At 67.8% G+C, this 53,409-nt stretch carries 61 protein-coding genes and 1 pseudogene; 29 read left to right on the top strand and 33 right to left on the bottom strand.

From position 1 onward, the window contains the following. Positions 1-14: 14 nt before the first annotated feature. Positions 15-1,019, top strand: coding sequence for a hypothetical protein (locus ASC81_RS23555; protein ID WP_056272948.1), 1,005 nt, complete (start codon positions 15-17; stop codon positions 1,017-1,019). Positions 1,020-1,049: 30 nt separating this feature from the next. On the opposite strand, the gene ASC81_RS23550 is transcribed toward ASC81_RS23555, so the two are convergent. After that, positions 1,050-1,844: a class III extradiol ring-cleavage dioxygenase gene (locus ASC81_RS23550; RefSeq protein WP_056272945.1), complete on the bottom strand. Its 795-nt coding sequence runs from the start codon at positions 1,842-1,844 to the stop codon at positions 1,050-1,052. 91 nt (positions 1,845-1,935) lie between these two features. On the opposite strand from ASC81_RS23550, the gene ASC81_RS23545 reads away from it, so the two are divergent. From ASC81_RS23545 to map, 6 genes are read left to right on the top strand one after another with little or no spacing between them, the layout of a single operon-like run. Continuing rightward, positions 1,936-3,246: a hypothetical protein gene (locus tag ASC81_RS23545; RefSeq protein WP_056272942.1), complete on the top strand. Its 1,311-nt coding sequence runs from the start codon at positions 1,936-1,938 to the stop codon at positions 3,244-3,246. After that, positions 3,243-3,923 (top strand): hypothetical protein, encoded by a 681-nt coding sequence (locus tag ASC81_RS23540; RefSeq protein ID WP_056272938.1) that lies wholly within the window; start codon positions 3,243-3,245, stop codon positions 3,921-3,923. The genes ASC81_RS23545 and ASC81_RS23540 overlap by 4 nt, the downstream gene beginning before the upstream one ends. A gap of 2 nt (positions 3,924-3,925) precedes the next feature. After that, on the top strand, positions 3,926-6,742 hold the full coding sequence (locus ASC81_RS23535) for an ATP-binding protein (RefSeq protein ID WP_056272935.1): 2,817 nt from the start codon (positions 3,926-3,928) through the stop codon (positions 6,740-6,742). Beyond that, entirely contained in the window at positions 6,735-7,175 is a 441-nt protein-coding gene (locus ASC81_RS23530) for a thioesterase family protein (RefSeq protein ID WP_056272932.1), read from the top strand. Before ASC81_RS23535 ends, ASC81_RS23530 begins: the two co-directional genes overlap by 8 nt. Positions 7,176-7,212: 37 nt before the next feature. Beyond that, complete coding sequence (locus tag ASC81_RS23525) at positions 7,213-7,464, top strand: ParD-like family protein (protein WP_056272929.1); 252 nt, start codon at positions 7,213-7,215, stop codon at positions 7,462-7,464. Beyond that, complete coding sequence (gene map / locus ASC81_RS23520; protein ID WP_056272927.1) at positions 7,461-8,252, top strand: type I methionyl aminopeptidase; 792 nt, start codon at positions 7,461-7,463, stop codon at positions 8,250-8,252. Before ASC81_RS23525 ends, map begins: the two co-directional genes overlap by 4 nt. A gap of 104 nt (positions 8,253-8,356) precedes the next feature. On the opposite strand, the gene ASC81_RS23515 is transcribed toward map, so the two are convergent. From ASC81_RS23515 to ASC81_RS28000, 3 genes and pseudogenes are all read right to left on the bottom strand, one after another. Next, a complete protein-coding gene (locus ASC81_RS23515) occupies positions 8,357-8,773 on the bottom strand; it encodes a PilZ domain-containing protein (protein WP_056272924.1) in 417 nt (138 codons plus the stop codon). Positions 8,774-8,873: 100 nt separating this feature from the next. Continuing rightward, the gene (locus ASC81_RS28005; RefSeq protein ID WP_369820873.1) at positions 8,874-9,221 is read right to left on the bottom strand and encodes an FKBP-type peptidyl-prolyl cis-trans isomerase; all 348 of its coding nucleotides are present in this window, start codon (positions 9,219-9,221) and stop codon (positions 8,874-8,876) included. Positions 9,222-9,251: 30 nt separating this feature from the next. Next, a pseudogene (locus tag ASC81_RS28000) lies at positions 9,252-9,596 on the bottom strand (FKBP-type peptidyl-prolyl cis-trans isomerase); the annotation flags it as partial. 115 nt (positions 9,597-9,711) lie between these two features. On the opposite strand from ASC81_RS28000, the gene ASC81_RS23505 reads away from it, so the two are divergent. After that, a complete protein-coding gene (locus tag ASC81_RS23505; protein WP_056272919.1) occupies positions 9,712-10,077 on the top strand; it encodes an ankyrin repeat domain-containing protein in 366 nt (121 codons plus the stop codon). A 9-nt stretch (positions 10,078-10,086) separates the two neighbouring features. On the opposite strand, the gene gluQRS is transcribed toward ASC81_RS23505, so the two are convergent. Together gluQRS and ASC81_RS23495 are read right to left on the bottom strand one after the other, a co-directional pair. Further along, positions 10,087-10,947 carry a tRNA glutamyl-Q(34) synthetase GluQRS gene (gene gluQRS, locus ASC81_RS23500; RefSeq protein ID WP_056272916.1) on the bottom strand — a complete coding sequence of 287 codons (861 nt, stop codon included), beginning with the start codon at positions 10,945-10,947 and terminating at the stop codon, positions 10,087-10,089. Between the two features lie 8 nt (positions 10,948-10,955). After that, positions 10,956-11,924 (bottom strand): LysR family transcriptional regulator, encoded by a 969-nt coding sequence (locus tag ASC81_RS23495; protein WP_056272915.1) that lies wholly within the window; start codon positions 11,922-11,924, stop codon positions 10,956-10,958. Positions 11,925-12,023: 99 nt separating this feature from the next. Between ASC81_RS23495 and ASC81_RS23490 the strand changes: the two genes are divergently transcribed. Continuing rightward, a complete protein-coding gene (locus ASC81_RS23490; protein ID WP_056272912.1) occupies positions 12,024-12,755 on the top strand; it encodes a pirin family protein in 732 nt (243 codons plus the stop codon). A gap of 29 nt (positions 12,756-12,784) precedes the next feature. Beyond that, entirely contained in the window at positions 12,785-13,339 is a 555-nt protein-coding gene (locus ASC81_RS23485) for a flavodoxin family protein (RefSeq protein ID WP_056272909.1), read from the top strand. On the opposite strand, the gene ASC81_RS23480 is transcribed toward ASC81_RS23485, so the two are convergent. The 4 genes from ASC81_RS23480 to ASC81_RS23465 form a co-directional block, all read right to left on the bottom strand. After that, the gene (locus ASC81_RS23480; protein WP_056272907.1) at positions 13,332-14,513 is read right to left on the bottom strand and encodes a DUF1501 domain-containing protein; all 1,182 of its coding nucleotides are present in this window, start codon (positions 14,511-14,513) and stop codon (positions 13,332-13,334) included. The genes ASC81_RS23485 and ASC81_RS23480 overlap by 8 nt on opposite strands. Positions 14,514-14,518: 5 nt before the next feature. Next, positions 14,519-16,039, bottom strand: a complete 1,521-nt coding sequence (locus tag ASC81_RS23475) for a DUF1800 domain-containing protein (RefSeq protein WP_056272905.1) — start codon at positions 16,037-16,039, stop codon at positions 14,519-14,521. Between the two features lie 107 nt (positions 16,040-16,146). Next, positions 16,147-17,145, bottom strand: coding sequence for a sulfate ABC transporter substrate-binding protein (locus ASC81_RS23470; protein ID WP_056272903.1), 999 nt, complete (start codon positions 17,143-17,145; stop codon positions 16,147-16,149). Positions 17,146-17,221: 76 nt separating this feature from the next. Next, positions 17,222-18,196 (bottom strand): CysB family HTH-type transcriptional regulator, encoded by a 975-nt coding sequence (locus ASC81_RS23465; RefSeq protein ID WP_056273396.1) that lies wholly within the window; start codon positions 18,194-18,196, stop codon positions 17,222-17,224. Positions 18,197-18,325: 129 nt separating this feature from the next. On the opposite strand from ASC81_RS23465, the gene ASC81_RS23460 reads away from it, so the two are divergent. Then, positions 18,326-19,201 carry a dienelactone hydrolase family protein gene (locus ASC81_RS23460; protein WP_235533753.1) on the top strand — a complete coding sequence of 292 codons (876 nt, stop codon included), beginning with the start codon at positions 18,326-18,328 and terminating at the stop codon, positions 19,199-19,201. On the opposite strand, the gene ASC81_RS23455 is transcribed toward ASC81_RS23460, so the two are convergent. From ASC81_RS23455 to ASC81_RS23430, 6 genes are all read right to left on the bottom strand, one after another. After that, positions 19,202-19,801: an alpha/beta hydrolase gene (locus ASC81_RS23455; RefSeq protein WP_056272897.1), complete on the bottom strand. Its 600-nt coding sequence runs from the start codon at positions 19,799-19,801 to the stop codon at positions 19,202-19,204. A gap of 4 nt (positions 19,802-19,805) precedes the next feature. Then, a complete protein-coding gene (locus ASC81_RS23450) occupies positions 19,806-20,024 on the bottom strand; it encodes a molybdopterin-binding protein (protein ID WP_056272894.1) in 219 nt (72 codons plus the stop codon). Between the two features lie 754 nt (positions 20,025-20,778). After that, positions 20,779-21,840 (bottom strand): sulfate/molybdate ABC transporter ATP-binding protein, encoded by a 1,062-nt coding sequence (locus ASC81_RS23445; protein ID WP_056273394.1) that lies wholly within the window; start codon positions 21,838-21,840, stop codon positions 20,779-20,781. Beyond that, positions 21,840-22,721, bottom strand: a complete 882-nt coding sequence (cysW, locus tag ASC81_RS23440) for a sulfate ABC transporter permease subunit CysW (RefSeq protein ID WP_056272891.1) — start codon at positions 22,719-22,721, stop codon at positions 21,840-21,842. The genes ASC81_RS23445 and cysW overlap by 1 nt, the downstream gene beginning before the upstream one ends. Then, positions 22,718-23,587: a sulfate ABC transporter permease subunit CysT gene (gene cysT / locus ASC81_RS23435; RefSeq protein ID WP_156392394.1), complete on the bottom strand. Its 870-nt coding sequence runs from the start codon at positions 23,585-23,587 to the stop codon at positions 22,718-22,720. Before cysT ends, cysW begins: the two co-directional genes overlap by 4 nt. Positions 23,588-23,717: 130 nt before the next feature. Further along, entirely contained in the window at positions 23,718-24,728 is a 1,011-nt protein-coding gene (locus ASC81_RS23430; protein WP_056272888.1) for a sulfate ABC transporter substrate-binding protein, read from the bottom strand. Positions 24,729-24,850: 122 nt separating this feature from the next. Here ASC81_RS23430 and ASC81_RS23425 point away from each other — a divergent pair, with 122 nt between their 5' ends. The 3 genes from ASC81_RS23425 (at position 24,851) to ASC81_RS23415 (ending at position 27,565) form a co-directional block, all read left to right on the top strand. Then, positions 24,851-26,011, top strand: coding sequence for a PAS domain S-box protein (locus ASC81_RS23425; protein ID WP_235533752.1), 1,161 nt, complete (start codon positions 24,851-24,853; stop codon positions 26,009-26,011). Next, positions 26,008-26,673, top strand: coding sequence for a response regulator transcription factor (locus tag ASC81_RS23420; RefSeq protein ID WP_056272886.1), 666 nt, complete (start codon positions 26,008-26,010; stop codon positions 26,671-26,673). Before ASC81_RS23425 ends, ASC81_RS23420 begins: the two co-directional genes overlap by 4 nt. A gap of 97 nt (positions 26,674-26,770) precedes the next feature. Continuing rightward, positions 26,771-27,565, top strand: coding sequence for a 2-keto-4-pentenoate hydratase (locus ASC81_RS23415; protein ID WP_056272883.1), 795 nt, complete (start codon positions 26,771-26,773; stop codon positions 27,563-27,565). A gap of 9 nt (positions 27,566-27,574) precedes the next feature. On the opposite strand, the gene ASC81_RS23410 is transcribed toward ASC81_RS23415, so the two are convergent. From ASC81_RS23410 to ASC81_RS27240, 3 genes are all read right to left on the bottom strand, one after another. Continuing rightward, a complete protein-coding gene (locus ASC81_RS23410) occupies positions 27,575-28,780 on the bottom strand; it encodes a vanadium-dependent haloperoxidase (protein WP_056272880.1) in 1,206 nt (401 codons plus the stop codon). Between the two features lie 115 nt (positions 28,781-28,895). Next, the gene (locus ASC81_RS23405) at positions 28,896-30,179 is read right to left on the bottom strand and encodes an MFS transporter (protein ID WP_255354458.1); all 1,284 of its coding nucleotides are present in this window, start codon (positions 30,177-30,179) and stop codon (positions 28,896-28,898) included. A gap of 192 nt (positions 30,180-30,371) precedes the next feature. Next, positions 30,372-31,154, bottom strand: coding sequence for a hypothetical protein (locus tag ASC81_RS27240; protein ID WP_156392392.1), 783 nt, complete (start codon positions 31,152-31,154; stop codon positions 30,372-30,374). Positions 31,155-31,316: 162 nt separating this feature from the next. Between ASC81_RS27240 and ASC81_RS23395 the strand changes: the two genes are divergently transcribed. The 5 genes from ASC81_RS23395 to ASC81_RS23375 all read left to right on the top strand — a co-directional run bounded on the left by ASC81_RS23395 (position 31,317) and on the right by ASC81_RS23375 (position 35,458). Next, entirely contained in the window at positions 31,317-32,699 is a 1,383-nt protein-coding gene (locus tag ASC81_RS23395) for a CmpA/NrtA family ABC transporter substrate-binding protein (RefSeq protein WP_056272872.1), read from the top strand. 112 nt (positions 32,700-32,811) lie between these two features. Beyond that, positions 32,812-33,681 carry a nitrate ABC transporter permease gene (gene ntrB, locus ASC81_RS23390; protein WP_082536768.1) on the top strand — a complete coding sequence of 290 codons (870 nt, stop codon included), beginning with the start codon at positions 32,812-32,814 and terminating at the stop codon, positions 33,679-33,681. Next, on the top strand, positions 33,671-34,552 hold the full coding sequence (locus tag ASC81_RS23385; protein WP_056272870.1) for an ABC transporter ATP-binding protein: 882 nt from the start codon (positions 33,671-33,673) through the stop codon (positions 34,550-34,552). Before ntrB ends, ASC81_RS23385 begins: the two co-directional genes overlap by 11 nt. After that, positions 34,549-34,992, top strand: coding sequence for a cyanase (gene cynS / locus ASC81_RS23380; RefSeq protein WP_056272866.1), 444 nt, complete (start codon positions 34,549-34,551; stop codon positions 34,990-34,992). Before ASC81_RS23385 ends, cynS begins: the two co-directional genes overlap by 4 nt. Positions 34,993-34,996: 4 nt before the next feature. Next, the gene (locus ASC81_RS23375) at positions 34,997-35,458 is read left to right on the top strand and encodes a nuclear transport factor 2 family protein (protein ID WP_056272863.1); all 462 of its coding nucleotides are present in this window, start codon (positions 34,997-34,999) and stop codon (positions 35,456-35,458) included. A gap of 14 nt (positions 35,459-35,472) precedes the next feature. On the opposite strand, the gene ASC81_RS23370 is transcribed toward ASC81_RS23375, so the two are convergent. From ASC81_RS23370 to modB, 5 genes are all read right to left on the bottom strand, one after another. Then, a complete protein-coding gene (locus tag ASC81_RS23370; protein ID WP_056272860.1) occupies positions 35,473-37,044 on the bottom strand; it encodes a hypothetical protein in 1,572 nt (523 codons plus the stop codon). Positions 37,045-37,152: 108 nt separating this feature from the next. Further along, positions 37,153-37,950 (bottom strand): TOBE domain-containing protein, encoded by a 798-nt coding sequence (locus ASC81_RS23365; RefSeq protein WP_056272857.1) that lies wholly within the window; start codon positions 37,948-37,950, stop codon positions 37,153-37,155. Then, the gene (locus ASC81_RS23360; RefSeq protein ID WP_056272855.1) at positions 37,947-38,648 is read right to left on the bottom strand and encodes an ATP-binding cassette domain-containing protein; all 702 of its coding nucleotides are present in this window, start codon (positions 38,646-38,648) and stop codon (positions 37,947-37,949) included. The genes ASC81_RS23365 and ASC81_RS23360 overlap by 4 nt, the downstream gene beginning before the upstream one ends. Then, positions 38,645-39,376, bottom strand: coding sequence for a molybdate ABC transporter substrate-binding protein (gene modA, locus ASC81_RS23355; protein ID WP_056272851.1), 732 nt, complete (start codon positions 39,374-39,376; stop codon positions 38,645-38,647). Before modA ends, ASC81_RS23360 begins: the two co-directional genes overlap by 4 nt. Continuing rightward, on the bottom strand, positions 39,373-40,056 hold the full coding sequence (gene modB, locus ASC81_RS23350; RefSeq protein ID WP_156392391.1) for a molybdate ABC transporter permease subunit: 684 nt from the start codon (positions 40,054-40,056) through the stop codon (positions 39,373-39,375). Before modB ends, modA begins: the two co-directional genes overlap by 4 nt. A gap of 84 nt (positions 40,057-40,140) precedes the next feature. On the opposite strand from modB, the gene ASC81_RS23345 reads away from it, so the two are divergent. Both ASC81_RS23345 and ASC81_RS27235 read left to right on the top strand, forming a co-directional pair. Next, positions 40,141-41,064: a VTT domain-containing protein gene (locus ASC81_RS23345; RefSeq protein WP_056272846.1), complete on the top strand. Its 924-nt coding sequence runs from the start codon at positions 40,141-40,143 to the stop codon at positions 41,062-41,064. A 95-nt stretch (positions 41,065-41,159) separates the two neighbouring features. Further along, a complete protein-coding gene (locus ASC81_RS27235) occupies positions 41,160-41,336 on the top strand; it encodes a DUF3563 family protein (protein WP_156392390.1) in 177 nt (58 codons plus the stop codon). A gap of 65 nt (positions 41,337-41,401) precedes the next feature. Here the strand turns inward: ASC81_RS27235 and ASC81_RS23340 are convergent, their stop codons facing one another. After that, positions 41,402-42,037 (bottom strand): response regulator transcription factor, encoded by a 636-nt coding sequence (locus ASC81_RS23340; RefSeq protein ID WP_056272844.1) that lies wholly within the window; start codon positions 42,035-42,037, stop codon positions 41,402-41,404. A gap of 194 nt (positions 42,038-42,231) precedes the next feature. Between ASC81_RS23340 and ASC81_RS23335 the strand changes: the two genes are divergently transcribed. From ASC81_RS23335 to ASC81_RS23325, 3 genes are all read left to right on the top strand, one after another. Continuing rightward, positions 42,232-42,489: a hypothetical protein gene (locus ASC81_RS23335; RefSeq protein WP_056272843.1), complete on the top strand. Its 258-nt coding sequence runs from the start codon at positions 42,232-42,234 to the stop codon at positions 42,487-42,489. Between the two features lie 16 nt (positions 42,490-42,505). Continuing rightward, positions 42,506-42,952 (top strand): BON domain-containing protein, encoded by a 447-nt coding sequence (locus ASC81_RS23330; protein WP_162245954.1) that lies wholly within the window; start codon positions 42,506-42,508, stop codon positions 42,950-42,952. Positions 42,953-43,031: 79 nt separating this feature from the next. Then, positions 43,032-43,418 (top strand): response regulator transcription factor, encoded by a 387-nt coding sequence (locus tag ASC81_RS23325; protein WP_056272838.1) that lies wholly within the window; start codon positions 43,032-43,034, stop codon positions 43,416-43,418. A 68-nt stretch (positions 43,419-43,486) separates the two neighbouring features. On the opposite strand, the gene ASC81_RS23320 is transcribed toward ASC81_RS23325, so the two are convergent. Further along, positions 43,487-43,972 carry a hypothetical protein gene (locus ASC81_RS23320; RefSeq protein ID WP_056272836.1) on the bottom strand — a complete coding sequence of 162 codons (486 nt, stop codon included), beginning with the start codon at positions 43,970-43,972 and terminating at the stop codon, positions 43,487-43,489. Between the two features lie 229 nt (positions 43,973-44,201). Here ASC81_RS23320 and ASC81_RS23315 point away from each other — a divergent pair, with 229 nt between their 5' ends. Beyond that, positions 44,202-44,831 (top strand): BON domain-containing protein, encoded by a 630-nt coding sequence (locus tag ASC81_RS23315; protein ID WP_156392389.1) that lies wholly within the window; start codon positions 44,202-44,204, stop codon positions 44,829-44,831. Between the two features lie 72 nt (positions 44,832-44,903). On the opposite strand, the gene ASC81_RS23310 is transcribed toward ASC81_RS23315, so the two are convergent. After that, the gene (locus ASC81_RS23310) at positions 44,904-45,449 is read right to left on the bottom strand and encodes a hypothetical protein (RefSeq protein WP_056272831.1); all 546 of its coding nucleotides are present in this window, start codon (positions 45,447-45,449) and stop codon (positions 44,904-44,906) included. 153 nt (positions 45,450-45,602) lie between these two features. Continuing rightward, positions 45,603-46,859, bottom strand: a complete 1,257-nt coding sequence (locus ASC81_RS23305; protein ID WP_056273385.1) for a putative Na+/H+ antiporter — start codon at positions 46,857-46,859, stop codon at positions 45,603-45,605. A gap of 229 nt (positions 46,860-47,088) precedes the next feature. Between ASC81_RS23305 and ASC81_RS23300 the strand changes: the two genes are divergently transcribed. From ASC81_RS23300 to ASC81_RS23290, 3 genes are all read left to right on the top strand, one after another. Continuing rightward, complete coding sequence (locus tag ASC81_RS23300) at positions 47,089-47,421, top strand: hypothetical protein (RefSeq protein ID WP_156392388.1); 333 nt, start codon at positions 47,089-47,091, stop codon at positions 47,419-47,421. A gap of 123 nt (positions 47,422-47,544) precedes the next feature. Beyond that, positions 47,545-48,237 (top strand): Bax inhibitor-1/YccA family protein, encoded by a 693-nt coding sequence (locus ASC81_RS23295; protein ID WP_056272826.1) that lies wholly within the window; start codon positions 47,545-47,547, stop codon positions 48,235-48,237. Between the two features lie 47 nt (positions 48,238-48,284). Continuing rightward, positions 48,285-48,875 (top strand): exopolysaccharide biosynthesis protein, encoded by a 591-nt coding sequence (locus tag ASC81_RS23290; protein WP_235533751.1) that lies wholly within the window; start codon positions 48,285-48,287, stop codon positions 48,873-48,875. Between the two features lie 18 nt (positions 48,876-48,893). Here ASC81_RS23290 and ASC81_RS23285 read toward each other — a convergent pair whose 3' ends face one another. Beyond that, complete coding sequence (locus ASC81_RS23285; RefSeq protein WP_056272821.1) at positions 48,894-49,787, bottom strand: ion transporter; 894 nt, start codon at positions 49,785-49,787, stop codon at positions 48,894-48,896. A 181-nt stretch (positions 49,788-49,968) separates the two neighbouring features. Here ASC81_RS23285 and ASC81_RS23280 point away from each other — a divergent pair, with 181 nt between their 5' ends. Next, positions 49,969-50,193, top strand: a complete 225-nt coding sequence (locus tag ASC81_RS23280) for a hypothetical protein (RefSeq protein WP_156392387.1) — start codon at positions 49,969-49,971, stop codon at positions 50,191-50,193. 13 nt (positions 50,194-50,206) lie between these two features. Here ASC81_RS23280 and ASC81_RS23275 read toward each other — a convergent pair whose 3' ends face one another. The 4 genes from ASC81_RS23275 to ASC81_RS23260 all read right to left on the bottom strand — a co-directional run bounded on the left by ASC81_RS23275 (position 50,207) and on the right by ASC81_RS23260 (position 53,391). After that, positions 50,207-51,952 (bottom strand): diguanylate cyclase, encoded by a 1,746-nt coding sequence (locus tag ASC81_RS23275; protein ID WP_056272816.1) that lies wholly within the window; start codon positions 51,950-51,952, stop codon positions 50,207-50,209. A 145-nt stretch (positions 51,953-52,097) separates the two neighbouring features. Next, positions 52,098-52,505, bottom strand: a complete 408-nt coding sequence (locus ASC81_RS23270) for a hypothetical protein (protein ID WP_056272813.1) — start codon at positions 52,503-52,505, stop codon at positions 52,098-52,100. Further along, the gene (locus tag ASC81_RS23265) at positions 52,505-52,855 is read right to left on the bottom strand and encodes a copper-binding protein (RefSeq protein ID WP_056272810.1); all 351 of its coding nucleotides are present in this window, start codon (positions 52,853-52,855) and stop codon (positions 52,505-52,507) included. The genes ASC81_RS23270 and ASC81_RS23265 overlap by 1 nt, the downstream gene beginning before the upstream one ends. Positions 52,856-52,899: 44 nt before the next feature. After that, positions 52,900-53,391 carry a plastocyanin/azurin family copper-binding protein gene (locus ASC81_RS23260; RefSeq protein WP_056273381.1) on the bottom strand — a complete coding sequence of 164 codons (492 nt, stop codon included), beginning with the start codon at positions 53,389-53,391 and terminating at the stop codon, positions 52,900-52,902. Positions 53,392-53,409: the final 18 nt, after the last annotated feature.

Here is a 53,409-nt window from a genome sequence, read left to right as displayed (position 1 = left end):
CTGGGGAGAAAGCCATGGATCTCGGTACCGTCGTCGCCGCCGCCAGCTCGTCGCTGGGCCTGTCGCTCGCGGGGGCCTACTGGCTCTCGCGCACGCTGGTGCAGCACCGCCTGACCGAAGCGCTGGAGCAGCGCAAGTCCGAGCTGTCGCGCCAGCTGGAAACCCACAAGCTCGGCCTCAGCCAGGACCTGGAGCGCACCAAGGGCCAGATCCAGCTGGAGCTGGGCCACGACAAGGCCTTGTTCGAAGCGGCGATCAAGCGCGAGGTCGATACCCAGCTGGGCCAGATGGCCGCGCAGCGCCAGTACGAGTACGAGGCCAGGCGCCGGCTCTACACGGCCATCGGGCCGTTGCGCTTTCAGTTGCTGCTGGCCTGCCGCGATCTGGCCGGGCGCATCGAGTCCTTTCACGCTCGCGAGCACTACCGCATCGACATCGCCAACTACTACGGCCGCAGCACGCTCTATCGCCTGCTGCGGCCGCTGTCCATTGCGGAACTGGTCGAACGGCAGGTCGGCGTGGCCGATTTCGCGGTGGACCCTTCAGCGGTCGTGTGCCTGCGCTTTCGGCGCACCATCACCCGCATCCTCAGTGGCGACGACCTGGTCCAAGGACTGCCTGGCGTCGATTGGAGCGGTCAGCACCAACATGTGTTCGCGGATTCGCTGTCGGCCTGCGCGCAGGCCCTCATCCAGCGCGAACTCAGCGGCGTCGAGCGCGTGCTGCGCTTCGATGAATTCACCGCCCGGCTCGACAAGGAGGGCTTTGGCTTCGTGTCCCCCTTCGACCACCTGCTGCACCAGCTGGAGGTCAGGTCCAAGCCCATCCTCTGGCTGCGCCTGGTCGCCTACGGTCATGCCTGCAACGCGTTGATCGACAGGCTGGGCCCTGGCCTGGACTTTGAGTCCAGGCCCTTTCCGACCACGGCCTTGCTGGCTGTGGTGGGAGACGCTTTCACGCCCGAGCAGTTGGCGGACCTATCCCGGCGCGCGCGCGACATCGAGCTTGTCGCGCTGTGAGGTGCGGCCGCGCCCTCGCAGGCGCTCAGCTCACCGGCCGAACCGGAAGCTCGATGCCGTCACGCCGCCCATGAAGTCGGTCTCGTGATAGTTGCAGCTTGCCGCCTCGCCTTCGGCCGCGCCAGCGGCCACCATCAGCGGCAATAGATGCTCCTCGCGCGGGTGGGCCAGGCGTGCCGCCGGAGCCCGGGCCCAGGCTTGCAGACGCTCGCCACGGCCGTCGGCCAGCGGCAGGGCCGCCTGCAGCCAGGCATCAAACGCTGCCGACGGCTCGCGGCCCGCCGCGCCGTAAAGGCGCAGGTTGTGGAAGCTGAAGCCGCTGCCGAGGATGAGCACGCCCTCGTCACGCAAGGGGGCGAGGGCGCGCCCCAGCGCCAGATGCTCGGCGGGATCGAGGCCGCGCTTCAGCGACAGCTGCACGACCGGCACGTCGGCGTCCGGATACATCGGCACCAGCGTGCAGAAGGCGCCGTGGTCGAAGCCGCGCTGCGCGTCGCGAGCAGCGGGCAGGCCGGCGGCCTCGATCAGCGCGGCGACGCGTTCGGCAAGCACCGGGTCGCTCGGCGCGGGGTAGACCACTTCATAGGTGTGGGCCGGAAAGCCGCCGTAGTCATAGAGCATGCCCGGCGCGGGCGAGGTCATCACCGTGAAGGCGTCCTCCTCCCAGTGCGCCGAGATCATCAGGATGGCCCTGGGCTTCTCAGGCAGCGTGGCCGGGAGCGCCTGCAGCGAGGCTTCCAGCTGGGCGTGCGCGCGGCGGTAGTCGCCGTCCATGAACGGCCAGGGGCCGCCGCCGTGGGAGAGGAAGAAGGTGGGCTGTTTCATGATGGCTTCAGCTTAGGCCGGCGCCGCCGTACCGAGGTTCAAGCGGGCTGCCGGCAGCGCTCAAAGCGGCTGAACTGATAATCCGCGCCCCATGTCCCAACCGACTCTGCCGCCCACCTCCCTGCCCGAGAGCGACGACGCCCTGCGCGTGGAGGACTACTTTCGCGACGGCAGCGCGCCGGCCGAGGCGCTGCTGTGGTGGCAGCTGGAGCACCAGGACGCGCTGCAGGCCGCCTTGCGCGCGCTGTTCCAGGGCTCGGCGGCGCTGACGCGGTTGCGGCTGTGGGTGTTCTTCGAGCTGATGGCGCTGCGCGAATCGCGCCTGACGCGCGAGGCGCTGAACCAGGCCTTCCATGTGCTGCGTGACGAGGCGCTGGACGGTGTACTGAAACGCTTCCGCGAGGCCGACCTGCTGGCCTGGGACGCCACCGCGCAGACCTATGCCGTCACGCCACTGGCCCAGCAGGTCGTCGGCCTGCTGCAGCCGCTGACGCAGGAGCAGTCGCCCGACGGTGACCTGGCCTCGCTGCTGGCCGGTGTGGCCGGCGCCCATCAGCTGGGCACCTTGCAGCCGGCGCAGCTGCAGCACTTGCTGGCCCAGCTGTCACGGCTCTACGACGAGTTCGCCGACGCCATCGCCAGTGGCAGCGAGTTCGCGCTGCGCCGCGCGCGCACCCGGTTCGAGAAGGCGCTGACGCTGGTGGACCGTGCCGGCGAGGCGTTGGGCGCCATCATTGCCCAAGCCGAAGCGGCCGGCGACGCGCGGCTGGAGCGTCTGGCGCGCGAGCTGGGCCTGGCGCAGGCGCGGCTGCTGGCGATGGCCAGCCAGTTCAACCGCGCGTTGCAGCAGGCCGACCGCCAGCGCGTGACGCTGGGCTCCACCGGCATCACGACGACGGACGTGCGCCGCTGGCTGCAGAGCCAGGGCGACCTGGCAGCGCTCATCAACGGCGCCTGGGAGCGGCCGGTGCATCCGGTGCTGGTGGCGCAGCGCGACCTCGTCGACACGGCCGAGGCCGAGTTCGAGCGCGACCGCCCCAAGCCGGCCGAGGCTGCCGCATTGCCGCAAGGCCAGGCCGCACCGACCGGCGAGCTGGCCGTCATGCAGCTGCCGCCGGACATGGATCAGATGCAAACCCTCTTGAGCGCCTGGGCGGCCGAGCCGGTCGAGCGCGACCTGGCGCCCGCCATCCTCGGCGACAGCTACGCCCGCTCCGCCTACCGCGCCCAGCTGCTGCCGCTGTTGGGCGACGCGCAGGCGCGTCACCTGAAGGGCGCCACCGGCGACATGGCCCGCCAGCCTTGGTCGGTCCGCTGGTCCGCCGACCAAGGCCCCGTGGACGACGAGTTCGTCAAATGGATGAGCCGCGGCGTCCTCACTCCTGAATCTCCTGCCACATGAGCCCACTCGACGACGCCCAGCAACTCGCCGCGCAACTGCTGGCCCGCCGCTGGCTGCCGCGCAGCCATCCCCTCGTGAAGCGCGCGCTGATCGACACCGAGCTGTGGAACCAGCTCGGCGCCCGCCTGGCCGGTGTGGGCCTGCAGCTGGTGGACAACGTGCATGCCGACCACATCTCGGTCGCGCTGCTGCGCCCGGCCGAGAGCGCCGTGTTCGGCGAAGCAGGCCTGGCCGCCAACAACAACCTCGACCTGCCGCGCGACGGCGTGGCGTTGCTGGTGGTGCTGTGGAGCCTGATCGTGCTGCCCAAGCGGCAACGGCAGGTCGCGCGCAGCGACGCCATCCATGCCGGCCAGGGCGAGTTCTTCGCCACCGACAAGCCCATGCCGCAGGCCGCCAGCGTCGCGCCGCTGATCAGCTACCGCAGCCTGCTGGCCGACTTCGGCGACCAGCTCGGCAAGAAGCTGCGGCTGGACACCAACCTGAAGCTGCTGGAGCGCCACGGCTTCGTCACGCGCCGCGGCGAGGACATTGCCGAGGGGCCGCTCTTGGACCTGCTGATCGACTACGACCTGCTGGCGCCGCGCATCCTCGACGGCGCTTTGGGCGACGTGTTGGCCCGCGCCGGCCACCCGCTGCCGCGCCCGCAAGAAGAACAACAAGATATCGACGACTGACCATGTTCCACCTGCAATCGCTCGAACTGCTGCACTGGGACTACTGCCAGCGCGTCACGCTGCCGCTGGACGGCGCCATCATCACCATCGCCGGCCCCAATGGCTCGGGCAAAACCACGCTGCTGGACGCGATGCGCACGCTGCTGGGCCTGGAGTGCTCGGGCGGCCGCACGTACAAGACCTACGCCCGTCACGCCAACGCCGAGACGGCCTGGCTGCGCGCACTGGTGGACAACCGCCCGCGCTCGCGCCAGAACAGCAGCCGGCCGTTCGCGTCGTCGCTGCTGTATGCCGACCAGGTAACGCTGGCCTGCCGCATCGAGCGCCATGGCGGCGACTGGGCGCGCCGCTACGTCATCCTCGACGGCGTGCACGAGATCGAGCAGCTGGCGGAGAAGGGCGACCGCGACTGGCTGGGCATCGAGGCGTGGAAGAAGCGGCTCGAAGCCGCTGGGCTGACGCGTGCCATCGGCCGCGTGCTGGCACTGGAGCAGGGGCAGACCGACCGGCTCTGCGAGCTGTCGCCCAAGGAGCTGCTGCGCCTCGTCTTCGAGGTGTTCGGCGACCAGGAGGTGCTGGACCGCTACGAGCAGGCGCGCAGCCACCAGCAGCACCTGGGCAAGGAGGTGGAGCAGGCCAGCGCCGAACTGGCTCACACGCAGGCCCAGCTCAGCGACCTGGCCAATCGCGTCAACAGCCACCGCCAGTACCAGCTCAAGGTGCAGGAGCGCGAGCGCCTGGCCACCGAGGTGCTGCCCGTGCTGCGCTGGAGCGAGGCGCGCGAGCGCATCGCCCGCGACGCGCGCGAGCTGCACCGCCAGCGGCTGTTCGCGTCGGGTGACGTGAAGGCGCTGAGCGACAAGCGCGCGGCGCTGCACAGCCTGTTCACGGCGCAGGAAGCGGCGAAGGAGCGGCTGAAGGCGCTGGACGGCGAGCGTCGTGAGGCGCGTGCTGCGTTCGACGCGGCGCGCGAGGCCGAACGGCCTGCCGAGGCGCTGGTCAAGCGCGAGGACGAGCTGAAGGCGCTGGCCGATGTGGAGGCCGATGCCGCCGCGCTGACGGCCAAGATGCAGGGGCTGGCCAGCGAGCGCGAGCGCCTGCGCGCCGACTACACACGCGCCAGCGACAAAGCCGCGCGTGCGCAGACCGCGCTCGGCGAGCTGAGCGGCAGGCGCCTGCCCCCGCCGCCGCCCGAAGTCACGCCGATGAAGCGCGCGCTGGACGACGCCGGCATCGCCCACTATCTGGTCGCCGACAGCATCGACATCGCCGACGAGACCTGGCGCGCTGCCGCCGAAGGTTTATTGCGCCCGTCGCGCTGGGTGGTCGTGCTGAAGCACCGCAGCGACGAGGGCCGCGCTTTCGACATCGCGGCGAAGCAACGCTATCGCCACTACGTCGTGGCGGACACCTCGCCCGTCACGCAGGCGCCGGCTGGCACGCTGCTGGCCGCGCTGAATGTCAGCGCGCCGCTGCCATCCTGGCTGGCGCGCCAGTTGAGCGGCATCCGCTGCGTCACGTCGACGGAAGAGGGCGCCCAGGTCGGCGGTGAATGGATCACGACCGACGCCTACTACCGCGATGGCCGCGGCGGCCGCAGCGTGTTCGTCGAGCCGCGCGACCACCAGTTCGGCGCTTCGGCGATCGATTCACGTCGCGGCGCGTTGGAAGCTGAGCTGGCCCGCTGGGACGGTGAGCTGAGCCGCATCGCCAAGGCGCAGGCGGAAGTCGAACGCCAGTTCAAGGATGTGCAGCGCGCGGCCGTGGGCCACAAGGCGGCACAGGAATTGAGTGAGCGCTCGGACGAGTTCGCCGAAGCCCGCGCGCGCCTGCCCGTGCTGCGCCAGGCGCGCGCCGAAGCCGCCTCGCGCATGAGCGCGCTGGACAGCGAGCACGACCGTGTGGTGCGCGAGTCCACGCGCAGCGAGCAGGCCTACGAAGGTGCGCAGATCGCGCTGAAGGACGGCGAGGGTTCCGCGGCCGGCCGCCTGCGCGAGCACGAGGCCAGGCGCGACGCGCTGCGCAAGGCGTCGCAGGAATCGCGCAAGCAGAAAGCCCAGTTCCCCAAGTCCTGGGTCACTTCGATCGCGCTGGCCGCGCTGCGCGACGAATTCGAGAATGCCCGCCAGGCCGAGATCCGCGCCCACCATGTGGACCAGGAACTGCAAGGGGGCCACTGGGAAGTCGATGCCAGCGTGGTGGACCGCCATGCCCGCATGGCCGCCCAGGTGCACGAGCAGGACACCCAGCTCAGCGACCGCCGTGCCAGCAACGAGTTGGCCCGCATCGCCGCCTTCAACGCCCGCGAGCGCTACATCGACGTGATGCGCGCCACCGTGCGCCGCTACAAGAAGAATGTCGCCGAGCTGGGCGAGCTGGCCGGCACGACGGCCGAGGCCGTGCTGCCGCACCTGGACAACGACGACACCGTGCTCGCGCAGGCGGGCCTGCACGTGAAGTTCAACTTCGACGGCAAGGGCGAGGTGGGCTTGAACGACGGCGAGGCCTCGGGCGGCCAGCAGGTGCTGAAGAGCCTGATCCTGCTCGTCGGCCTGATGAAGGATGACGAGACGCCGGGCGGCTTCGTCTTCATCGACGAGCCCTTCGCCCACCTGGATGTGCGCAACATCCAGCTCGTCGGCCACTTCCTGCGCAGCACCCGCGCGCAGTACCTGCTGACGACGCCGATCACGCACAACGTCGAAGTCTTCGAGCCCAGCGAGATCACACTGGTCACCAGCAAGAAGCCGCGCGGCGAACGCTGGGCGCCGCCCATCGCCGTGCTGGCACGGCGGCCCGAAGTCTCCGTGTATGACTGACTGGGACCACCCGTCGCCGTTCACGCTGGCGCTGACACCGGCGGCCGAGCACATCGACGGGCTGGCCCACACCAACAACGCCGTCTACGTGCAGTGGTGCGAACAAGCCGGCTGGGCGCACTCCGAGGCCCTGGGTTTGTCGCTCGACGACTACCGTCGCCTGGACCGCGCCATGGCCATCCGCGAGGGGCACTACGACTACCTGCTGCCGTCCTTCGAGGGCGAGGCGCTGGTGCTCGGCACTTGGCTGACGGCCAGCGATGGCAAGCTGACGATGGAGCGGCGCTTCCAGCTGCGCCGTGCGGGCGATGGCGTGACGCTGATGCGCGGGCGCTGGGCGCTGATCTGCATCGAAATCAGCAGCGGCAAGCCGAAGCGCATGCCGGCGGAGTTCCTGACCGTCTACGAAGGTGCACTGGTTGCCAAGATCTGAATATACGTTTCGTATACGAATCGTATATAGTCACGGCATGGGAATCGTCAAAATCTCCGATCCGATGCATGAGAGCCTTCGCGTTGCGAGCCAGGCCTTGTCGCGCTCCATCAACGCCCAGGCCGAGCATTGGATGCGCATCGGCATGCTGGCCGAACTGCACCCGCAGCTGAGCCACAGCGAGATCTGCCAGTTGCTGATCCGCGCCGAGCAGGAGGGCGGGCTGGACCTGGCGCGCCTGGCGGGCTGGGCGCAGCAGCCTGCGAAGGCCAAGGCGGTGCGGGCATGAAGAGCCTCAAGCTGCGCAGCCCCGAGGAGGTCGCCAAGGCCCGCGAGGCCGGGCACCTGATCGCCGAGGTGCTGGCCATGCTCAAGCCGCACGTCGTACCCGGCGTGACGACCGAGGAGCTGGACGACATCTGCCGCGAGTACATCGTCAACACGCTGAAGTGCATCCCGTCCAACGTCGGCTATCACGGCTACCCGAAAACGGCCTGCATCTCGCCCAACCACGTCGTCTGCCACGGCATCCCATCAAAGGACAAACGGCTGAAGAAGGGCGACATCGTCAATGTCGATGTGACGTTGACCAAGGACGGCTGGTTCGGCGACAGCAGCCGCATGTTCATCGTCGGAGAGACCAACGTGCTGGCACGCCGGCTCGTCAACACGACCTACGAGGCACTGCGCGCCGGCATCCGCCAGGTGCGTCCGGGTGCGACGTTAGGGGATGTGGGCTTTGCCATCCAGCAGGTCGCGCACGCGGCCGGCTTCAGCGTCGTGCGGGAGTACGGCGGCCACGGGATCGGCGACGTCTATCACGACGAGCCGCATGTCAACCATTTCGGCCGCCCGGGCGAGGGACTGAAGTTGCAGGAGGGCATGATCTTCACGATCGAGCCGATGATCAACGCCGGCAAGCCTGGCATCCGCGAGCTGAACGACGGCTGGACGGTGGTGACCCGCGACAAATCGCTGTCGGCCCAGTGGGAGCACATGGTGACCGTGACCGCCGACGGTTTCGAGATCCTGACGCCGTGGCCGGATGGGCTCGGCGACTATCCGGCGATCGACTGAAATCCCCGGCTTGGCATTTGGGGTCGAGCGCCGCCGTCCCAAGCCGGCCCCGATGGCGATGTGCTTGCCGGTCAACCCGGCAAGCATCGCGAGGCGCCAACAGCTCAGGCCAGCGCCGTCATCCGCTCCACCAGCACGCAACGGACCCACTTGCGCGCGGTGATCTGCGCCGTCTGTGCGAGCAGGAACTCCTCAGCTTCGGAGTTGGGCGTCTCGAACTCGAAGCCGCCGAGCTGCACGATGCGGCTCAGCGGCCGCGACCAGGCGCGGCGCACGTCGGCGGTGAACAGGGGCACGCCTTCGTCCTCGCCGAGCAGCAGCCGCAGCTCGTAGTGCTGTGCGTCCAGCGGCGGCTCGGCCGCCGCCAGGATCTGCAGGCCGGCCTCGCTGAGGTTGACGACCACGCCGCCGCGCTCGGCGGCCAGGCCTTCGGGCTTGATGACCCAGACCGGCAGTTGTTCGTGCTGGTCGGGCACAAGGAAGAACTCCACGCGGGGGAAGCGGCGTTGGTCAATCGACATGATGAGATCGTGCTGCGTTAACGGACTGGATCAAAGCATCTGCGAATGACAGGGGCTTGTCAGCCCTGTTTCGTCGCTCGAATGTGGTTCGGTGAAGGCCTCAGACGGCCAGCAAATCGACTTCAAAAAGCAGTGTCGCGTTCGGCGGAATGACACCGCCCGCGCCGTGGGCACCATAGCCCAGCTCGGGCGGCAGCACCAGCATGCGCGTGCCGCCGACCTTCATGCCCTGCACGCCCTCGTCCCAGCCCTGGATCACCTCGCCGCCGCCGAGGCGGAACTTGAAGGGCTGGCCGCGGTCCTTGCTGGAGTCGAACTTCTTGCCGCGCATGCCGTCCTTGTAGAGCCAGCCGGTGTAGTGCACCGATACGCGCTGCCCCTTGGTGGCCTCGGCGCCTTCGCCGACGACACGGTCCTCGTACTGCAGCCCGCTGGAGGCCGTGTGCAGATTCAGCTCGACGTTCTCGGGGCCGCCGGCCAGGCCGAGCAGCTCAACCTCGAAGCAAAGCGTCGCGTTCGGCGGGATGACGCCGCCGGCGCCGCGCGCGCCATAGCCCAGCTCGGCCGGAATGAGCAGCGTGCGCTTGCCGCCGATCCTCATGCCCTGCACGCCTTCGTCCCAGCCGCGGATGACCATGCCAGCGCCCAGCTCAAACTCAAAGGGCTCACTGCGGTCCTTGCTGGAGTCGAACTTGGTTGTCTTGGCGCCATCGACCCAGAGCCAGCCCGTGTAGTGGACGGTGACGTCCTGGCCGGCCTGGGCCTGCTTGCCGTCGCCTTCGACGGTGTCTTCGAATTGCAGGCCGCTGGGCGTCGTGTTCATGGAGCTTTCCTTGAGTTGGCGAAAGCCGCGATTGTCGCCGCGCGGCCAATGCCCAGTGCGGGGCAGGCGGCATGCCTATAGAGTGCGGCGTCTCTCAATCGAGCAAGGACGAACGATGCCAGCAGGCGGGAACTGGAAGGAGATGTACCAGGCGGGATGCGAGGGCGACGTGGGGCTGGTCGAGTACCACGTGAAGTGCGGCGTTGACGTCAACTATGCGCACCCCGAATTCCTGTCCACGCCGCTGGTGGCGGCCATCCTGGCGGGGCAGCAGGATGTGGCGCTCTTCCTGCTGGCGAACGGCGCCAATCCGCACCTGCCTTCGGAATTCGACGCCGCCACGCCGATGCAGGCGGCCATCCGTGTCGGCCTGACCAAGGTGGAGGACAGGCTGCTTGAACTGGGTGTGGCGCGGCCGGCCGCTGAACCCGAGCGCCGCAGCTGGTTCGCGCGGCTATTTGGCAGCCGCGTGCAGGCCTGACAGCACCCGCTAGCGGCGCGACTGCACGGTCCGCCATTGGGCCACGGCCTCGGCGAGCAGGTCGCTCGCACCACGCCCGGCGGTGTCGATCACCAGGCCCAACCGGCTCGCGGCCTCGTGCAGGCGGGCCGCCGGATTGGCCAGGTCCAGCGCCGCCGCTCCGTTCTGCTTTGACAGCTTGTGGCCATCCTCGGCCAGCACCAGCGGCGTGTGCAGATAGCGCGGCGTGGGCAGCCCCAACGCCCGTTGCAGCGCGATCTGGCGGGGCGTGTTGTCGGCCAGGTCCTCGCCGCGGACGATGTCGGTGATGCCCTGGTCGGCGTCATCTGCGACGACGGCGAGCTGGTAGGCCCAGAGGCCATCGGCGCGCTTGAGCACGAAGTCACCGACTTCGGTCTCGAGATTTTGAGACTGAGCACCCAGCCGGCGGTCCTGCCATTCGACCGAACCCTTGACGCGGAATCGCCAGGCGCGCGCAGCGCGGCCTTTCGTGCCGTGGCGGCAGGTGCCGGGGTAGACCAGCTCACCATGCTTGGGCCGCGGCCCGGCTGCGGCGGCGATCTCGGCGCGCGTGCAGGCGCAGCCATAGGCCTGGCCCAAGGCGATCAGCCGGTCCAGTGCCGCCTGGTAGAGCTCGCCGCGGCGGGATTGCCAGACGGGCGGCTCATCCGGCCGCAAGCCCAGGGCCGCCAGCTGGCCGAGGATGACGTCGTCCATGCCCGGTGGGCAGCGCGGGCCGTCGACGTCCTCGATGCGAACCAGCCATTGCCCGCCATGCGCGCGGGCATCCAGCCAGCTGGCCAGCGCGGCCACCAGCGAGCCGGCGTGCAGCGGGCCGGTGGGCGAGGGCGCGAATCGGCCTCGGTACATGGCGCCTCCTAGAGCAGCAGGCCTTCGTGCTGCTCCAGCAGCGCGCGCTGCGTGGCAGACCCGCGCAGCTTGTCTATCCACCAGGCCAGCGCCTTGCCCGGTGCCTGCCCCGTGTCACGCCAGGCGTAATGCATCAGCCCGGTGCGCCGGCCTTCGTAGGTCGCCTTGCGCACCAGGCGCCCGGCGTCGATGTGGCGGCTGACCATGGGAACCGGCAGCGAGCCGCAACCCAGACCGCGCATCAGTGCCTCCAGCTTGGTGGCCAGCGACGGCACCGTCAGCACGTCCTGCCCGGGCAGCATGCCGACGGTGATGGGCGCCAGCAGGCGGGCGCTGTCGGCGACGGCAATGATGCGGTGCTCGGCGATCTGGCTGGCGCTCAGCGGCTCCGGCAGGCCGGCGAGCGGATGGTGGGGCGCGATGCAGAAGGCGAACTCGAGTTCACCGGCCAGCTCGCAATGGATGCTGCTGTTCTGCAACTGGCTCGGCACGCCGATTGCCACGTCGGCCTGACCATGCAGCAAGGCCTCCCAGGTGCCGGCCAGCACTTCCACACGCAGCTTCAGCCGGGTCGGCGGCGGGCCGCCCCCTTCGGTCGTCTCGGCATAGAAGGCCTCCATCAGGTCGAACAAAGCGCGGCGGGCGACGGCGTCGTCCACGGCGATGGTCAGTTCGCTCTCCCAACCGGTGGCGATGCGGCGCACGCGGTTGGCCACGGCGTCCAGCTCCTGCAGCAGGCGCCGTCCTTCCACCAGCAGCTCCTGGCCGGCGGCGGTCAGCACGGCCTGGCGCGAGCTGCGGTCGAACAGCAGCACGTCGAGCGCGTCTTCCAGCTGGCGCACGGAATAGGTCAGCGCCGACGGCACCCGGCCCATCTCGCGGGCAGCGGCGGCAAAGCTGCCGGTGCGGGCGATGGTGTCCATCATCGACAGCGCTTCGGGGGTCAGCGCGCGGCGCTTGTCCTGTGATTGGCTCATGGGTTCAGTCTATTTGAACGGTGTCCTCAGAGCCGCTTGACGATGGCCGCGGGCCCGGCTCCTACATTGACTTCATCGCAACGAAGCAAGGAGCAAAGCATGACCACCCAACTGATCAAGTCCAGCGACCGCGGCTACGCCGACCATGGCTGGCTGAAGTCTTTCCACAGCTTCTCGTTCGCCGATTACTACGACCCGGCACGCATGGGCTTCGGGCCGCTGCGCGTCATCAACGAGGACAAGGTCGCTCCTGGCAAAGGCTTCGGCACGCACGGCCACCGCGACATGGAGATCATCAGCTATGTGCTCTCGGGCGAGCTGGCGCACAAGGACAGCATGGGCAACGGTGAAGCGGGTGCAGCCAACGCCGGCGTCATTCGGCCAGGCGATGTCCAGCGCATGAGCGCCGGCACTGGCGTGATGCACAGCGAGTTCAACAACGCCAAGGAAACGACGCACTTCCTGCAGATCTGGATCCAGCCCGACCATCGCGGCATCGCGCCCAGCTACGAGCAGAAGCATTTCGACGCCGCGTCCAAGCGCGGCAAGCTGCGCCTCGTGGCGGCCAACGACGGCGAAGCGCAAGCCCAGGGCGCGGTGACCATCCACGCCGATGCGAAGCTTTACGCCGGTCTTTTCGACGGCGCTGAACAGGCCGAGCTGGCGCTGGCGGACGGCCGCCTCGCCTACATCCACGTCGTTCGCGGCTCCCTTAACGTGAATGGACAAGACCTGACGGCGGGTGATGCCTTGCAGGTTCGTGAAGCATCGCGCCTTGCCTTGACCGCGGGCCGCGATGCCGAAGTGCTGGTGTTCGACCTGGCCGCCTGATTTTTCCCGTCCCACTTGAGGAACTCACCATGAGCAAGATCGTCGTTCTGTACCACTCCGGCTACGGCCACACGAAGAAGGTCGCCGAGGCCGTCGCCGGCGCGGCGGGTGCCGAGCTGATCGCCATCGACGCCGAGGGCAACATCACCGAGGCCGACTGGGCCTCGCTGGCTGCAGCCGACGGCGTCATCTTCGGCACGCCGACCTACATGGGCGGCCCGAGCTGGCAGTTCAAGAAGGTGGCCGACGCTAGCAGCAAGCCCTGGTATGCCCAGCTCTGGAAGGACAAGATCGCGGCCGGCTTCACCAACTCGGCCACGCTGAACGGTGACAAGGGCAGCACCATCCAGTACCTGCATGCGCTGAGCCAGCAGCACAGCATGATCTGGGTCGGCATGGGCATGAAGGCGCCCAACCACAAGGCCGCCACGCGCGATGACATCAACAACCTGGGCGGCTATGCCGGCCTCATCACGCAGACGCCCAGCGATGCGTCGGCCGAGGAGATGGTGCCGGGCGACATCGCCACTGCCAAGGTGTTTGGCGAGCGGGTGAAGGCGGTCGTCGAGCGCTGGACTAAATAAGTCCCAGATCGCGTGCACTGGCGCCCGGGAAGACCTGGGCCAGTTGCGTGTCGTTCAGGCCGTACATGCGCCTGAACAGGCCGCCGAGCACCGCGCGGTACTCGTTGAGCACCGGCCAGTCGCGGTTCTGATGCAGCGTGGCGGCCTTCACCTCCACCTGCTCTCCCGCAATGCGACCGCCGCGCACGCCACCGCCCAGCACCCAGTAGGCGCTGCCGTGGCCGTGGTCGGTGCCGCGGTTGCCGTTCTCGCGGAAGGTGCGGCCGAACTCGCTGACGACGACGACGACGGTGTTGCGCCACTGCGGCCCCATCTCGTCGGCGAACAGCGCCAGGCCCCGGCCCAGTTCGCCCAGGCGGTTCGCCAGCTGGCCGGTCGCGCCGCCCTGGCCCACGTGCGTGTCCCACCCGCCCACGTCGATGAAGCCCAGCGTCACGCGCTCGCGCATCAGCCGGGCGATGCGCCGGGCTTCCAGCGCGAAGCCCTTGGGCGCGATGGCGCCGCGGCTGGCGGCTTCCATCTCGGCGGCCTTGTCGCCGGCCATCTCGCGTGACACCTCCTCCCGCACCTCGAAGCCGCCGCGGACCGCCCCGTGCAGCCGGGTGCCGGCGTACATGCTGGCGATGACCTCGGCCTGCGTCGCGTTGATGCCGGGCTTGTTGACGTCGCGCAGCGCCTGGTTGGCCACGGGGCGTTCGCCGCGCAGGATCAGCGGCACCTGGTCGGTGAAGGCCATCGCCTCCAGGCGGGTGCTGCTGCCCAGCACCGTGGCGAGCCGGTTCATGAAGCCACTGCGGAAGTCGCGGCTGCCCTGCTCGGGCTGCCCCAGCTCGATGTGGTCCTGCGTCTCGAAGTGGCTGCGCGAGGTGTCCTTGCTGCCGGCAAACGGCACGAAGGCCGCCTGGTTCTTCAGCCACAGCGGGTGCAGGCTGTCGGCCACGGCGGGAGCCAGGCCCCAGCTGGCATCCAGCGGCAGCGCGGCGACCTTGGCGATGGCGATGTTGGGCCGGGCCTCGTAGTAGAAGCTGGACGACGTGGGCACCAGCAGGTTGGCCGCGTCGTAGGCGCCGCGCAGGAAGACGACGAGCAGGCGAGGCGTTTCCGGCGCAGCAGCCCAGAGCTGCAGGGGCAGCGCGGCGCCGAAGCCGAGGTGAATCAGATGGCGGCGTTGCATCGAGGTCACCTGTGCATGAAGTCGGGGGAGGCCAGCAGGTAGGTGTTCCATTCCTGCGGCGATGTGGCCTGGGCCAGTGCCTGCTGCGTCGCGGGCGCAAGGCGCGGCGCGATGCCGTCGTAATACAGCGGCTGCGCGAGCTGCGGGAAGGCCGGCCGGTCCTTGGCCTCGCCCTCCACCTTGAACAGCCCGGCGCTGCCGCTGCCGATGGCGCGCGCGATCTCGAAGCGCGTCGCCATCTGCCCCGGCCCGGCCCAGGCGTTCTCGTCCATCGGATAGCCGTCGGGTGTCTGGCGGTTGTAGGGCGCCTGGCCCAGGCGGTAGAGCCAGCCGATCATCGGGCCCGTGTTCAGCACCATCTTGTCGGCATAGGCCAGCCGCACGGCGGAGACAACGTAGTGCGTCGGGCTCTTGAACTTGGCGCCCAGCGAGGCCTCGAACTCGGGCGACTGCACCATCGCGCGCATCACGTCGGCGATGCGGCCATCGGTCTGCCGCCAGCGCTCGGCCATCCGCTCGACAAGTGCCGGCGCCGGGTCGTCGGCGACGAAGAACTGGGCCAGCTTGCCTGACACGTGGCGGGCGGTGCTCGGGTGTTTGGCCAGCAGGTCCAGCACTTGGTCCAGCTCGGCTTCACCCTCGCCCTTGACGGTGATGCCGAGCAGCGCCTTGTCGCCGAAGTCATGCCGTGCGGGGTTGAACTCCACCAGGCCGGCACGGCGGTAGCGGGCCTCCTGCTCGGGCTTGAGTCTGGGCTTGTTGTCGGTCAGGTTCACGCCAAGGCCGGTCAGCACGCGGGCCAGCTCCTGCACGTCACGCTGGCTGTAGCCGCCACCGACGCCCAGCGTGTGCAGCTCCAGCAGCTCGCGCGCGAAGTTCTCGTTGATGCGGTTGGCGGCGTTCTGCTCGTTGTCGAGGTAGCGCAGCATGGCGGGGTGTCGTACCGCGTAGCCGAGCAGCTCGCGAAACGACCCGAGGGCGCGAACTCGCAGGCCCTGCTCGTAGTCGCCCACCATGACGCGCAGGTTGTGCTTGAACTGGTGGACGTTGAAGTGGTTGAACCAGAACCAGGTCAACTGCTCCTGCACCTGGTTGGGCGAATACAGCGCATGCAGTAGCGCCCGCGCCGAGGCCTCGCGGGCCAACTTGGTCAGCGCCTGCTGGTAGTTCTTCTGCGCGTCGGCCTTGGCCGCGTCGTCGGTCACCGCATCTGCTGCCTTGCGCTGAACCTCCATGCGCTGCACCAGCGGCAGCAGTTCCACCTGCGTGATGGACAGGGCATCGATCTGCGATTGCGCGGCGGCCGGCAGCGCTGCGGGGTTGCGCGGCTGCAGCTGGGCGTCCAGCCAGCCCGCCCGGCCAAGGCTGCGAAGCGCCGCAAGGTCGGTGCTGCTGGCGCCCCATGTGAGACGGTCCAGCCAGAGCGTGTCTCGGGCTGGACCGTGTGCCGTTGCGGCGGGCTGCGGGGTGGTGGCGCAGCCGAGCAGGCTCAGTAGGAGGGCGGTGCTGACGGCGAGGCTTCTCATGGCAGCCTCGATGATGAGGCCGCCCGGCGTCAGCTGTCGAGGTCAGGTGGCGCGGAGAAACAAGACTTCACATCCTGCCGCACCGCTGCCGGACCCGCTGGAAGGCGTTACTTGCTGGAGTAGATCTGGTCGAACACGCCGCCGTCATCGAAGTGCGCCTTCTGCGCCTGGCGCCAGGTGCCGAAGTACTCGCCCAGCGTGAACAGCTTGACCGGCTGGAACTGCTTGGCGTACTTGGCCGCGACCTTGGCGTCGCTCGGGCGGTAGTAGTTCTTGGCTGCCAGCTCCTGGCCTTCGGGGCTGTAGAGGTAGTCCAGATAGGCCTGCGCCTGCTTGCGGGTACCCCGCTTGTCGACGACCTTGTCCACGATGGCCACGGGCGGCTCGGCCAGGATGGAGACGCTGGGCGTGACGATCTCGAACTTCTCGGGCCCCAGTTCCTTGACGGCCAGGAAGGCTTCGTTCTCCCAGGCGATCAGCACGTCGCCGATGCCGCGCTCGACGAAGGTCGTCGTCGAGCCGCGGGCGCCGGAGTCCAGTACCTTGGTGTTGGCATAGATGCGCTTGACGAAGTCTTTGGCCGAGGCGGGCGTGCCGCCGTTCTGCAACGCATAGCCCCAGGCGGCCAGGTAGTTCCAGCGCGCACCGCCGCTGGTCTTGGGGTTGGGAGTGATGACCTCGACGCCGCTGCGCGCCAGGTCGGGCCAGTTGTTGATCTTCTTCGGGTTGCCCTTGCGTACCAGGAAGACGATGGTCGACGTGTAGGGGCTGGCGTTGTTGGGTAGGCGTTTCTGCCAGTCCAGCGGCAGCAGCTTGTGGTCGGCCACGGCGTCGATGTCATAGGCCAGGGCCAGCGTGATGACGTCGGCCTCCAGGCCGTCGATCACCGAGCGCGCCTGCTTGCCGGAGCCGCCGTGCGAGGCCTTGATGCTGACGGTCTCGCCCGTCTTGGCCTTCCAGCTGGCAGCGAATGCCTTGTTGAAGTCCTGGTAGAGCTCGCGCGTCGGGTCGTAGGAGACGTTGAGCAGCGAGGTTTGCGCTGAAACGGAAAAGGCAGCGCTGGTGGCGGCCAGGGCGAGCGACAGAGCGGTGAGAAGGCGGCGCATGATTCTTGGAGTTGGGGTGAGGCGCTTCACTCTAGGGACGGGGGGCAGCGCGGGCAAAGAAGGAGTTCGCACAAGCTCATGCGGCTTTTGACCAGGCGAGCACGGGCTCGCGGCCGGTGTCGTGCCCGGCCGGCAGGTCGTGACGCGCTGCGTCGACAACCTCGCGCTTCAGCGGTGACGCGAACGTCTGGATGAACTCGTAGACGTAGTCGCGCAAATAGGCGCTGCGCCGCATGGCCAGGCGCGTCATGTTGTCGGCGAACAGGTGGCGTGCGTCGATGGCGCGCAGATGGCGGTCGCGCTCCTCGTCGAACGCGATGGCCGCGACGATGCCCACCCCCAGGCCCAGTTCCACATAGGTCTTGATGACGTCGGCGTCCATGGCGCTCAGCACGATGTGCGGCGCCAACTGAGCTGCGGCAAAGGCTTCGTCGATGTGCGAGCGGCCGGTGTAGCCGGGCTCGTAGGTCACGATGGGGAACTGCGCCAGGCGCGCCAGCGTCAGCGGCCCGTCGAGCAGCGGATGGTCGGGCGGCACGACGACCGAGTGCGTCCAGCGGTAGCAGGGCAGGGCGACCAGCTCGGGGTACTGCGTCAGCGCCTCGGTCGCGATGCCCACATCGGCCTCGCCGTCCAGCAGCAGCCGCGCGATCTGCTGTGGCGAGCCCTGCTGAAGGTGCAGGCTGACGTCGGGGTGATGGGCGCGGAAGTCGCGCACGGCGGGCGGCAACGCGTAGCGGGCCTGGCTGTGCGTGGCGGCGATGCGCAGCCGCCCACTGCCGGCCTGGGCGAAGTCGTCCGCAGCGCGCTTGAGGTTGTCGGCCTCCTGCAGCAGCCGCTCGATGACCGGCAACACATGCTCGCCCGGCTCGGTCAGCCCGGTGAGGCGCTTGCCGACGCGCACGAAGAGTTCGATGCCCAGTTCATCTTCCAGCTCGCGGATCTGCCGGCTGACGCCCGGTTGCGAGGTGTGCAGGGCCTGGGCCACCTCGGTCAGGTTGAAGCCGCGGCGCTGGGCTTCGCGGACGGAGCGGAGTTGCTGGAAGTTCATGCGGCGCGATTCTGGGAACTGCGCCGGCATCTGTCGTCGAACCATTCGCCATATGGTTATTCAATCCTTGCGCAGTCGCGCCGCTGCGGTGCCCCCTAAAGTCGGCAGTCCTTCAACCGGAGCATGTGCATGAACGAACCGATTCCGCCCCAGGCCTGGCCCCTGTTCGACCGCTATGTGCACGGCGACCTCAGTCGCCGCGGATTCCTGGAACAGGCTGCCACCTTTGCCGGCGGCCCGGCCGGCGCAGTGGCCTTGCTTGCCGCGCTGAGCCCGAACTTCGCGGCCGCCCAGCAGGTCAAGCCGGACGACGCGCGCCTGGCGACGCGGCGCCATACCTTCCCCTCGCCGGACGGCAATGGCCAGGTGCAGGGCTACATGGTCAAGCCGTTCAACGCGACGGGCAAGCTGCCGGCCGTGCTCGTCGTGCACGAGAACCGGGGCCTGAACCCGCACATCGAGGACATCACCCGCCGCGTGGCGCTGGCCGGCTATGTGGCCTACGCGCCCGACGCGCTGACGCCGCTGGGCGGCTACCCGGGCAATGAGGATGATGCGCGCGCGTCGTTCGCCAAGCTTGATGTGGCCAAGGCGCGTGCCGACATCGTCGCCAGCGCCCGAGGGCTTTTGACGCTGGCAGATGCCAACGGCAAGCTCGGCGTGGTCGGCTTCTGCTGGGGCGGTCAGCTTTCCAGCCATGTCGCCACGCAAGTGCCCGAGCTGGCCGTGGCCGTGCCCTTCTACGGCGGCGCGCCCGCGCTGGACGATGTGCCGCGCATCAAGGCGCGCCTGCAACTGCATTACGCCGCCAACGACGAGCGCGTCAATGCCAGCTGGCCCGCCTATGAAGCCGCATTGAAGGCGGCCGGTGTGCGCTACGAGCAGTTCACCTACCCGGGCACGCAGCACGGCTTCCACAACGACACGACGCCGCGCTATGACGCGGCGGCGGCGCAGCTGGCGTGGGAGCGCACGCTGGCAGCGTTCAAGGCGGCGTTGTCCTGATCAGACGGCGAACGCCCATTCGCTGAACTCTGCATGCCGCGGCCGCTGCTGTGCGGCGGCGCGCGCACGGGCTGCTTCGATCCAGCTCTTGGCGAGTGGCAGCGGGCCGAAGCCGGCTTCCGCATTGATGTGGCCGACATTGCCGAGGTTGCTGTAGCTGGCGCCCCACCGGTGCGCCCAGCGTGCGGCGCTGGCGGCGCTCATCCAGGGGTCCGTGCTGCTGGCGATCAGTCGAGAACGACGCGACAGGCGCTGATGCGGCAGCGCCTCCGCGATGCCGAACTTGTCGGGTTCGGCGGGGGCCACTAAGAGCGCCTCGCGGATGGGTGAGTCCGGTCGGTCGGCCAGGTGTCGGGCCAGTGCCAGGCAGCCGAAGCTGTGCGCAACGGCGAGCCATTCGCCCTGTTCATGTGGTGTCGCGGCGATCTCCAGCGTGCGCTGGATGCGCTCGGCCCAGCGCTCCAGTTCAGGTCGGCTCGGATCGCGCTGCGTGACACGGCGAGCGTCGCGGTACTGGCCTTGCAGCCAGGTCTGCCAGTGGGTCGGGCCGCTGTCGTGCAGGCCCGGGATGATGAGGATGCGCGGGGCCTTGTAGCTCATGGCGTCAGAGCGTCGCGATCGACACCTCGGTGGACTTTACAAGCGCGACGACTTCGCGGCCGACTTCGAGGTTCAGGTCCTTGACCGAGCGCGTCGTGATGACGGAGGTGACGATGTCGCCGTTGCGGGTGAGGACGTCGACCTCGGAGACGACCGGGCCTTCGATGATTTCCTTGATGGTGCCGCGGAACTGGTTGCGGACGTTGATGGCGGTGATGCTCATGGCTGGGCTCCTGGATGGGGAGTCGCCAGTGTGCTCAGCGTGGTTAGGTTACGGAACGAATGAAATTGAGCGTGGGTATGCGGTGGGCGAGCGAAGGACTTTGTGATTGCATTTGTGGGGCGGTGCGCCTCATCGCTGCATTGCCGGGAGCCCGTCCCGGCGGCCGGGTAACTTTCTTCTGCGGGGCCAGAAGAAAGTCACCAAAGAAGAGGCCCTGAACCGCACATGATCGCGACGCCGCGAAGAGCGGCGCGCGAAAACCTCCGCTGGCATTGCGCCGATACCCGACCCGCTGCGCTCTCGCTGCTGTCCCTGTGAAGAGCGCCATCCATCGCCCCTTCACGCCCGTTAACGCCGGCTGCACGCCGGGCTCACCAAGGAATGCCAATGCGGCGTCGCTCGGGCGACGCCAGTGGGGTTGAGCGCGACCCGTCGCGTCGCCCGAGGGACGCTGTCTTCGCATTCCTCGTGAGCCCGGCGTGCAGCCGCGCGTTAAGCGGCCGTCTGCGGCAATGGATGGTGCTGGTGACAAGGACAGCAGCGAGAGCGCAGCGGCTCGCGTCGGCGCGAACGCCCAATGGCTGTCGCACGGCGTAGCTCGTGCATGTGGTGCTGGTGTGCGGTTCAGGGCCTCTTCTTTGGTGACTTTCTTCTGGCCCCGCAGAAGAAAGTTACCCCGCTGCCGGGCGGGACTCCCGGCAATGCAGCGAGTCCAACCGAGGCTCCGACGAGCAACCGCTGTCTACCGACGACCTCAAATCCCCGCCCCAGCCTCAAACAAACTCAACCTCGCCGCACTCAACCTCACCCGCTGGCCGCTCTGCAAGCGCAACCCGTCCGCCTCCGCCCGCGTCAGTTCTGCCTCCAGCGGCTGCCCATCCGGCCCGATCAACTCGACCCGCGCGCTCGCGCCGAAGGACAGTACCCGCTCCACCGTCGCCGCCAAACCTGGCGCCGATTCATCCGTCAGGATCTGCAGCTCATGCGGTCGCGCGTAAGCCTGCACTTCACCGCCACCCACGTTGGTACCGGCGCCCGGCAGCTGGTGCTCGCCCATGTGCAGCACGCCGCCCCGCGCATGGCCCACGAAGCGGTTGACCGCGCCAAGGAAGCCGTAGACGAAAGGCGTCGCCGGGCGCTCGTACACCTCCTGCGGCGTGCCGACCTGCTCAACGCGACCGTGGTCCATCAGCACGATGCGGTCGGCCACCTCCAGCGCCTCGTCCTGGTCGTGCGTGACGAAGATGCTGGTGATGTGCAGCTCGTCGTGCAGCCGGCGCAGCCAGCGGCGCAGCTCCTTGCGAACCTTGGCGTCCAGCGCGCCGAAAGGCTCGTCCAGCAGCAGCACGCGCGGCTCCACAGCCAACGCCCGCGCCAGCGCAATGCGTTGGCGCTGGCCACCCGACAACTGCGGCGGGAAGCGGTCGCCCAGCCAGTCGAGCTGCACGAGCTTGAGCAGCTCGGTGACGCGCTTCTTGATCTCCGGTTCCGGCAGGCGCTGCTTGCGCGGCTTCACGCGCAGGCCGAAGGCGACGTTGTCGAACACCGTCATGTGGCGGAACAGCGCGTAATGCTGGAAGACGAAGCCGACCTGGCGTTCGCGCACATGCGTGTCCGACGCGTCCTGGCCGTCCAGCAGCACGCGGCCGCGGTCGGCGGTTTCCAGGCCGGCAATGATGCGCAGCAACGTCGTCTTGCCGCAGCCCGACGGGCCCAGCAGCGCGACCAGCTCGCCGCGCGGGAACTCCAGCGAGACGTCACCCAACGCGGTGAAGTTGCCGAAGCTCTTGTGGATGTTCTGGACTTCAATACCCATCATTCGCCCCTGTGCGACTGGCTGGCGCGCCACTCGATGAATTGCTTGATCACCAGCGTCACCAGCGCCAGCAGCGCCAGCAGCGACGCCACCGCAAACGCGGCCGCGAACTGGTATTCGTTGTAGAGGATCTCGACGTGCAGCGGCAGCGTGTTCGTCAGCCCGCGGATGTGCCCGGACACGACCGACACCGCGCCGAACTCGCCCATCGCCCGCGCATTGCAGAGGATGACGCCGTACAGCAGGCCCCACTTGATGTTGGGCAGCGTGACGCGGCGGAAGGTCTGCCAGCCGCTGGCACCCAACACGGTGGCGGCCTCTTCCTCGTCCTTGCCCTGCGCCTGCATCAGCGGGATCAGCTCGCGGGCGACGAAGGGGAAGGTCACGAACACGGTGGCGAGCACGATGCCGGGCACGGCAAAGATGATCTTGATGTCGTTCGCCTGCAGCCACGGGCCGAACCAGCCCTGCGCGCCGAAGATCAGCACGTACATCAGGCCGGCCACGACGGGTGAGACCGAGAAGGGCAGGTCGATGAATGTGATCAGCAACTGCTTGCCGCGGAAGTCGTGCTTGGCGATGGCCCAGGACGCGGCCAGGCCGAACACGAGATTCAGCGGCACGGCAATGGCCGCAGCAATCAGGGTGAGCTTGATGGCCGAGAAGGTCTCCTCGTCGGCCAGCGACGCGAAGTAGACCTCCCAGCCCTTGCGCAGCGCCTCGGTGAAGACAGCCACCAGCGGCAGCAGCAGGAAGATGGCGAAGAAACCCAAGCCCAGCGCCAGCAGCGTGAAGCGCACTGCGGGCGATTCGCGCGTGGCGGGGTTGTCCTGATACTTGGCGCGCGCGCGTGCCGGCGCGAGGTGAAGTGCGGTGCTCATTTGCGGCCACCCCGTTGCGAACTCCAGGCCTGCAGGCCGTTGATGACGAGCAGCAGCACGAAGCTGACGATCAGCATCACCGTCGCAATCGCGGTGGCGCCCACGTAGTCGTACTGCTCCAGCTTGGCGATGATCATCAGCGGCGTGATCTCGCTGACCATGGGGATGTTGCCGGCGATGAAGATCACTGAGCCGTACTCGCCGACGGCGCGCGCGAAGGCCAGCGCGAAGCCGGTCAGCAGCGCTGGCAGCAAGGTGGGCAGCACGACATAACGGAAAGTCTGCCAGCGCTGGGCGCCGAGCGATGCGGCCGCTTCCTCTAGCTCGGTTTCCATGTCTTCCAGCACCGGCTGCACCGTGCGCACGATGAAGGGCAGGCCGATGAAGATCAGTGCCAGCAGCACGCCCAGCGGCGTGAAGGCAATCTTGAGACCGGCCTCGCCGAACAGCGGGGCCAGCGCGCCGCCGGGGGCGAACAGCGAGCCCACCCAGCCGTTGGGCGCATACAAGGCCGTCAGCGCAATGCCGGCGACGGCGGTCGGCAGCGCGAAAGGCAGGTCGATCAACGCGTCGACCAGCTTCTTGCCCGGGAACTCGTAGCGCACGATGCACCAGGCCAGGATGAGCCCGAAAAACAGGTTGATGAAGGCGGCGATCAGCGACGCGCCGAAGCTCAGCTTGTACGACGCCATGACGCGAGGCGACGTGGCCGCTGCCCAGAAGACATCGAAGCCGTGGCCCGATGACTTCACGAACACCGCGATCAGCGGGATCAGCACGATCAGCGACAGGTAGAACAGCGTGAAGCCAAGCGTGGGCGCAAAGCCGGGAAGCACGCGTCGTCTTCCCAGAGAGAACAAAGCCATATCGTTTTTTTCTAGCCGTGTTGGCCGCGGCGGAGAGAAATGCAACCACAGAGGCACAGAGGCACAGAGCAAGACCTGAACTCTGCGTTTCTCTGTGCCTCCGTGTCTCTGTGGTTGCGTTTGAGTTCGCTCAGCGTTTGATGCCTGCCATGACTTGGTCAAAGCTGCCGCCGTCGGCAAAGTGCTGCTTGCTCACCTTGGCCCAGCCGCCCAGCGTCTGGTCCACCGTGAACAGCTTGATGTTGGCGAAGCGCTGCTGATGCTTCTTGAAGATGGCCGGGTCGCGCGGGCGGAAGTTGTTCTTGGCGATGATTTCCTGCGCCTCCGGGCTCCAGTGGAAGTCGAGGTAAGCCTTGGCCAGCGCGGCCGTGCCCTTCTTGGCGCTCACCTTGTCGACCAGCGCCACCGGCGCATCGGTTTCGATGGAGATGCTCGGGTTGACCTGCTCGAAGTTGCCCTTGCCGAACTCGTTCTCGATCAGCTCGACCTCGGCCTCGAAGGTCACCAGCACGTCACCGATGCCACGCTGGGTGAAGGTCGTCGTCGCACCGCGGCCACCGCCGTCCAGCACCGGCACGTTGGTCAGCACCTTGGTGACCAGTTCCTTGGCCTGTGCCTCGCTGCCGCCGTTGGCGATGACGCTGCCCCAGATGGCCAGATAGCTGTAGCGGCCGTTGCCGGTCACCTTAGGGTTGGGCAGGATGACCTGCACGCCCGGGCGGGCCAGGTCGGCCCAATCCTTGATGCCCTTGGGGTTGCCCTTGCGGACCAGGAAGGTCATCGTCGACGAATAGGGCGCCGCGCCGTTCGGGAAGCGGCTGCGCCAGTCGGCGGGCGTCAGGCCGGTGGTGGCGAGCTGGTCCACGTCGGTGGCCTGGTTCATCGTCACGACGTCAGCCTCCAGGCCGCCGATGACGGCGCCAATCTGCTTGCTGGAGCCACCGTGGCTCTGATTGACGGAGACGGCCTGACCCTTGGCCTTCTGCGCGGCAACGAAGGCGGGGTTGATCTGCTTGTAGAGCTCGCGGGCAACGTCGTACGAAACGTTCAACAGCGTCGGGTCGGCAGCAAGGGCAGGCAGGGCGGAAGTGGCCGCGATCAGCGCGACGACGGCACGGCGGGAGGGCAGAAAGGCGGGCATGGGCTGAGCTTCGGGTGAACGAAAGATGCGAGGTTGCCCGAAGTCGCTTATTCACCAAACGACAGTTTGCTTATTTCCTTATTCGGAATGCACCAAATGGTGGCATGGAGCTTGCAGTCCGCATGAGCATGCCGTTTGCCCTGACGACCCCGCCGCCCGCACTGGAAGAAGCGACGCGCCGCCTCACGCTGCTGCTGGAAAGCACCGGCGAGGGGATCTTCGGCATCGACATGCACGGCCGATGCACCTTTGTGAACCGCGCCGCCTGTGATGGCTTGGGTTGGCGCACCGACGAGGTGCTCGGCCGCAACATGCACGCGCTCATCCATCACTCGCGCGATGACGGCGCCCATTACCCTGAGTGCGACTGCCCCATCTTCAACGCCTTCCGGCGCGGCGAGCCCTGCCGCATCGACGACGAAGTGCTGTGGCGCGCCGACGGCAGCCCCTTCCCGGCGGAGTATTCGAGCTATCCCGTCATCGAAGACGGCGTGGTCCAGGGGGCCGTCGTCACCTTCGTCGACATCTCGGCGCGCCGCCGGGCCGAGGCGCTGCTGCGCGCCAGCCACGACGAGCTGGAGCAGCGCGTCGCCGAGCGCACCGCCGAGCTGCGCGAGCTGGCCCACCACATGGAGGCGATGCGCGAGACCGAGCGCAAGCGCATCGCCCGCGAGATCCACGACGAGCTGGGCTCGCTGCTGGTGGCGCTGAAGATGGACCTGGACTGGCTGGCCCGCCGCGTGGGCGACCCCGCTCAGCGGGAACCCATGGTGGACAAATGCCAGCGCATGGGCGGGCTGGTCGACACCGCCGTGGATGCGGTGGGCCGCATCATCACGGACCTGCGCCCCAGCATCCTGGACCACCAGGGCCTGTGGGCGGCGCTGGAATGGCAGGCGCAGGAGTTCCAGCTCGCCGGCAGCGATGAGCGCGCGGTGGATTTCAAGATGCACGTCGCCGCCGATGTGGCGCCACCCGAAGGCGGGCTGGCCATCGCCGTGTTCCGCATCTTCCAGGAAGTGCTGTCGAACGTGGCGCGCCATGCCCGCGCGCGCCAGGTGTCCATCCGCATCGACGTGGACGCGCCGCCCGCGCCGGTGCTCTATCTGCAGGTGCGCGACGACGGCGTGGGAGCGGCGCCCGAGGCGCTCAACGATGCGCGCAGCTACGGCGTGCTCGGCATGCGCGAGCGGGCGGGGCACTTCGGCGGGCGGCTGGGGATCGAAAGTGTGCCGGGCCGTGGAACGACGGTGCGGCTGGTCATTCCGTTGGAGCAGACATGATCCGCGTGCTGATCTGCGACGACCATCTCATCGTCCGGCAGGGCATCAAGCAGGTGCTGGCCGAGGCCGAAGATGTGCGCGTGGTCGGCGAGGCGGCCAACGGGCCGGACGCGATCCAGCAGGTGAGGGCGGGCCATGCCTCGGGTACCGGCCCGGATGTCGTGCTGCTGGACATCGCCATGCCCCAGCGCGACGGGCTGGACATCCTGAAGGCGCTGAAGTCGGAGTTCCCGCGCCTGCCGGTGCTGATGCTGTCGACCTACCCGGACCGGCAGTACGCCGTGCGCAGCCTTAAGCTTGGTGCCGCCGGCTACTTGAACAAGAGCGCAGACAGCGAGCAGATGATCGACGCGGTGCGCAGCGTCGCTCGGGGCCGGCTGTTCATCACGCCCAGCGTTGCCGAGCAGCTGGCCGGCGCGGTGGGCGCGGGCAGCGGCAAGCGGGCCGACGACGAGCAGCCGCTGCACGAACGGTTGTCGCACCGGGAGCACCAGGTCTTCCAGCTGCTCGCCGCCGGGCGCAGCGTGGGCGAGATCGCCGAGCAGCTGGTGCTGTCGCCCAACACCGTGTCCACGTACCGCACCCGGGTGCTGGAGAAGATCGGCGTGCGCAATGACGTGGAGCTGGCGCTGTTTGCGGTGCGGATGGAGCAGACCGGATAGCGCACCCTTCCGGCAAAGTAAAACCGTGTTTCGTTTTTGCGCGGTACATTGCCGGCCGCATGCATGACCGCGCCGGCCGGCGCATAGAAAGAACTCCATGAGCGCCACCCAGCAAATCGCCGAAGCCTTCACCACCGCCCGCGCCGCCGGTCGCTCCCTGCCCGAATATCCCGGCACGCCGCCCGCCACGCTGGCCGAGGCCTACGCCATCCAGGCCGCCGCCATCGCGCGCTGGCCCGATGCGGTCAAGGGCTGGAAGGTCGCGCGCGTGAACCCGGCGTTCGCCGCGCAGTTCCCTGAAGAGCGCCTCATCGGCCCTGCCTTCGCGGCCAACGTCCACCACGTGGCGCCCGGCGCTGCCGCGCAATGCCCGGTCTTCGAAGGCGGCTTTGCGGCCGTCGAGGCCGAAGTCGTCATCGTCGTCGCCGCCGATTCGCCGGCAGGCAAGGCCGACTGGACGGCCGAGACCGTGCTGCCGCTCGTCAAGTCCATGCACATCGGCGTCGAAGTCGCCAGCAGCCCGCTGGCGACGCTGAACGACGTGGGTCCGGGGGCCGTCATCTCCGATTTCGGCAACAACTGGGGCGTCGTGGTGGGCCCGGCGATCACGAACTGGCGCGAGCTGGAAACCGTCGATGTCGAGACCTTCATCGACGGCCAGTCGGTCGGCACCGGCAAGGTCGCCATCAAGCCCGGCCCGCTGGGCGCGCTGGCCTTCACGTTGAACAAGCGCGCGCAGCAGGGCGAGACCTTGAAGGCGGGCGACGTGATCTCCACCGGCATGATCACCGGCGTGCACGACATCCGCATCGGCCAGCAGTCGCGGCACGTGTTTGCCGGCGTCGGCGAGGTTCAGGTGCAGATCACGCGCGCGGCAGCAACGAGCCGCTGAGGCGGCGCTTCACGGCAGCTTGGGCATCCCGCGCTGCACCGCCAGTTCCGCCACCTGGCGGCCGAGCGCCGTGGCGTGCTCGTCGGCCGTGCGGGTGTGGATGCCCGCCCAGATGCGCGCGTTCTCGATCTCCGTGGCCGCCTGGGAGAAGCTGCTGAAATGACGCGTCAGCGCGATGTTGAAGGTGGCGCTGAAGGGCACGCCGTCGTTGCCGAACAGCAGTTGAAGCGACCTGGACCAGGCGCCGGAAGTCACCGAGTGACCGGACAGATAGTCCGGGTGCGGCGGCGTGTTGATCAGCGGCTCCCAGGTCGGGTCGGCGTTCTTCGCGGCGGCGCGGATGGCGGTCAGCGGGCGCCAGGTGCCCATCTTGCGCTTGACCTCCCAGCCGGCGATCACGGCGTCGAGCGCGGCCATGTTGATGATGGCGAAGATGCGGGCGTTCTCCGGCATCGAGTTGCCCTTGGCGGCACTGGCGGCGCGCGCGGCGGCGTTCCACATCTGGCCGCCATTCATCAGCGTGAAGATGGCCGCCGCCGTCTGGTCGGCGGTGCGCTCGGTGGAGTTGCGCGCGCCCAGACGCCGCACCTCGTCGAGCTCCTTCGCGTACTGCGGGCTGTCGATGGCCAGCGGGCCGGGCGCTGTCACCTCGGCCGCTGATTTGAGGAAGAAGGGCTTGACCTCGGCCCAGTGGACGGATGCGAAAGCGCCCATCGAAGGCGGCGCGGCCTGCCAACTGCCCGGCGCGGTCGCTGGCGTGTAGGCAACGCGCGCGTTCCAGCCGTCACCGGTGCGCATGGCGATGCACTGCTCGGCCACCTGGCGGCCCAGGGCGCTGCCATCGCTCTTGCCGGCGCCGTCGGGCAGCTTGGCCAGCGAGGCCTGCAGCGCGGCGTCGAGCGCCGGCTTCTGCAGCGGGTAGATGGACACGAGCACGGTATGCGCCGCAGACGCAGCCGCCGCCTCGGCCGACGCGCCGGCCGGCGCCGCGGGCACGGGGCTCATGTAGGCCTGGTGCGTGCGCGTGATGGCGTTGACGGCGTCGAACATCGACACGTGCATCAGGGACAGCGCCCGCATCTCGACCTGCGGCGGGCTGGACACCGTGAGGCCCAGCGCAGTGACATTCCAGTCCGTGACGACATCGGCTCGCGCAAACGGCAGGGCCGTCATCAGCACGGCGGCCAGCAGGGCTTTCAAGGCAACAAGCGTCATCGCAGCTCCTTCGCAGTTGACGGCGCAAGGCTCCGCCCGCCCCTGTGGCCCGGCAACCCCTAGATGGCGGCGCAACCGCGCTCTGTCCTCTCGGTTGAGGATTGCCGCGGGGCGGTCAGCCCTGCATCGCTGCGGCCAACGGCCGCCGTGGCAGCCGCATGAACGCCAGCGCCGACAGGAACGAGCCGATGCCCAGTGCAAACGCGCCGATGAACAGCCACGTGTAGCTGGACGTCGCATCGAAGATCAGCCCGCCCAGGACCGGGCCCAGCGCCATGCCGACGCTGCTGGCCATCGCCGTGCCGCCGATGACGGTGCCCATCATGCGCAGCGGGAAGTTCTCGCGCGCGATCACCGCGAACAGCGGCATCACGCCCGCGTAGGTGAAGCCGAACAGCGCAGCCACCGTGTAGAAGCTGCCCAGCTCGCGCGCCTGCACGTAGCCCAGCACGACGACGGCCTGGGCCAGCAGCGCCAGCACCAGCGTGCGCGCCGCGCCGAAGCGGTCGCCCAGCAGCCCGAACACCAGCCGCCCGCCCATGCCGGCCAGCCCCTCCAGGCTGTAGATCGACACGGCGGCCATCAGCGGGATGCCGCAGGTGACGGCATAGCTGACCGTGTGGAAGATCGGCCCCGAGTGCGTGGCGCAGGTGAGGAAGCTCGTAAGCACGAGGATCAGGAAGGGCGCGGAGCGCACGGCCTGGCCGACGGTCATGCCGTGGTCGTGCGCCGCGCCGGCTTCTTGTGCAGCGGCAGCCTCGGCCAGCGCGGGCGGGCGGCGGATCAGCAGGGCCGCCGGCAGCATCACGGCCGCCACCACGGCCGCGATGATCTGCACGGTCGTGCGCCAGTCATGGCCCTGCACCAGCCAGGCGGCCAGCGGCGACATCGTCAGCGGCGCCATGCCCATGCCCGCCGACACCAGCGATACGGCCAGGCTGCGCCGCGTGTCGAACCAGCCGGTCACGCAGGCCATCAGCGGCGCAAAGATCGCCGCCGCAGCGAGGCCGACAACGGCGCCGAACAGCAGCTGGAAGGCCAGCAGCGACGTCGCCAGGCTCGCCAATGCCAGGCCCGCGATCAACAGCAGCGAGCCGGCCATGACGACGGCGCGCGGCCCGATGCGGTCCGACAACGTGCCCCAGGCCATGCTGCCGACCGCCATCGCCGCGAAGGCAATGGTCATTGCGGCGGAGATGCCGGTGGTCGACCAGCCCGTGTCCAGCGCGATGGGCCGCAACAGCACCGGCAGCGAGAAGAGGGCACCGATGGCCACGCAGCCGAGCATTCCGCCGGCAGCGACGATGACCCAGCGGTAATGCTCGCGCACGGTGTTTGTCCAGGAGGGCATGACAGGTCCTTCGTGTCGTGGCGCGGCGGAACGGTTCCGCCGCTTCACGATCAAGACGAACGAGGCTGTGCCGGATCGACAGCAGTGGCGGAGCTTGGCTGCGCGTTCGGTGTCTTGCCGAGGGTTCGGAGGCCGCCCAAACCGGCTGTCAGGCGGGGTAGGTTGGGGTGAAGGCACTGAACCCCAACAGGGGCGGCCGGTGTGGTCGTGTTGGTGTTCGCAATGCGCGCCCCCACCGGGCTATGCGTCGTTCGCCCGCAGTACATCAACGTTCGCCCAATTCCAGTTGACCGGCTGCGCTTGGAAGTCGGGCAGGTTTGAAGAGACGATGTTCCGCAGATCCGCCTCCATCGTGGAGACGTTCTTCTGAAGAAGTTGCACGTCGCTTGCGGTGAGGTCGAAACGGAACTTTCCGCTTGCCACACTGAACTTTTGGGGCGAACTCAGTTGGATCTCGATGTCATAGCGTCCTGGCTTCCACCAGAACGCTTTGCGGCGCGCCTCCAGCAAAGAAAACAGCTCCTTGCTGGCGAGAGTCTCGGCCACATAGGCGTCGGGTTTGCCTTGCTTCAAGTAGTTGAAATGACCCACTAGTGTTTGGATCAATGGCCGATCACCTTCGTGATATCGGGGCTCCTGAAACCGAACGAACTTCTCAAGCAAGGACTCCGTTCCAACCTTAATAGCGATAGGCGATTGATCGCGACTCACGACTTGCTTGTTTCCTGCGGCATCGGTGATCTCACTGAACGTCTCCCCAAGACCTGCCCAACGAAGTATTCGGCTGTCTCCATCTTCGTGGCGGAGAACCATTTCCATTCCGTCGATGACGACATCCTTGTTGTCGACCAATATGGCCATCCGAAGGTTGCAGATCGGTCCCAACGAAGTGAAACCGGCCTCCGCGTATTGGTTCGGCACGATTCGCACTGAAGGACGCACGACTCTGCGATAGATCCAACTCGCGATCTGGGGTAACCACGCAGCGGCACCGATATAGGCAGCGATTTCTTCTGGCTTCATGGCACAAGCATAGAGGTTGGAAGCGAAGACACATTTCTGCCGCCAACCGCTTCAGCCCCAGGTAATCCCTCGTAGTTCCACCCCTACAAAAACTCGCCGCCCCCCACGATTCCGCGACGGCGCCGTCGTTCCTAGAGTCGCTCCCATCCTGAGGAGCACTCGATGACCCACGATCCCTACGACGCTGACCGCCCCTTGCTGATGCGCTGCGCTTGCGGCCAGCACGCCAGCGCGGCTGACCACGCCGCCGCCGAACTGCGCACGCGCAGCGAGAGCGCCGACTTCGAGGCCGAATCGGCCAACTTCATCGAAGCCTCGCTCGTGAAGGCGCTGTTCCCCCAGGACGCGCTGCGTCGCCGCTTCCTGAGGGCGGTCGGTCGCAACACGGCGATGGCGGCCATCGGCAGCGTGCTGCCGCTCGCCAGCCTGCAGGCGATGGCGCAGGGCACGACCGGCGCGCTGGAGAAGAAGGACCTGAAGATCGGCTTCATCCCCATCACCTGCGCCACGCCGCTGATCATGGCGCACCCGCTGGGCTTCTATGCCAAGCAGGGGCTGAACGTGGAGGTGGTGAAGACGGCGGGCTGGGCGTTGATCCGCGACAAGATGATCAACAAGGAGTACGACGCCACGCACTTCCTGTCGCCGATGCCGCTGGCCATCAGCCTGGGCCTGGGCGCGCCGGCCACGGCAATGAATGTGGCGACGATCCAGAACACCAACGGCCAGGCCATCACGCTGAGCGTGAAGCACAAGGACAAGCGCGACCCGGCGACGTGGAAGGGCTTCAAGTTCGCCGTGCCGTTCGAGTATTCGATGCACAACTTCCTGCTGCGCTACTACGTGGCGGAAGCGGGGCTGGACCCGGACCGCGACATCCAGATCCGTGTGGTGCCGCCGCCCGAGATGGTGGCCAACCTGCGCGCCGGCAACATCGACGGCTTCCTCGGCCCCGACCCGTTCAACCAGCGCGCGGTGTACGAGGAGGTGGGCTTCATCCACATCCTCACCAAGGAGCTGTGGAACGGCCACCCCTGCTGCGCCTTTGGCACGAGCACGGAGTTCATTCAGAAGAACCCCAACACCTTCATCGCGCTGTACCGCGCGGTGCTGACGTCGGCGGCGATGGCGCGCGAGGCCAAGAACCGCGAGCTGATCGCCAAGGTGATCGCGCCGCAGGCCTACCTGAACCAGCCGGAGACCGTCATCGCCCAGGTGCTGACGGGCAAGTTCGCCGACGGTCTGGGCAACGTCAAGGTCGTGCCCGACCGCGCCGACTTCGACCCGATGCCCTGGCAGGGCATGGCCGTGTGGATGCTGACGCAGATGAAGCGCTGGGGCTACCTGAAGGGCGACGTGAACTACAAGCAGGTGGCAGAGAAGGTGTTCCTGCTGACGGATGCGCGCAAGCAGATGAAGGCGCTCGGCCAGGCCGTGCCCGAGGACAAGGCGGGTGGCTATCCGAAGTTCAAGGTCATGGGCAAGGAGTTCGACCCCGCGAAGCCCGACGCCTATCTGTCCAGCTTCGCGATCAAGCGGGCTTGAACTCCCAAATCAAAGGCAACCACAGAGGCACAGAGACACAGCGAAAACTCTGCGGCTGTTGTTCCTCTGTGCCTCTGTGCCTCCGTGGTTGCATTCCTGAATTCCTATTTCCATGCAGAAATCCCTGAACTTCCGCGCCGGCCTGCTGTCGCTGCTGCTGCTCTTTTGCCTGCTCGGCCTGTGGCACCTAGCCACGCTGGGCGGCATGCAGGCTGCGGCACCAGCGGTGATGACGGCGGAGCAGATCGAGTACGCCAAGCTGATGGGCAAGCCGGTGGACGCCACGCCGGTGGCTGCGAAGAGCGGCTTTCCGACGCTGGCGGTGATGGGCCGCACGGTTCTTAATCACTTGTCCGAGCCCTTCTACGACCGCGGGCCCAACGACAAGGGGATCGGCCTGCAGCTGGCCTATTCGCTGGGCCGCGTCGGCGTGGGCTATCTGCTGGCGGCGCTGGTGGCCATCCCGCTCGGCTTCGTCATCGGCATGAGCCCGCTGATCTACAAGGCGCTGGACCCGTTCATCCAGGTCTTGAAGCCCATCTCGCCGCTGGCGTGGATGCCGCTGGCGCTCTACACGATCAAGGACTCGGCCGCGAGCGGCATCTTCGTCATCTTCATCTGCAGCCTGTGGCCGATGCTGATCAACACGGCCTTCGGCGTGGCCGGCGTGCGGCGCGAATGGCTGAACGTGGCGCGCACGCTGGAAGTCAGCCCGCTGCGCCGCGCCTTCGAGGTCATCCTGCCGGCCGCTGCGCCCACCATCCTGACGGGCATGCGCATCAGCATGGGCATTGCGTGGCTGGTCATCGTGGCGGCCGAGATGCTGGTCGGCGGCACGGGCATCGGCTACTTCGTCTGGAACGAGTGGAACAACCTCAGCCTGCCCAACGTCATCTTCGCCATCCTCGTCATCGGCCTCGTGGGCATGGCGCTCGATCTTCTCTTCGCCCGCGCTCAGAAAGCCATCACCTATGTCGACTGAACTCGTCCAGGTGCAAGGCCTGGCCAAGCGCTATGGCGACGCGACCGTCTTCGATAACGTCAACTTCACACTGACCGAGGGCGAGTTCGTCTGCATCATTGGCCACAGCGGCTGCGGCAAGACGACCATCCTGAACGTGCTGGCGGGGCTGGAGCATGCGAGCGATGGCCACGTCTTCATGGCCAAGCGCGAAGTCAATGCGCCGGGGCTGGAGCGCGGCGTCGTGTTCCAGGGCCATGCGCTGATGCCCTGGCTCACCGTGCGCCAGAACATCGCCTTCGCCGTGCGCAGCAAGTGGCCGGGGTGGAAGCGCGCGGAGATCGATGCGCAGGTCGAGAAGTACGTTGCCCTGGTGGGCCTCACGCCCGCGCTGGACAAGAAGCCGAGCCAGCTCTCCGGCGGCATGAAGCAGCGCGTGGGCATCGCCCGCGCCTTCGCCATCGAGCCGCGCATGCTGCTGCTGGACGAGCCCTTCGGCGCGCTGGACGCGCTGACGCGCGGCACCATCCAGGACGAGCTGCTGAAGATCTGCGCCGCCACGCGCCAGACCGTCTTCATGATCACGCACGACGTGGACGAAGCCATCCTGCTCGCCGACCGCATCTTGCTGATGGCCAACGGCCCGCAGGCGCGTGTGGCGGAGATCGTCGTCAACACGATGTCGCGCGACCGGCAGCGTGCCTCGCTGCACCACGACCCGCAGTTCTATCGGATCCGCAACCACCTCGTCGACTTCCTCGTCGAGCGCAGCGCCACCCTTTCTCACGGCCGCGCGCCCGAGCACCCGCCCGAGGTTCGGCCGGGGCTTGCGCAGACCGCCGAAGTCATTCCCCTCGATACCAACCCCGCCATCCACAGGAGCACCGCATGAGCCGCCTCGAAGTCACCGAAAAGATCATCGCCACCAAGGTCGCCAAAGGCATCAAGTGGGCCGACGTCGCCGCCGACATCGGCCTCAGCAAGGAATGGGTTACCGCCGGCTGCCTGGGCCAGATGACCTTCAACGACGAGCAGGCCGCCAAGCTCGCCAAGACCTTCGACCTGACGGAGTGCGAGGCCCAGTGGCTCAAGGTGGTGCCTTACAAGGGCAGCCTGCCGACCAGCGTGCCGACAGACCCGCTGATCTACCGCTTCTACGAGCTGATCAGCGTCTACGGCACGACGTTCAAGGAGCTGATCCACGAAGAATTCGGCGACGGCATCATGAGCGCCATCGATTTCAAGATGGACCTGCAGCGCGAGCCGAACGCCGCCGGTGACCGCGTCAGCATCGTCATGAGCGGCAAGTTCCTTCCGTACAAGACCTACTGACGCGATGAAGCCGCCGCTTCCGCCGTTCACGCTTGAGTCGGCCATCCAGAAAGTGCGCATGGCCGAGGACGCGTGGAACAGCCGCGATCCGGACCGCGTTGTCGGCGTCTACACGGACGACACGGTCTGGCGCAACCGCGCCGAGTTCCCCGTCGGCCGCGATCAGGTGCATGCGCTGCTCACACGCAAGTGGGCGCGCGAGCTGGACTACCGCCTGATCAAGGAGTTGTGGGCGTTCACCGGCAACCGCATTGCGGTGCGCTTTGCCTACGAATGGCACGACGACTCGGGCCACTGGTTCCGCAGCTACGGCAACGAGAACTGGGAGTTCACCGATGAGGGCTTGATGCGGCGGCGCTTTGCGAGCATCAACGACCTGCCCATTGCGGAGTCGGCACGGCTGTTCTTCTGGCCGCTGGGTCGCAGGCCGGATGAGCATCCCAGCCTGAGCGAACTGGGGCTCTGAACGCCGGGCACGCGTCAACGCGTGCCGCGCAGGTGCTCGCCGCTCAAGCGATCGAACCAATGGCGAGCGCGGGCGGAAAGCTGCGCGTCCTGGACGACGTCGTCGAACAGCCGCAGGCCGTTGGGGTCGGCCAGCACGCCGGGCTCCACCGAGATGTGGCTGCCGGCGCGCCTGACCTGCAGCGCCTGGAACTCCGGCAACAGCGTGCACAGGATGACGTTGTGCGTGACGACGACGGTGCGCGCGCGTGAGCCCAGCGACTCCAGCACGCTGGCTGAAGCCGAGAGCGATTCCAGGTTGTTGGTGCCCCTGAACGGCTCGTCCACCAGCACCAGCACCTTGTCCATCGACGCCACCGTGGCCAGCACCTCCCGGCAGCGCCTGAGCTCGGCGGCGTAGAGGCTTTCGCGGTTGGCCATGGAATCGGTGGCGGTGATCGAGCTGATGACGCCGGTCACCTCGCCCGTGCAGCGCGTGCAGAAGGCGCCGCCGAACGCCCGCAGGAACAGCGCATTGACGCCGACGGCACGCAGCAGCGTGCTTTTGCCGGCGGCGTTCTGGCCCGAAATGAATGTGCCGCCGATGCCCGCAGTAAGGCTGGAGAAGGGAAGCGGGCGGGCGATTCCCGGGTGCACCAGCCCCTCGAAACTCAGGCCATACGCGGTCACTGTTTCGCCGTCCTGCACGTCCGACCACGCAATGCCGAGCCGGCTCGGCGCCGTGACGAGCGCGTGCTGCAGATCGACGCCCGCGCAATGGAGGTAGGCGTTGCGAACCAGCTCGATGTCGCGCTCCACGCGCCGGATGTCGCCCAGCATCGTGCGGTACTCGCGCAGCATGGCGAGGTTGAGGTATTCGTTCAGCCAGGCCCATTGCGACCTGCTGCGTTCGAGGGCGCGCCGGAGAGTCTCGATGTGGGCCAGCGGCAGCGCATGGCGAACGGTCCCCGATGTGATCAACGCCTCCGCCGTGGCGAGCACCGTCCAGAGCCCCGCCCTGACCATCTTCCATGACATCAGGAAGGCGTGCAGCCGGATCTGCGCGTAGGCCATGGTGGCGACTGCCGCAGCCAGGGCCAGCCAGCCCGCAGCCCAACCCGACGCCACCAGCACGATGCCGATGAGCAGCAGCAGCGGCATGACCACCAGGTGGTTGGCCCAGGCCGGCGTCGGGTATCGGGCGCCGAGGAACAGGAAGGGCAGCGGGTCGTGTGGTGAATGGCGAAGCGGCTCCAGCAGCGGCGCCAGCGCGTCGGCATGGCGTCGCACATCGGCCTTCATGGCGGCGACGTCGCCTCGCTGTGCGTCGGCAGTTCCATTGACGAGGGCCGCGTAGCCCGCGTAGTGACCGGCCTTGGAGCAGGGTTCGAACACCGCCTTCGTCGCGGCATGCAGCTCCAGGTCGTCCACCGTCTGCTGGTCGATGCGACGCCCGGATGCATCGGCGTCGTGCCGGGCGAACTGCTCCAAGTGCTGCCGGCTGGGCGGTGACGCCTGCACCGGTGCGGTAGGCGCGGCCCTGGAGAACAACTGGCGCGCAAAGCGCCGCTCGCTGGCCAGCTCAGCGCGATAGCCCGACAAGGTCATCGACTCCCATCCCCGGTTCTGTTGTTTGATCGAACCGTGAGGTCGGGGCAGGGCCGTCGATCTAAACCCCGGCATCGAAAAATTGATCGCCGGCGCGCGCAGCGGCGGTCAGGCGCGCACCGCCAGCATCACCGCGTAGGCCTTGAACACCGCGGTGGCCGGATGGCCCGCCGCCAGGCCGAGGCCATCGACCGCATCGTTGGTGACGCTCGCCGTCACGACCGTGCCGCCCGGCAGCGTGAGCCCGATCAGCGACGACACGGCGCCGCGCTCCACGCGCGACACGGTGCCGGCCAGCTGGTTGCGCGCCGACAGCTTGTAGCCGCCGAAGTCGGTCACCAGCACGACCTCGCTGGACTTCACGAGCGCCAGCGCCTCCTGGCCCTTCTTGACCTTGAGTTCCTGCGCAGCTTCCGTCGTCAGCGAGGCGGTGACCTGCTGGCCGCCGTCCAGTGCGAGACGCACCGTCGTTGTCGATGGGCCGGCGTTCACGCTCGCAATGCGGCCAAGGAACTGGTTGCGTGCGGTGGTCTTCATGCTCATCCTTTTCAACAGCGCGTCGAGCGCTGGTTGCGTGGCCAGCCAGGCGGCCTGTTCGTGCAGGAAGGCGGCGTGGCGCGCCTGCAGCTCGCGCCAGGCGGCGAGCAAGGCCTGACCCTCGGCCGTCAGCATCGTGCCGCCGCCGCCCGCGCCGCCGGTGGACTTGGCTACCAACGGCGCATGGGTCAAGGCGGTCGCCGCGTCCAGCACCAGCCAGGCGCCCTTGTAGCTGTAGCCGGCGGCCTTGGCGGCCTTCTGCAGCGAGCCGGTCAGTGCCAGTGCGGCCAGCAGGTCGAAGAAGCGGCCATCGAGCCGGCCGGCCAGGCGCAGGTCGCCTTGCAGCAGCGGGTGGTCGCTGGCCGTCATGCCAGGCGTGCCCGCAGATCGTCTCGGCCGGCGACCAGGTGGTCGGTCACGTGGCCGCCGTCGAACAGGAAGACCTCTTCGGCCAATGCGACCACGTCGTCTGCGTCGTGGCTCACCATCACCGCCGGGATGCCCCACCGCGCGCGCACCCGCTTCAGTTCGTCGCGCAATTCGCGGCGCAGCGCGCTGTGCAGCGCGGCGAAGGGCTCGTCCAGCAGCAGCACCTGCGGGTTGCAGGCCAGCGCGCGTGCCAGCGCTACCCGCTGCTGCTGGCCGCCGGACAGCGTGGCCGGCTTGCTGCGCGCCAGGGTCGCCAGGCCGAAGGCTTCGATCAGTTCATCCACGCGTGCGGCATCTTCTGGCTGCAGCCTCCGCCGCCAGCTCGTCAGCCCGAAGGCGATGTTGTCGCGCACGCTGAGGTGTGGGAAGAGGGCGTAGTGCTGGAACAGGTAGCCCACGCCGCGCGCCTCGGGTGGCAGGGCTATGCCGGCGGCGCTGTCCAGCAGTACACGCCCGTTCAACTTCACGTGGCCGGCGCGCACCGGCAACAGCCCGGCCATGGCCTGCAGCGTCAGCGACTTGCCGGCGCCCGACGGGCCGTAGAGCGCGACGAAGGGCGCATCGGTCGCGAAGGCGATGTCGAGGTCGAAGCGACGGCGCGTGTCGCTGACGGACAGTTTGAGCGCAATGTCGATCACGGTTTGCCGAACCCGTACTTGACGAGGATGGCCTGCGCCTCAGCGCGGCCGAGGAAGGCGACGAAATCGCGTGCCAACGCCGCCTGCCTGCTGTCCACCACGACCGCCGCCGGGTAGGTGATGGGCGCATGCCCGCCCACCGTCATCGCCATGACGACCTTGCCCTTGGCCAGCTTCGCATCCGTGCGGTAGACGAAGCCGGCCTCCACCTCGCCGCGCGACACATAGTCCAGCACCTGCCGCACGTTGTCGGCAAACACCAGCTTCGGGCTCAGCGGCGCCCACAGCTGGGCGTTTTCCAGCGCCTGCTGCGTGTAGCGGCCCACTGGCACGGAGGCGACCTTGCCGACGGCAATTCGCTTCACGGCGGGCTGTGCCAGGTCTTGCATGGCCTTGACCGGGCTGGCGGCCGTTGTCACCAGCACCAGCGCGTTAGCCGCAAAGTCGCGCCGCGTGTCCGCCGCGATGAGCTTCTGCTCCGCAGCACGATTCATCGTCTCCTGGTCGGCGCTGGCGAACACATCCACCGGCGCGCCGTGGGCGATCTGCTGCAGCAGCACGCCCGAGGCGGCGAAGTTGAAGCGCACGGTCACGCCCGGCCTGGTGGCCTCGAAGCGCGGGGCGATTTCCTTGAAGGCATCCGTCAGGCTGGCGGCGGCCGAGACCGTGACCGCTTCAGCCGAGGCGAGCAAGGGCAGGGCGGTCAGCAGCAGCAACAAGCGCTTCATGACGGCGCGCGCTGCAGAAAGCGGTTGGACAGCAGCAGGATGGCCACCGACACCGCCGACACGACCAGCACCAGCATCAGCGCGATGTCGTCACGCCCGGCCTGCACCGCGTCGTAGATGGCCATCGACGCCGTCTGCGTCTGCCCCGGGATGGACCCGGCCACCATCAGCGACGCGCCGAACTCGCCCATCGCGCGGGCAAAGGCCAGTAGCGTGCCGGCCAGGATGCCCGGCCAGGCCAGCGGCAGCGTCACGCGCACGAAGGTGCTCCAGCGCGACTGGCGCAGCGTGCGCGCCGCCGCCTCCAGGTTGCGGTCCACCTGCGCGAAGGCGCCGCTCGCACCCTTCAGCACCAGCGGCAGCGCCACCAGCGTGGACGCGATGACGGCGCCGTGCCAGTTGAAGATGACCGTGTAGTCGAAGTGCTCGCGCAGCCAGCCGCCTAAAGCGCTTCGCCGGCCCATCAGCACCAGGATGCCGTAGCCCAGCACCGTGGGCGGCAGCACAAGCGGCAGCATGCAGACGGCCTCCAGCACGCCGCGCCCGGGCAGCTTCGTGCGGGCGAACACCCAGCCCAGCGCCACACCCAGCAGCAGGGCCAGCACCGTCGCGACACCGGCGACGCGCAGCGTCAGGGCCAGCGGTGCGGCGTCGAACTGGCTCCAAAGATTGGCGGGCATGGCGCGTAATGTAATCAACTACATCACGAAAAGCCGACGCGGGCCGGGGCAGGCCTGACGCTCTATGCTGCGTCGCAAACCGCTATGGAACTGCTGACCGAACTCTTCTCCCGCCACGGCCTGATCGCCGTGGCCGTGGCCGTGTTGCTTCATCAGCTCGGCGCGCCGCTGCCGTCCACGCCGCTGCTGTTGTTGCTGGGTGCGGAGTCGGCCTCGCGTGACGGCTTCGCGCTGCGCGCCTTCGCCGCCATCACTGGCGCCGCGGTCGTGGCTAACGCAATATGGTTCTGGGCCGGCCGGCGCCTGGGGCGGCGCGTGCTGACGGCGCTGTGCCGGGTTTCCATCTCGCCCGACAGCTGCGTGCGTCAGAACGAGATCAGCTTTGCCCGTCGAGGCGCGCTGACCTTGCTGATCGCCAAGTTCGTGCCGGGGCTGTCCATGCTGGCGCCGCCGCTCGCCGGCGCCCTGGGCATGACGGCCGGGCGCTTCCTGACCTGGAATCTGCTCGGCTCGGCGCTCTGGGCCGCCGCCGGCCTGGCGGCGGGCCGCGTCTTCCATGCGCAGATCGATGCGCTGCTGCGTGAGCTGGGCCGGCTGGGCAGCGCGGCCATCGCGTTGGGCGTGGCGGTAATCGCGGCCTATCTGGCCTGGCGGTTGTGGCGGCGCGCTGTCGTGCGGCGTGAGCTGAATGGCTTCGAGCGCCTGGACCCCGCCGAAGTGACGGCCTTGCAGCAGCAGGGCTGCCAGGTCGTTTTCGTTGACGTGCGCGGCGGGCCGCCCGCCAGCCGCATCCCCGGCGCGCGCCTTCTCGACCTCGGTGCCCTGGGCGACGTGGCACTCGCGGGCTGGCCGGCGGACGCCGAGTTCGTCACCTACTGCGCCTGTCCCAATGACGTCTCCGCCGCTCGCGCCGCGCAGTGGCTGCAGCGCCAGGGCTACCAGGCCCGCGTGCTGCGCGGTGGCATTGAGGCCTGGACACAGGCTGGAAACGTGCTGGAAGTGGCGTAGCACGGGCGACCATTCGGAGGCGGGCCTCGAAAAACTAGTGGTTACCCTATAATCGGGTTTACCCTATAACGACGGTGCCACAAGCCCGAACCGCCATGAGCCTGATCCACAACCTGCTGCACTCCCTGCGCAGCGCGCTGACCGCTGACACCCAGTCCGACACGGAAGAGCGCTATCTGGCCGACGCCATCGACCATGCCGACCTGGAGCGCCGCATTGCGACTCAGTCGCGCGCCAGCCTGTCAATGGCGCCGATGAACATCGGCCGCTGAGCGTCCAGCACCAAGCAGAACGGCCCCGCGAGGGGCCGTTTGTCATGGAGCGGCGGCTTGGCTTCCTACTGGATCAGGCCGTTCTTCAGCGCGTAGTAAGTCAGGTCGCTGTTGGTCTCCAACTTGATCTTTTCCAGCACGCGGGTGCGGTAGGTGCTGACAGTCTTGACGCTGAGGAACATTGCCTTGGCCATGTCGCCCACCGTCTCGCCCTTGGCCAAGCGCAGGAAGACCTGCAGCTCGCGCTCGGACAGCGACTCGTGCAGGGGCCGGTCGGAGGCGCCGCCGGCGACGCCGTCGGCCAGCAGCTCGGCCACCGCCGGGCTGATGTAGCGCCGGCCGCGCGCCACGGTGCGGATCGCGTTGGCGATTTCCTCGGGGTCGCATTCCTTGTTCAGGTAGCCACTGGCGCCCTGGCGCAGCAGCGTCGTGGCGTAGTGCGTCTCCGGAAAGCCGCTCAGGATCAGCACCGGCAAGTCCGGAAAGCGTGTCTTGATGGCGGACAGGGCATCCACGCCGCTCTGGCCGGGCATGGAGATGTCCATCAACAGCACGTCCACCTCGCCGCCGCGCGCCAGTTCCAGCGCGTCGCGCCCGTTGCCGGCCTCGCCCGTGACGCGGAGGTCGACGTTCTCGCTCAGGAATTGCCGTAGGCCTGAGCGCACGATGGCGTGGTCGTCAACGATGCCAACTCGAATCATGTTTTCACTCCGCATCCATTGAGGGATGTGCGTAAGCGTAACGACGCCATGCGCCGTATGCGATCAGCGGTGTCCTACACGAGTCAGGTCGCGGTTTCTGTCCTACATCAGCTTGGGTCAGCGACCGGCAGCTCAATCGCCCGGTTTTTTGCACAGTTCATTCCACGGTCAAGTTGGCCGACACGGAGTGAACGATGAAAGCCCTGACCCGCAACCTGCCTCGTGTGACGCCACCTGTCTGGCTGACGTCGATGGTGGCGGCCGCATTGGGTGCCATGTTGATGGCGGCTTTCATCAATACCCTGCAGGAGAACGTTCGCCAGGGCGAGCAATTGCGCCAGGCGCAGCGGGCCGGCAACGTCCGGCACGCGATAGGCATGGCCGCCAACATGGCGCCGCGCAACCAGTCACCCCAGTTGGGGACATCGATGTCTCCGACATTTCAACGATGAAGAAGAAGGACGCATGATGAAACGCAACACCACCTTCCGTGCGCCGTTGTTCGGCGCCCTGGCTCTCGCAGCCGCCCTGGCCGCCTGCAGCAAGCAAGAAGACGACCGCACGGCCGGCCAGAAACTTGATGGTGCGATTGCCGAAGCCAAGCAGGCGGGCGCAGAAGCCAAGGTCGAGGCTGGCCAGGCGATGGACACGGCCGAGAACAAGCTCAAGGACGCCACGGCGACCGCATCCGACGCGATGGCTGACGCGAGCATCGTGACCAAGGTCAATGCTGCGCTGATGGCCGACGACAAGCTCAAGGCAACGCAGATCGACGTCAAGGTCGAAGCCGGTCGCGTCGTGCTGAGTGGTACGGCACCCGACGCTGGGTCGCAGGCCCGCGCCACGACGCTGGCGTCGGCGGTGGACGGTGTCCGCTCGGTCGACAACCAGCTGACCGTCGCGCGCAACAGCTGATGGCCAACGCCTGCAGCCGGCTCAGCCGGTTTGCAGGCGGCCCAAACAACGTACCGCGCTGGCCTGAGCCGAGGTTTCCATGACTGCATTGCGTGCCTTCATCGTCGAGAACAGCCCCGTCATCCGGGAGAACCTGGCCGGCACGCTTGAGGAACTGGCCAACGTCGAGGTCATCGGCAGCGCCGGCGACGAGGAGTCGGCGGTGCACTGGATGAGCCGGCCAGGCGCCAGGAAGGCCGACGTCGTCATCGTCGATGTCTTCCTCAACTCAGGAAGTGGCCTGGGCGTGCTGCGTGCGGCCCAGCGCCTTGGCGTTGCGGCCCGCCGCATCGTGCTGACGAACTACGCCACCGACGAAGTGCGGCGGCGCTGCGCCATGCTGGGTGCCGAGCGTGTGTTCGACAAGTGCCGCCAGCTTGAAGAGCTGATCAGCTACTGCGCTGGTCTGTCGGCCAAGCCCGCCTGAACAAGCCGTTCGCATCGCGAGGGCTCTGGCGCCTTGGGGAGCCCCGCCGGCGAACCGGCGCAATTCTTTCACCAAGTGGCCGAGTAGCTCAACATCACGTTCCGCGCCCGCGGGCGCAGTGTCAGCCGGCTTTGCGGCGACAGCTGATAGCTGAACGCGCCGCGCAGGCCGGCCAGGCCTTCTTTCTTGGACTTCTGAAATGCCATGCGCGACGCCCACCCGGTATCACGCTCCCAGACCGGCGACTCCACACCGCCGCTGAGACGGCGAGTGAAGTCATAGCTGACGCCTGCCCACACCGCTTCGCGGACCGCGGCCTGCGGACCGAACTGCACCGGTGAGCGCAGCTGCTGCTCAACACCGAGTTGGTAGCGCCAGCGCGACTGCTCGCGCTGGCGGCTCAGCCATCGTGGGTCGCGCCAGTTCAGTTCCGGGTCGGCTGCGGCCAGGCCGGTGCTTTGGCCGGCAGCAGCTGTGCCTGCCGGCAAGCCCTCGGCAAGAGCAGCTTGCGCGAGTGACAGACCGAGCAGCGAGAAGAGCAGGCGGAGCTTCATGGCGGCGGCGCTTCAAGTGGGATGAGCAAATGATCTGTCGGCGGCAGTGGCGACGTTGTCGGCGGGATGCCGAGCGCGCTATCGGACAAAGCGAAGCCGTTGCGGCCTCCGCGCGCAGCAGCGCGTGGTCCTACAACCGACGGCTGCGGCGACTGATGGGCCGGCGCTACTCCGCCCACCAGACTTGGCCTGCAGGCTGGCCGAAGCCTGTCCCATCCAGGAGACCGTCATGAAAACTTCAAACAGCACGAAGCCCGACGACTGGCGCGACAACCTGCCGCCGTATGGCCAGCCTGCCGTCCACCCTGTCGTTCAGCCGCCTGTACAAGCGCCGGAGCCACGCCGGCGAAGGTCGGGGGTGGGTGGTTGGTTGCTGGCGCTCGGCCTGGGCGCGGCCATCGCGGCCATCGCTGTGTCGAACATGCACGACCCGCGCACCCTGGGCACCCAGCTTGACGATGCCGTCTCCAGCGTGCGCCAGATCGGCAGCGAGGCGGGCCGAGCGGTGACCGATTCACAGAACGCGGCCGTGGATGTGTCGCGCAACGCGCTGGACGGCGTCACGACGGCGGTCGACGACACCGCCATCAGCCTGAAGGTCAAGACCGCATTGGCCGCCGACCCGGCCCTGAGCGCGCCCCGCATTGATGTCACCACCACCCAGGGCATCGTCCGCCTGGAGGGCCCAGCGCCCGACGCGGTCGCCAAGGAACGCGCCACCGTGCTGGCCGGTGCGCCTCAGGGTGTGCGCGGCGTCGACAACAGGCTGACATTGCCGCAGGCGCCCCAGGTCGTCGCCGTCGGCGATGCCGCTGCGCCGACGCTGCAGCCCACAACGCCGGCCCCCAAGCCGCAATAAAAAACCGCCGGTTCACGACCGGCGGCTTGTATGAGTGACGCCCGCTGCGATGAATGCAGCGGGCGTTTGTCTTTACTGGAAGTAGCGTGCCTTGGCGCTGGCCTGGCAGCTGTCCTTGGCATTGCCCGACAGGGAGTCGCAGCGCTCGTTGGCAACCTTGTAATCGGCCTTGAGCTTGGTCTCCATCGCGTCGGACTGCGCCTCGGCGACGGCCTTGTTCGCCTTCAGGTCGGCCTTGGCCTTGTCATGGTTGGCCTTGGCCTGGGCGACGCAGACGTCCTTGGCATTGCCCGACCTGTCATCGCACATCTCCTTGGCCAGCTGGTAGCGAGCCTCGTAGCGTGACTCCAGGTAGTCATTGCGGTCCTTGACCGTGCCCGTGTATTGGTATTCAAGATTGGCCAGCGCCACCTTCTCGTGGCCCTTGGCACGCTCGACGCAGACATCCTTGGCGTTGCCAGACAGCGAGCCGCAACGGTCGCGCTCGCCCTTGAACATGGCCTTCACTTCATCCTTGGCCTGTGAATAGACGGGCTGGGTGAGGTTGGCGGAGGCAACACTGCTCAGGCCCATCAGGGCGATGGCACAGAGCAGGCGGTTCTGGATTTGCGTTTTCATCGGGTTCTCCTTTTGCTTTCGGGGGTGCAACCACCGTCCTCGGATGGCGGTCGTCACACCAGGAAGCTTAGGAAGCCGCGCCTGCAAGCCCCGTCGGCGTCGCGGCTCCCGCGGAGTCGGACAAGGCCGCGTGGCAGCGGCGCCGATGCGCGTTCAAAGCAGCAGTAGGGCCGCTGCCGCCAGCAGGGTAGGGCCCAGCGCGCCCAGCAGAAGGCCGCCAGCGCCAATGGATTCATCCTCGAAGCCGCGCTTGAGCAAGGCCACGCCGGCCGGGTTGGGCGCATTGGCGATCACCGTCAGGCCACCGCCCGCCACGGCGCCCGCCACCAGCATGTACTTGGATTCGTCGGAGATGGTGGTGATGAGGGAGCCGAGATAGGTCAGCGCGGCGTTGTCGGTGATGGCCGTCAGCCCCAGCGCACCGAAGAACAGGGCGACGGGTTCGAGGCTGGAGACGATGGGCTGCAGCCACCAGGCCTGGAGCCCCCCCAGCACCACCAGACCGGCCAGGAAGAAGGCCACCAGCAGGGCCTCCTTGAGGATGAGTGGGTTCTGGTGACGCTCGTAGGCCTGCGCGAAGCCGAGGAACATTAGGAACAGGCCGAGGAAGGCGACGGGATGGTGGGCGAGCAGCACGACACCGGCCAGCAGTGCGAGATGCACCAGCACGACCAGCACGGGCACGGCAGCCTCCGGCCGCTGCACTGGCGCGGACGCCGAACCGAGGTGTTTGCGCAGCACGAAGGTGGCAATGGTCGCGTTGGTCACTACCGCCACTGCCGATTTCCAGCCGAAGTTGATGAACATGAAGGCGCTGTCCCACTGCCACGTCGCAGCGACCATCAGTACCGGCGGGGCGGCATAGGAGGTGAGCGTGCCGCCGATGGAGATGTTGACGAACAGCACGCCCAGGGCGAAGTACTTCAACCGCTCGGGAACCTCCGGCCGGAACACCTGCGGCGCCAGCATCAGCGCGGCGATGGTCATCGCGGCGGGCTCGGTGATGAGCGAGCCCAGCAGCGGCACGGCCGCCAGGCCCAGCCAGACGCTCGCCATCGGTGTGGGTAGCGGCAGCACGCGGGCGATGCCGTCCACCGCCCAGATCACGGTGCGCAGCACGGGCCGGGACGCTGCCACGACCATCACGACGAAGACGAACAAGGGCTCGGTGTAGTTGCGCGATTCGGCATAGGCCAGCGCTTCACCGCCGCCCTGCAACAGGGCCATGGCCATGATCAGCACGATGGCCCAGAAGCCGAACACCACCTCGACTTCGCCCAGCAGGTGGAACAGACCGGCGTGTTGGGGGAAGCGGTGGGACAGGCGTTCGAGCTGCTTGGCAGCGAACGTGTGAGCCAGGGCCAGCACGAAGATGGCCAGGGCGGTGTACTGGACGACGTTGTCGGACATGGCGGGTTGCACGTGGTTGCTCCGCGTGGCGGCCCGACCAGCGCAATTCACCTGCTGTTCCGCGGAACGGTTCAGCACCCGCCGCGCAGTGTAGCCACGGCACGGCATGACGCACCCGACAGCCTGCCCGCAGGGGCGCCGAAAGAGCCGCCCTGCGAGCGGTGGGCACCTCGATTGCTAAACTGAACTCGTGATCGCGCCTTCCCTGTCGACCTCCCGCTGCCTGTTGGTGTTGCTGCTGCTGCTGGCCGTTGTCTTCAGTGGGGCAGGCTGGGCGTCGGCGCCAGCGCCTGCCGCTGGCGAGCCCGTTGTGAGCGCCGTCGCAGACGGTTGCCAAGCCAGTGCCGCGCCCGCCGAGCGCGACTCACCGGAGCAGGCGCCCGCCGCCTGGGACGCCGACCTGGCCTTGACCGACAACGCCGCAGACCCCCAGGAATGCGCATTGCCATTGGCGGATATGCGGCAAACCTCGCCGGTGCCGTCGGTTGCAGCCGAGCATGTGCGCGCCTTCATGCCGAGCCTCATACTCAGTCGGCTCGACAGACCACCCCGCAAGGGCTGATCCGCTCGGTTGCCATCATCGGCAACCGCCTTCCCGGTCGACCCGCGTCGACCCTGCGCGAGCGCAACGCTCCGCGGCCTCGGCGCCCATTGCTTCCAAGCCTCTTTCTTTTCAGGAGCCATCATGAATCCTTCATTCCCCCACTCCCATCATTCGGCCGCGGTACTCCCGGCCGTCGAGCGCAACCGCGTGCTGCGCAACACCTACTGGCTGCTGGCCCTGTCGATGGTGCCCACGGTGCTCGGCGCCTGGGTCGGCCTCGCCACCGGCCTGGCGCGGGCCATGTCGCCGGGCATCGGACTCATGGTCTTCCTCGTCGGCGCCTTCGGCTTCATGTTCGCCATCGAGAAGACCAAGAACTCGGCTGCCGGCGTGCCGGTGCTGCTGGCCTTCACGTTCTTCATGGGCCTGATGCTGTCGAGGCTGGTGGGCTCGGTGCTCGGCCTGGCGAATGGCACCGGGCTGATCATGACGGCCTTCGCCGGCACGGCGGTCATCTTCCTGGGCATGGCGACGCTGAGTTCCGTCATCAAGCGTGACCTGTCGGCCATGGGCAAGTGGCTGTTCATCGGCGCCATCCTGCTGCTGGTCGCGGGCATCGCCAATTTCTTCCTGCAGAGCAGCGCCCTGATGATGACGCTCTCAGTGCTGGCCATCGGCATCTTCTCGGCCTTCATCCTGCATGACCTCAAGCGCGTCCAGGACGGCTACGAGACCAACTACATCAGCGCCACGCTGGGTGTCTATCTCAGCATCTACAACGTGTTCCAGTCGCTGCTGGCACTGCTCGGCCTGGCTGGCGGCCGGGACGAGTGAACGCTGAAGCAGGCGGGAACAGTCCCGACCCAGGCGTTCAACCGCCGTTGTCAGCGGCGCTGGCATCGCTCGCGGCCGACACCGGCCGCGAGCGGGTTTCGCTGCAGGACCTGCTGAACTTGCTCGGCGACCGTGCCGTGGCGGCGCTGCTGCTGATATTCGCTCTGCCGAACGTGATCCCTGTGCCGCCCGGCGCGTCGGCCGTGCTCGGCCTGCCCATGCTGATGCTCGCCGCGCAACTGGCGCTCGGCTCCAAACCGTGGCTGCCGGCCTTCGTGGCGCAGCGCTCGCTGTCACACGCTCAGTTCGTTGCCATCGTTGCCCGCATCAGCCCCTGGCTGCAGCGCGCCGAGCGGCTGTTGCGGCCCCGCTGGCGGGCCTTGTCGGGGCGCAGTGCCGAGCGCCTGGTGGGGCTGGTGTGCCTGGCGCTTTCCGTGGTGGTCTTTCTGCCGATTCCGCTGGGCAACATGCTGCCCGCCTTCGCGGTGTGCGTGCTGTGCCTGGGCCTGATGGAAAGGGACGGCCTGTGGGTGGTCTTTGGCCTGCTGGTCGCCGCCGTGGCCCTGCTGCTGGTGGCGGGTGTCATCTACGCGATTGCGCGCACGGTGCTGTTCTTGGTCGCCAACGCGTTCACCTGACACCGCTGAGATGGCGCGTCAGCCGGTACCCGGCTCGTCGTGCCGCCAGGGCGGCAGCGGCGCACCGCAGTCGCGGCAGAACTTGGCGCTGGGCCAGTGGCCTTCGCTCAGGCATTCATGGCAGGTGCGCGTGGTGGGCGCCCGGTTCATGCGTTGTGCGGTGAACTCGGCACTGACGATGCCGGTCGGCACGGCCAGCGTCCCCCAGCCCAGCAGCATCATCAGCGACGCGATGGCGCGTCCGAGATCGGTCTTGGGTGTGATGTCGCCGAAGCCCACGGTGGTCATCGTCGTGATGGCCCAGTACACGCCCATCGGAATGCTGGTGTAGCCGTTTGCCGGGCCTTCCACCACATACATCAGCGTGCCCATGATGGTGACGACCATCATCACGAAGGCCATGAACACGAGGATCTTGCGCCTGGACGCGGCCAGCGCATGGCCCAGCAGGCTGAACTCGGCCACATAAGCGCCCAGCTTGAGGATGCGGAACAGCCGCAGCAGCCGCAGCACCCTGACGTCGATCAGCGCGCTCAGCCCCGGCACCAGGATCGCCAGGTAGGTGGGCAGCAGGGCCACCAGATCGATGATGCCCAGCGCGCTGCCCGCATACCGCCTCGGGTGCCTGACGCAGGACAGGCGGGCGATGTACTCCACCGTGAACAGCAGCGTGAAGGCCCACTCCAGCGCGTTCAGGACATGCTTGTAGCGCGCATGCACCGTGGCCATGCTGTCCAGCACGACCACGCTGACGCTGGCCAGGATCATCGCGATCAGGATCAGGTCGAACATGCGGCCGGCCCGCGTATCGGCCTCGAAGATCACCGTGTACATCTGCACGCGCCAGCCGTCCGCCGGGCCACCGTGCAGGGGCTCGGCGCGGCTGGGCTGCTTCGTTGGTATGCCCGTCATCGGGTCGATGCTATGTCATGGCCCGCGCGACGAACGGCCCCATCGGGTGAAGCTGGTGACGAGCCGGCCGTCGTCCCGCAACAGCGGCAGCGCATGCGCCGAGACCTTTTGCACGCACCGGCCCCGAACGGTCTCGGCCGCGGCAGCGCGGGTTCGCCGGTGGTGCCCATACTGGCGCGACTTGCCCCTCATCCCGATTGCCGTGCCCAAATTCCGCCACCCCGTCCTGCTGAACTATCTGCTCGGCATCGCCAGCATCGTGATCGGCGCAGGCGTGACCAGCGCGACCGATTCCCTGCTGCCCATCGCGATGGGCGGTGCGGTCGCCGTGATGTGCACCTACTCGTTGGTACGAGCGATCTGCCGTGGGGAGCTGCGCGCGCCCAAGCGGCCGCCCAAGGCATAAGGTCGCCAGTCGCTCAGGCGCCGGCCTTCGCCGGCTCGGCGCGGCGCATGCAATGCCGGCCGGCGCGCTTGCCGGCGTACATCGCGGCGTCGGCGCGCTTGAGCAGCTCATTGCCGCGCTGGCCATCCGCGGGCGCCATCGCATAGCCGATGGTCAGGCCCACCTTGCAGCGGTGGCCCAGCACGACGAAAGGCTCGTCGAAGGCCGCCAGCAGCTTCTGGCCCAACCCGGCCGCGGCGGCGTCGTCGGCCAGGTCGTCGGCCAGCACGACGAACTCGTCGCCACCCAGCCGCGCGACCACGTCGCTGTCACGCAGATGCTGCTGCAGACGCTGGCCCACGGCCACCAGCAGGGCATCGCCCACATCGTGGCCGTGCTGGTCGTTCACGGGCTTGAAGCCGTCCAGGTCGAGCAGGTAGACGGCCAGCGGGCGCTGCGCCGTGGCCTGCGGCAGTGCGGCCGCCAGCCTGTCCTGAAGGCCGCGGCGGTTGGGCAGGCTGGTCAGCGCGTCGGTATGCGCCAACGCACGCAGGCCCTCGCTCTCCAGCCGCGCGCGGTCGGCGCTGCGGTGCATGGCCTGCACGCGCACGCCCAGCACCGCCATCCACGCGGCCATCTCGACGAGGATGCCGGCGGGGAAGCAATACTGCGCCAGCACGGTCGGTTCGACATAGCCCCGGATCAGCATGGACACCATGGCCGCGCCGCCCAGGTAGAAGGTCCAGCCGAGCAGCATGTAGGCAGCCACGCGTTCGCCGCGCAGCATCCTCACGAAGGCCAGCGGCAGCACCGAAGCGGGTGTGCCCACGCCGAGCACCATCGCCAGCGTCTGGGCCGCGCCGTAGCTCAGCACTCCAGCCAGGGCGAGCGCGATGGTCAGCAGGGCCAGCGCCGCCACGACGCGCATCGCGTGGAACATCAGGCGCTGGCCGTCCCGCAGAACCAGCGCGCCGTTGATGAAGAAGGCCGCCGCGGCCACCGAGAGCAGCACGCCGAGCGGCGCCACCTGCTGCGACAGCCCCGGCGAGTCCTGCCACAGGTATTGCGGCCCGATGCCGAAGTAGGACAGCAGGAACACCAGGTTGCCGACCAGCAGCGCGGTGTACTGCAGGAACATCGGGTCGCGCAGGCTGATGTAGTGCGCCAGGCTGTAGATCAGCATGCACAGCGCCAGCCCCAGCAGCACACCCTGCACCAGGTGCGTGGCCGACTCCGCTGCCAGGAAAGCTTGCGGCGTGCGCAGCGTGATGGGCAGCACCATCGAGCTTCGGGTGCTGACGCGGATCAGCAGTTCGCTGCGGCCCGGCTCCAGCGTCAGCAGCGCGGCCGGCGCCCGCGAGGGCAGGGGGCGGGCTGAGTAGACCAGCTCGTTGCCCATCAACTGCTGCGAAGTCACCCGGCCGTCGCGCACCAGGTAGACCTCGATGCGGTTCAGCGACGGGTAGTCGATCTCCAGCACGCGTTGCTGCGGGCCGGGCCCGGCCACATCGAGCGGCACATGCAGCCAGAGTGCCGCGGCGTGCCGTCCGAGGTTGCCCGGCGTGCCGGTGTGCGGCGCGAACTCGGCGCGGCGTGGGAGCACGTCGGCAACGCCCAATCGGTGGCTGGGGTCTGCCAGCAAAGTCACTGCCGGCCACAGCGCGATGTCGTCGCGGCCATCCACGTGCAGCGCGGCGGGCGTTGCATCGGCCCATGCCGGGCACAGCTGCACGGCGAAGAGCAGGCACAACAGGCGCAAGAAGCGGGTGGCGAAATGCATGCGGAGATTGTCGACAGCGCCCCCTGCGCCTGTGGCAGCCGGCTTGGCAAGCAGCGGCGTGTGTGTGTAAAAAGTCTAGTTCACGTGGCGTTAGCACCCGTGCTCGCGAGATGGCCAGGCCGGGCTTCGGCCGACCACCCGGCGCTCAGCGCTCGATCTTCAAGGCAAGCTCAAGCGACGCCGTCGAAGGCGTCTTGTTCGACCACATCCAGCAATAGACCTGTCCGGCCTGCACCTCCAGCGTCTGCGCGCCATCCTTCACCTCGTTGAGCTTGACCGGGTACACCGTCTCCTTGCCCAGGTGGTAGTGGATGTTGAAGTTCATCGGGGCGCCGCCCTTGAATGACCAGGCGACCTTCTGACCTGGCGTGAGCTTGCCGCAGACCTCGACGAACTTGGTCGGTGGGACCTCGGCCTGGTGGGCGAACCGGCCTTGGGCGTCCCACTCGATGTCGACGATGTGGTTCGCGGCGACTGCAGCGCCGAACGGTGCCATGAGCAACGCCGACAGACCGGCGAGCCGCCATGCCTGGCGAGGCAGCGCGACGGCCATCACGGCAACACCTTCAATTCGGTCACAACGAACTTGCCGCCGTCGTGGGCCGCCTTGAACTGGACGCGGGTGCCGGGCTGAAGCTTGTCCAGCATCGCCTTGTCGCGCACCTGGAAGACCATGGTCATGGCCGGCATGTCCAGGCTCTTGATCTCGGCATGCTTGAGCGTCAACCTACCGGTGTCGCGGTCGACCTTGCGCACCTCGGCGTCGGTCATGTCGGCGCTGGCTGCAGGGGCGCTGGCCTGTGCGGGTGGTGCGCCATGGCTGGCCGCCTGTGCTGCTGGGTTCATCAGCACAACGGTGAGCAGGGTTGCGGCGAACAGGCCGAGCGGGTGGTTGCGATTCATGTGGGTTCCTCTTGGCGGTGTGTTGAGCGAACGCGGCGTGGGTTTCATTGGGCGCTGACCAGGATCTTGCCGACCATGCCGGCCTGGTAGTGGCCGGCGATCAGGCAGGCGAAGTCGAATTCGCCGGCACGGTTGAAGGTCCAGTCGATCTCGCCCTTCTTGCCGGGGTCAACATGAACCATATAGGGCTCGTCATGCGCCATGTTCGGGAACTTGAGCATCAGCGCGGCATGCTCATCGAGTTCCTTCTTGGTGCCAATGACCAGCTCGTGCAGCATCTTGCCGTCGTTGTGCACGACGAAGCGGACCGTCTCGCCCAGCTTCACGTCGACGCGGTCGGGTGTGAAGCGCATGTTGTCGGTCATCTTCAGCGTGATGGTGCGCCGGACCTGCTTGGCGTCACCGGCGATGCCCCAGGGCTTTTGCTCCTTCTGCACCGCAGTGGCCGGCTTGACGTGCTTGTCGTTGCCGTGGGCCCAGGCGGGACCGCTCAACCCTGCAAGCGAGATCAGCGTGGCGATGGCGAGTTGTTTCATGTTCGTCCTCTTGATCAT

Origin of the sequence: Pelomonas sp. Root405 (genome assembly GCF_001425165.1) — a bacterium.
Taxonomy (GTDB): Bacteria; Pseudomonadota; Gammaproteobacteria; order Burkholderiales; family Burkholderiaceae_C; genus Pelomonas.
This window is presented reverse-complemented; position numbering and strand designations above follow the sequence as displayed.

Coding starts and splice junctions, on each gene's coding strand:
- ASC81_RS23430 (WP_056272888.1), bottom strand. CDS start 24,728: ATGCCCGCCTTTCTGCCCTCCCGCCGTGCCGTCGTCGCGCTGATCGCG.
- ASC81_RS23515 (WP_056272924.1), bottom strand. CDS start 8,773: ATGTCGATTGACCAACGCCGCTTCCCCCGCGTGGAGTTCTTCCTTGTG.
- ASC81_RS23545 (WP_056272942.1), top strand. CDS start 1,936: ATGTCCCAACCGACTCTGCCGCCCACCTCCCTGCCCGAGAGCGACGAC.
- ASC81_RS23415 (WP_056272883.1), top strand. CDS start 26,771: ATGAGCGCCACCCAGCAAATCGCCGAAGCCTTCACCACCGCCCGCGCC.
- ASC81_RS23370 (WP_056272860.1), bottom strand. CDS start 37,044: ATGACCTTGTCGGGCTATCGCGCTGAGCTGGCCAGCGAGCGGCGCTTT.
- ASC81_RS23270 (WP_056272813.1), bottom strand. CDS start 52,505: ATGGCCGTCGCGCTGCCTCGCCAGGCATGGCGGCTCGCCGGTCTGTCG.
- ASC81_RS23295 (WP_056272826.1), top strand. CDS start 47,545: ATGAATCCTTCATTCCCCCACTCCCATCATTCGGCCGCGGTACTCCCG.
- cysT (WP_156392394.1), bottom strand. CDS start 23,587: ATGGCTTTGTTCTCTCTGGGAAGACGACGCGTGCTTCCCGGCTTTGCG.
- ASC81_RS23490 (WP_056272912.1), top strand. CDS start 12,024: ATGACCACCCAACTGATCAAGTCCAGCGACCGCGGCTACGCCGACCAT.
- ASC81_RS23540 (WP_056272938.1), top strand. CDS start 3,243: ATGAGCCCACTCGACGACGCCCAGCAACTCGCCGCGCAACTGCTGGCC.
- cynS (WP_056272866.1), top strand. CDS start 34,549: ATGAGCCGCCTCGAAGTCACCGAAAAGATCATCGCCACCAAGGTCGCC.
- ASC81_RS23365 (WP_056272857.1), bottom strand. CDS start 37,950: ATGACGGCCAGCGACCACCCGCTGCTGCAAGGCGACCTGCGCCTGGCC.
- ASC81_RS23455 (WP_056272897.1), bottom strand. CDS start 19,801: ATGAGCTACAAGGCCCCGCGCATCCTCATCATCCCGGGCCTGCACGAC.
- ASC81_RS23395 (WP_056272872.1), top strand. CDS start 31,317: ATGACCCACGATCCCTACGACGCTGACCGCCCCTTGCTGATGCGCTGC.
- ASC81_RS23550 (WP_056272945.1), bottom strand. CDS start 1,844: ATGAAACAGCCCACCTTCTTCCTCTCCCACGGCGGCGGCCCCTGGCCG.
- ASC81_RS23260 (WP_056273381.1), bottom strand. CDS start 53,391: ATGAAACAACTCGCCATCGCCACGCTGATCTCGCTTGCAGGGTTGAGC.
- ntrB (WP_082536768.1), top strand. CDS start 32,812: ATGCAGAAATCCCTGAACTTCCGCGCCGGCCTGCTGTCGCTGCTGCTG.
- ASC81_RS23320 (WP_056272836.1), bottom strand. CDS start 43,972: ATGAAGCTCCGCCTGCTCTTCTCGCTGCTCGGTCTGTCACTCGCGCAA.
- ASC81_RS23480 (WP_056272907.1), bottom strand. CDS start 14,513: ATGCAACGCCGCCATCTGATTCACCTCGGCTTCGGCGCCGCGCTGCCC.
- ASC81_RS23345 (WP_056272846.1), top strand. CDS start 40,141: ATGGAACTGCTGACCGAACTCTTCTCCCGCCACGGCCTGATCGCCGTG.
- modB (WP_156392391.1), bottom strand. CDS start 40,056: ATGCCCGCCAATCTTTGGAGCCAGTTCGACGCCGCACCGCTGGCCCTG.
- ASC81_RS23420 (WP_056272886.1), top strand. CDS start 26,008: ATGATCCGCGTGCTGATCTGCGACGACCATCTCATCGTCCGGCAGGGC.
- ASC81_RS23525 (WP_056272929.1), top strand. CDS start 7,213: ATGGGAATCGTCAAAATCTCCGATCCGATGCATGAGAGCCTTCGCGTT.
- ASC81_RS23265 (WP_056272810.1), bottom strand. CDS start 52,855: ATGAATCGCAACCACCCGCTCGGCCTGTTCGCCGCAACCCTGCTCACC.
- ASC81_RS23385 (WP_056272870.1), top strand. CDS start 33,671: ATGTCGACTGAACTCGTCCAGGTGCAAGGCCTGGCCAAGCGCTATGGC.
- ASC81_RS23340 (WP_056272844.1), bottom strand. CDS start 42,037: ATGATTCGAGTTGGCATCGTTGACGACCACGCCATCGTGCGCTCAGGC.
- ASC81_RS23535 (WP_056272935.1), top strand. CDS start 3,926: ATGTTCCACCTGCAATCGCTCGAACTGCTGCACTGGGACTACTGCCAG.
- ASC81_RS23315 (WP_156392389.1), top strand. CDS start 44,202: ATGAAAACTTCAAACAGCACGAAGCCCGACGACTGGCGCGACAACCTG.
- ASC81_RS23410 (WP_056272880.1), bottom strand. CDS start 28,780: ATGACGCTTGTTGCCTTGAAAGCCCTGCTGGCCGCCGTGCTGATGACG.
- modA (WP_056272851.1), bottom strand. CDS start 39,376: ATGAAGCGCTTGTTGCTGCTGCTGACCGCCCTGCCCTTGCTCGCCTCG.
- ASC81_RS23485 (WP_056272909.1), top strand. CDS start 12,785: ATGAGCAAGATCGTCGTTCTGTACCACTCCGGCTACGGCCACACGAAG.
- ASC81_RS23530 (WP_056272932.1), top strand. CDS start 6,735: ATGACTGACTGGGACCACCCGTCGCCGTTCACGCTGGCGCTGACACCG.
- map (WP_056272927.1), top strand. CDS start 7,461: ATGAAGAGCCTCAAGCTGCGCAGCCCCGAGGAGGTCGCCAAGGCCCGC.
- ASC81_RS23555 (WP_056272948.1), top strand. CDS start 15: ATGGATCTCGGTACCGTCGTCGCCGCCGCCAGCTCGTCGCTGGGCCTG.
- ASC81_RS23445 (WP_056273394.1), bottom strand. CDS start 21,840: ATGGGTATTGAAGTCCAGAACATCCACAAGAGCTTCGGCAACTTCACC.
- ASC81_RS23505 (WP_056272919.1), top strand. CDS start 9,712: ATGCCAGCAGGCGGGAACTGGAAGGAGATGTACCAGGCGGGATGCGAG.
- gluQRS (WP_056272916.1), bottom strand. CDS start 10,947: ATGTACCGAGGCCGATTCGCGCCCTCGCCCACCGGCCCGCTGCACGCC.
- ASC81_RS23475 (WP_056272905.1), bottom strand. CDS start 16,039: ATGAGAAGCCTCGCCGTCAGCACCGCCCTCCTACTGAGCCTGCTCGGC.
- ASC81_RS23305 (WP_056273385.1), bottom strand. CDS start 46,859: ATGTCCGACAACGTCGTCCAGTACACCGCCCTGGCCATCTTCGTGCTG.
- ASC81_RS23460 (WP_235533753.1), top strand. CDS start 18,326: ATGAACGAACCGATTCCGCCCCAGGCCTGGCCCCTGTTCGACCGCTAT.
- ASC81_RS23310 (WP_056272831.1), bottom strand. CDS start 45,449: ATGAAAACGCAAATCCAGAACCGCCTGCTCTGTGCCATCGCCCTGATG.
- ASC81_RS23375 (WP_056272863.1), top strand. CDS start 34,997: ATGAAGCCGCCGCTTCCGCCGTTCACGCTTGAGTCGGCCATCCAGAAA.
- ASC81_RS23470 (WP_056272903.1), bottom strand. CDS start 17,145: ATGCGCCGCCTTCTCACCGCTCTGTCGCTCGCCCTGGCCGCCACCAGC.
- ASC81_RS23465 (WP_056273396.1), bottom strand. CDS start 18,196: ATGAACTTCCAGCAACTCCGCTCCGTCCGCGAAGCCCAGCGCCGCGGC.
- ASC81_RS23325 (WP_056272838.1), top strand. CDS start 43,032: ATGACTGCATTGCGTGCCTTCATCGTCGAGAACAGCCCCGTCATCCGG.
- ASC81_RS23285 (WP_056272821.1), bottom strand. CDS start 49,787: ATGACGGGCATACCAACGAAGCAGCCCAGCCGCGCCGAGCCCCTGCAC.
- ASC81_RS23335 (WP_056272843.1), top strand. CDS start 42,232: ATGAAAGCCCTGACCCGCAACCTGCCTCGTGTGACGCCACCTGTCTGG.
- cysW (WP_056272891.1), bottom strand. CDS start 22,721: ATGAGCACCGCACTTCACCTCGCGCCGGCACGCGCGCGCGCCAAGTAT.
- ASC81_RS23450 (WP_056272894.1), bottom strand. CDS start 20,024: ATGAGCATCACCGCCATCAACGTCCGCAACCAGTTCCGCGGCACCATC.
- ASC81_RS23330 (WP_162245954.1), top strand. CDS start 42,506: ATGAAACGCAACACCACCTTCCGTGCGCCGTTGTTCGGCGCCCTGGCT.
- ASC81_RS23425 (WP_235533752.1), top strand. CDS start 24,851: ATGAGCATGCCGTTTGCCCTGACGACCCCGCCGCCCGCACTGGAAGAA.
- ASC81_RS27240 (WP_156392392.1), bottom strand. CDS start 31,154: ATGAAGCCAGAAGAAATCGCTGCCTATATCGGTGCCGCTGCGTGGTTA.
- ASC81_RS23495 (WP_056272915.1), bottom strand. CDS start 11,924: ATGAGCCAATCACAGGACAAGCGCCGCGCGCTGACCCCCGAAGCGCTG.
- ASC81_RS27235 (WP_156392390.1), top strand. CDS start 41,160: ATGAGCCTGATCCACAACCTGCTGCACTCCCTGCGCAGCGCGCTGACC.
- ASC81_RS23275 (WP_056272816.1), bottom strand. CDS start 51,952: ATGCATTTCGCCACCCGCTTCTTGCGCCTGTTGTGCCTGCTCTTCGCC.